This is a genomic window from Streptomyces sp. NPDC036813 (assembly GCF_055609245.1).
On record NZ_JBVJPV010000025.1, the window covers coordinates 57,672 to 99,755 of the forward strand.

Sequence of the window (42,084 nt, forward strand, 5' to 3'; positions counted from 1 at the left end):
GTCCGAGGGTGTCGACCACCATGGTGTCGTAGGTGTCGGCGACCTTCTGCGCGGGCCGGGCGAGGATGTTCAGCAGCGGGAACCGGAAGGCGACCTCGATCGCCCACCCCGCCAGCCCGACCAGGAGCCGGATCAGGGTGAACAGGCCCGACAGGGCGAAGGCCAGGGCCTGCGTCTTGAAGGCGACGATGGATCCACCTGAAGCGTTCAGGTCGTAGCCGTCGATCGGCACCCCCTCGGAGGAGGTGATGTTCAGCGGGGCGAGCAGGTCCCCGGTCTCGCTGTTGCTGCTGGCCGCGTACACGACCTGGGTGTTCACCAGGAGGAACACTCCGGTGAGCAGCACGACGAAGCCGGCGGAACGCAGGGTCGCGCGGTCTGGACGGAACACGTCAGTGCCGCCTTTGTCCAGCGGTCGACCGCTGCCGCCACACCACCAGGGCAGCCACACCCGCGCCGGCCGTCGCCAGCCTCCACACTCCACCGGCCACGTCCCGCTTGGCAGCCGCGGTGGTCGTGGCGCCCCGCTTGCAGTAGGCCTTGGCAGGCCCGATGATCCGGGCGCAGGGGTCCTGTTGCGCGGTGTGGGTGTCGGCGGCGAAGGCCTGTCCGGTGTGCGGCCACCACGTGTCCGGCACCCCTACCCCGAGCGCGAGGATGACCGCACCGGCGACAACGGTGATCACGGTGAGGACGCTCGCGGCTGCGGCGACGCTTCGGGAGCGGTCCCAGGAAGATGTGGTCATCAGGCGTGCTCCTTCGGACGTGCCTTGGCGGCCTCGCCGGCGAGCGGTTCAGGAAAGGGGGGCGAGGTGGTGCCTGGGCGGCGTCCGGGCGTGGTGGTGATGGAGGCGGTGATGCGCGCGATGCGGGGGATGGAGACCTTGATGCGGCCGGTGTTCTGCCGGGGGCAGGTCAGCAGGAACTCGCCCTCCCTGCCCCTGTGGCCGACCGGGGACAGGCCGGTGGTCACCAGCCGCACCAGCTCGCCGTCGTTCGGGTCGAGGCCGATGAACTCAAGGCCGCGGCGGGCGCGTTCGCGGTCGGCGGTGCGGGCCAGTGCCCGGTAGGCCATCAGCCCGCGGTCCGGGCCCAGTTCGTTGGCGTCGTGAGATCCGGCGATGAGCCCGGCGCCGTGCTTGCGGCCGTCGTGGAGGATCTCGTGGACCAGTGCGGTGCCCTCGGCCGAGCTGGTGAGCCAGTACAGCTCGTCCAGCACCACGGCGGTGAACCGCTCGGGGTCCTCGAACGCGGTCTGCCGGGCGATCGCGGCGATCAGGTAGAGCACCGCGCGGCCGATCAACGCCTCCAGCGGCTGCTGATGCAGGATCTCTGGGTTGGCGAACGCGGCCTTCGGGGGCAGCTTCAGACCCGTGGTGGTGATCACGATCATGTCGGAGGCGCTGGACGCGTCCAGCCGCACAGGCGGCAACGTCGGGTCGAAGACCATCCGGGCCAAGGAGTTGGTGGCGACGACCCGGATGAGACCGGCGAGGGTCGCAGCCGCGTCCTGCCGCTTGCCCGCCTCACGCGTGGCCATTTCCTCGAGGACCTCAAGGACGCGGTGCATGGACGGCTGATCGCTGGCGGCGGCCTGCTCGACCGCGTGGTGGAGGACCTCGCCGCTGGTGCTCATCGGGCCGATGCCGAGCTGCAGGGTGAGGTAGGACAAGGCGTAGTGGCGGCCCTCGGGTCCGGCGAACATCCGCAGGGGGTCAATGGACACTTCGGCCTGGGCGGCGTCGATGACCTGGACACGGCCCTTGGCCGCGGTGCGCGCGAAGGTCGCCCACTCGCGGACCGGGGTACGGTCGATGCAGATCGCGCAGCCGCCACGCGCCCACACCGCCTCCGCGATCAGCTTCTGCAGCACGCTCTTGCCCGCGCCGAGATCCCCGACAATGCCCATCGAGGCGGACGCGTCGACCTTGGGCGCATCGGCCACGTTGATCATCACGGGGCGGGTGGTGCCGCAGTCCAGGTCGATACCGAGGAACATCCCGTTCGGGTCGCCGACCTCGGCCGCGGTGAAGGCCCCGGACAGAGCCCAGTCCTCGCTGACCTGGTGCTGGGTGAACTCCCGCACCACACCCGGGCGGACGGTGCCGGGCAGGCCCAGGGTGAACAGGGCTTCTTGCAGGCCGGCCGGGCGCACGGCGCGGTAGTCGGCACCCGCCAGCAGCGCGGCCAGGGCCCGCGCCCGCGCGTCACAGACGGCCGCGGTCGGCCCCCACACCGTCAGCACGGTCACCGACTGCACCTCAACCTCCACCGAGGTGCGGGACAGGCGGGCATCCAGCTCGCCCAGGTCCCGGGCAGCCTCGGTCAGCGAGGCCGGCATACCGGTCGGGCGGGCGTCGTACTGGTCGGCCTGGTCGATCAGCTCGTTCTTCTTGCGGCGCACCTGGTCGCGAGCCTTCTCCGCGCTCACGAGGGTGAGGTCGACGGTGTAGTCGACGGGAAAGTCGAGCATCTCCAGCTGGGCGAACAGATCAGCAGCGTCCTGGCTGACGGCGGGCGGGCACTCCGCCAGCACCAGCTGCGCCTGGTAGCCCACCCCGGCGTCGGACTCGACCTGCAGCCAGCGCCGGCCGAGCGGCGAGGCGGTATTCACTCGCCACCAGGCCTTGCGGCCCGACCGCGTGAGCTGGCCGGCGCTCTTGAGCTCGTCGACGTCGTCGAGGTCGGGATCTATGCCGCCTTCCTGCAGGCGGACCTGGCCGAGGTCGGCGTAGCTGGGGGAGCGCAGCACGCCGTCACGGATCTGCCCGCCGTACAGGCCGCTGGTCTCGGCCTCGGTGAGCAGTGGCTCGGCCAGGCCGCGGTGGAGGGCGTGCTGGATCATCCAGACGATCTCCGCCGGGCGGGCCGGACGGAAGGCGATGCCGCCGGCGAGCGCGGCCTCCACCCGGGAGGCCTGCTCGCGGTACGCGCTCATCTCACGCCGTGCCACGGGCGCCGGGGGCATGCCCAGCATCGGCGCGAGCTCCGCCCATGCCGCACCGAGCGTGGCCGCTACCTGCAGGCCGGCGTTCTCGGTCTGCAGGGGCACGGCCAGCCACAGGGTGCGGCGGTGCATCTCCTGGTCGTCCAGCAGATCCAGGGTGGCCTCGACGTTCTCCACCCACGGGTGCCGGCCCGCACCGGGTGTCTGCTCGGCCGGCTCGATGCCCTCGATCATCTTCAGGGCGATCTCACCCGGGTCGACCTGCGCGCACAGGCCGAACAGCCGGGGCGCCCCGGACAGCGACCGCACCAGATGGGTGATCTTGGCGAGCTGTTCGTCGCGGACCGCCGCCGGCACGTACGTGCCCTGGACGGTCTCCTCACGCCGGCCCTGCGCGTCGGGGCCGGGATGCAGCCGGTAAACGGCCCACACGCTGCCCTGTGTCGACCACACCAGGTGCCCGGCGATGTGACGGATCGGAACCCTCATCGCGCACCCCCCTGCTGGGCGAGCGCGAGCAGCTGCTGCACACCCGACACCGGACCCGCGGCCACCGCAGCAGCAACCGGCTGCGTGCGGCGGGGCGTGGACGAGCGGACTGTGGCCGGGCCCGGGCGCTGCGCCCGCTCAGAAGGCCGCTGACCCGGACGCAACGGCGCGACCGGGCACGCGGGTGCGTCCTCGATGGTGAAGCCACCGAGCAGCGCCTGGGGGGCGCGGTCGCGGGCGGCCCGCCCGCCGATCCGCCCTCCGCGGGGCTGCCAGCCCAGCAGCACCCAGCCCAACGCGGCCTGCATCGGGGCCCGGCCACGGATCTTCGGCCGGCGCACCGCCCAGATGGCCAGCACCCACGCGACGATGGGCAGGGGGAACATCCACGACCACCAGCTGATCGTTTTGATCAGCAGGAAGCCGCCTCCGACGGCGAGAGCGATCTGCGCGGGCGTGAAGGGGCCGAGGGGGATCTTCCAGTCAGCGACCTTGCCCAGCACCCAGGGGTGGCGGCGGGCGGAGGTGTAGAAGCGGCCCATCCGTGCCGCGGCGGCCGCGCTCACAGCTGGCCTCCGGCGCCCGGCGAGTGGTCACGGGATACGGGGAGGTGGGACTGCACGATGCCCGGGACGGCGGGTGCGCCCTTGGCCGGGTTCTTCACCTCGTCGGTGAACATGTTCGCGAGATCGTCGCGGGAGTTGTAGAGCCCGAGCGCAGCGATCATCAGCAGCAAGGCGCCGATCCCGGCCTTGATGCTGAACTTCTGAATCATGATCACGACGACGAGGCAGATCAGACCCGCCTGCAGGCCCTTGGTCGCCCAGTCCTTGAACATGTTGATCCACGACGTGCCGAGGTCGTTCAACTGCCCGGCGAGCATGAAGCTGTGCACGGCGTTCATCGGGCACCCCCGTCCTGAGCCGTGCCGGACTGCAGCGCCGCGACTTCCCACCGGCCAGAGCGGGCCTTGAGCGTGAGCTCATACGCCAGCGGCCACCGGCCGGTCGCGTCCCGCGCTTCCACCGAGGCGAGCACCCGCACCTCCGTGCCGTCCGCCGGCACATGCTGGGCGGCCGCGTCCTCCTCGACAGCGGACACCTCCTGGACGGCCACCGCCGAGTACGGGGCAGGGGAGACGGCGGTGAGCCTCACGCCAGGCGCGAGGTAGCGGTCGACCTCCCCGGCACCCGTCAGGTACGCGGCGAGGAACTGCCCGACCGCGGACGATAGATCCCCCTCCGGGACGCTCACGCCGAAAGACGACTTCGGCACCTCGGCCCGGGCCGGGCCGGCCACCACGCTGGGCGCACCGGTCACCGTGAACGAGGAGCCCGTGCTGTCGGAGGCCACCGGCACGGCGTAGTACCGCACCGACCCGCCTGCGTACTGCGCAGCCACCGTCACCGACCACGCGCTGGTGCTGCGCTGCGCACTGCGCACCGCCGTCACCGACTGAGGCGCCGACTGCGCATCGGCGGCCAGGTCGGGCAGCTCGACGTCCGGCGCCATCGCGTGCGCAAGCCGCGCCTGCGCAGTCGACTCGTCGTTCGCGCTGCTGCGCAACCACGCGCCCACGAACACCTGCGCATAGCCGCGCGGGTCGGTGGCGGATGTCGCGGTGCGCACGGCGGTGGGCTTGGCCGCGGGGGCTGCCGCGACCGTGGTCGGGGTGGAGGCGACGGCGACGCACAGGGCGATGGGGCCGGCCGCGATGACGGTCCAGACCGCCACGCGTGAGAGGCGTACGCGGCGGCGCATCGCCTCCAGCCGGGCGCCGGCCGCCATCGGTGCAGCGGCCTCGCTCTGTGAGGCCTGCTTGCCAGGGGACATGGTCAAACTCCCAGGTCAGGACGTGTAGTTGCTGACCTTGAGAAAACCCCTCGCCCCCGACCCGACCACCGACCATGAACCCCCGACCATGGTCACGATGGGGACACAAAGTCCGTGGTCGGGGTCATGGTCGGCCCGGCCATGACCCCGACCACGGGTCTGCCCCGATCTGGCGGCAGACCATCGCGTCCCGCCCACGCTGCCCGGACCGGACACCGCCGTGCGATCACATGCCGCCCGCCCACAGGGCCCGGACACCGATGCGCAGACCAAAGCCGGCAGGACCGTGACAGAGGGCCGCCCAGTGCGCGATACAGACCTGCGTCAAGAGAAGATCACGGACTCTCGGGCGGACTGCGCAGCCGTCCCAGCGCAACTCGACTGCGCTGGATCCCCAGGCCGGTTGCGCAGACCTATTGCGCAACGCCCATTCGACGCCGCGCAGTCGGCTGCGCAATCACTGAGCGCCCGGGCTGAAGGCGCGTGGTCGGTCCGACCACGAGCCCCACCATGGCTGCTAAACGGCCCTGTTGCCGGATCGTGACCGATGGTCGGGGCTCGTGGCCGTCAGCCTGGTCGGGGTCGGCCGGTGACCTGACGCCATGGACCACACGCACGCCTGCACATCCAGGACCCCCGGCCGCCCCACCGCGCCGAGCCCGAGGTGCCACTGTGGGCACCGCCCGCGGCATGCGTCGGGGACACGGCGGTGAGCCGCTTCGGGGCGGGGATCCGCCGGGGCGCGATGGCGGCCGATCAGTTCACCCAGATCGCCAACGCGCTGTTTCGTGACTCCCGGCTGTCGTTCAAAGCCAAGGGGCTCTTCGGGTACGTCTCCACGCACAGGAACGGCTGGCAGGTGACGGTCACCGACCTCGTCCGCCTGGGCCCGGACGGACGCGAAGCGGTACGCACCGGCCTGCAGGAGCTCGAGGCGCACGGCTACCTGATCCGTGAACGCTTGCGCCGCCCGGATGGCACCCTCGGCGAGATCGTCTACTGCATCACCGACCGGCCGGCCACCTTGGACACCGCACTGTTCGAAGCCGGCGTGATGGTCACGACCCCCCAGTCCGAGCCTGCCGGCGGTCTCCCGGCGGGGATCCGCCGGGGCGTGATGGCGGCCGATCAATTCACCCAGATCGCCAACGGGCTCTTCCGCGACCCCCAGTTGTCTTTCAAGGCCAAGGGCCTGTTCGGGCTGCTCTCCACGCACCGGGACGGCTGGCGGATGACGGTTGCCGACATCGCACGTCGTGGCCGCGACGGTGACTCAGCCGTCAAGAGCGGGCTGAAGGAGCTGGAGAATCACGGCTTCCTGGTGCGGGAACGCGAGCGCGGCCCAGACGGCACCCTCGGTGCGGCGTCGTATTTCCTCACCGACCTGCCCGCTCTGCAAAGCAGCAGGTCACAACCAGAGTCGGGTTTTCCACCAGTGGATGACCCTACGTTGGCTGATCGGTCCACTAAGAACACCAACAGAAAGAAGACCAACAAGCAGAACACCAGACCCCTCCGTCCGTGCCGCGGCGACGCGTCGCGAACACCGGGACGGACGGAGCGGCCGGACACACCAACGCTCCCGCCGGCCGCGCCCGCGGCGGATGAGATGCACCCGGGGATCCGGCTGCTGCTCGACCTCGGGGCGGCTCGCCCCGAGCTGCTGCTGACCGGGCAGGCGCTGACCGATCAGGGCCGCGTCGTGACCGTGATGCTGGAGGCCGGCTGGAGCCGCGAGCAGCTGCTGCACGTCATCGCCGACCGGCCCCTGCCCCATCCGGTTCGGACCACGGTCGGTGCGATCGTCGCCGCCCGCCTGCGCGCGGCTCAGGCTTACCCGCCGCCCGCCATCGCGGCTGACCACCACGACCAGCCCGCGTGGGACGCCTCGCCGCCGCAGCGGATGACGAGCTCCGCTGCCGCCCGCACAGTGAGCGAGGCCCTGACCTACCGGGCCCTTACCGAATGCGCCGGCTGCGGCGTTCCTGGAACCGTCCCCGGCGCGGACCTCTGCCCGGCCTGCCTCGACTGGCCGCTCTGCCGCACCTGCCCGGGCCCCACACCCCGGCGCGCCCACCCCGATGGCGACGGCCGCTGCACCACATGCGCCTCCGCCCTGACAGACCACCATCTGGAAGGAAGCACCTCATGACGGACATGCTCCACACACCGACGCCACCGACCGCGGCTGCGCACCACGAGGGCCCCTTCACCCGTGATTTGGGGCGGTGGGAGAGGGAACGCTCACGCGCCCTGCGGACCGGGCACATCCGCGACCAATCCTGCTCGACCGCCTGCGAGCCCGTACTCGTCCACGAACGCACCCTGTGGGGGATGGCTCGCCTGGACCGTCCCCGGCGACGGCAGTACGCCCGAAAGCACCTCACCAGATCGGGGTGCTCACCCCGGCCGCGACGCGCACGCAGCGCCTGGCCCTGCGCTGGCTGGCCCGCCGCCCCGCCCAGCGCATCGCCCTGGACAGCGTCCCCGGATCGCTGCGGCTCGCCGCCGCGGCCGTCGCGCTCACCAGTCTGATCGGCGGCCTGTTCGCCATCCGCCGCGGAGTCCCAGTCGATGTCGCCCTGCCGGCGATGCTCCTTGCCCCGCTGATCGCCGAACACCTGCCCGACCGGCTGGACAGCCGGGCCCGCGAACAGGTCCGTGTAGTCGAAGGTGACGTCGCCTGCCGATACCTGAAGCGCCTCGCCGTCCTGCACACCTCCCTCGTCCAAGCCGCCGCCAGCAGCGACCGCTATGAGCTGCGCCGCTCGGCCGAGGTCGGCCAGGACTTGCTGTGGGATGCCGCAGGCCTGCTCCAGACCCGGGACAGCCGCTCGGCCTCAGCCGACCTCATCGCCCGCGAACGACTGATGCTCCAACTCGCCAACCAGGTCGCACAGATCCTCAAGCGCACCCAGAGGACGGCACAGCCGACGTGAACCAGGCCTCCGGCCCCGCCCTGCCCCCGGGCCCGTACCCGCCTGGCCCCCGGGCGACGACTCGTCCAGCAGCTCGTCACGCACCGAGCCCACCGCTGCAGAAGGGAATCCTCCCCATGACTCAGCCCGAACCCGCCCTGGCTGTCCCCACCACGGACGTCTACCTTCTGTTCGCGCACGAGCCCTACTACCCGGCCGCTGCCCGGGAGATCAACACCACAGTCGTGGCCGCGGCCTCCCTGCTGCACCCACGCGTACGGCAGCCTGACGGCGCCCGCATCCACGGCCGCCTCGTCCACGGCCGCCGGCCCGGCGAGATCGTGCCGCTGTCCACGCTCACCCACGAACTCGACGGAGGCGCGCGCTGGCCCGAGGTCGCAGACTGGGAGGCAGTCACCGAAGACCTGCTGCAGCTCATTCACGACCATGGTTGCGACGCCCTCAGCCTGGGCCTGCCGGAAATCGCCCGGGCCCTGGTGTGCGCCGGCCCGCACAGCGAGGTCCGCGCCGTCGACCCCACGTCCGGGGCACATCGGGCGTACGGGCCCGCCGACCGGATCGAGGTTCTCGTCGAGGTTGGCCGGCACCTGGCTTGGGCGGAAGCAGGATCTCCCCTGTGGCCCGGCGACGGCCTGCTTTCCCCGATCACCTCCGGGGATGCCAGCTGATGTTCGGCTACGAAGCGTACGAAGTCTGGGCGGAGCTCCGTCGGCTGCTGGTCGGACTCCGACACCGGTGCCACCGCTGTCACAGCAGGTTCTGCTGCCGATGTCAGAGCGGCCTGACAGATTCCGCTCGCCCCGGCACCCTCTCCGAAAGGACACGCGCACAGTGACGATGGGCGGTGAGAGCGATGCATGCCCCTCGCTCTCACCGCCCATCGGCACCCACAACGAGCGACACCCAGCTCAAGCCCCCGCACGCCTGACTGAGAAACTGAACGGGTTCAGTCTCATGGGTGGGGGTCCATATGAACCGCAGGCTGTTCGGCCTCGCATGCACGCTGGTCCTGGCAGCATCGGTGGGGACGACCGGATGCTCCAGCCGATACTCCTCATGCCCAGGAGCGGACCAGAGGCCCGAGGGACTGAACAGGCAGGACCTGGTCGGCACCTACGAAGACTCTGCCGCACGGCTGACTCTCCGCAGCGACGGTACTTTCACGACGGTCGGGTGGCCCGCAGGTCTTGAAGGAGCCTCAGGCGACCCCCGGGACAGAACCGGGAGTGGAACCTGGAAGCTGACTCCCGACCACGACGCCAACTGGTCCGTCTCCTTCAGCTTCCACAAGATCAGCGGCTACTGGGACAGCGATGTCAACGGTGGTTATTACGGAAGCGGTCTCTACGTCGGCGGCGGTCGAGAGAATCCGCACCTCTACGAATACGTCGGCGATCCCGACAGCTGCGACCTCAACACCCTCACACGGAACAGTTGAGACGTCGACCCCACGGTCTCCTTCACCTGGCCAGCGCGTCGTCTGCACGTGAACTACCGCGTCGGCAGTGTCTCAACGGCGAAACGTCTCCCGATCGAGGGGTGGGGCCACTCCAAACCGTTCCTCTGCAGCACCGTCCCGACTCGTCACTCACACGGCTCAAAAGTGAGGCCAGACGAAACCGTTCCAGTGGCGCCAAAACACACCGTCCAAAACAAGGAGTTCGTAGCGATGGCCGGTTCCGCGAAGCCGCATGGCTTCGCGGGGGAGAGGTGGCTGGCCTCTCCATACCGGCCATCGTGCGGCGTCTGGCCCGCCGGGAGTTCGTCGATCCCTTAAACCAGAGGCCGCGGTCTTACGGTACCCCCGCCTGCGGCGCGCCTCGGCGCGCTGCAGTCAGGACGTCGAGGAGCGGCGCGCGGCCAGCTCCTCGAGGCGGGAACGCTTCCAGCGTTGCTGACGGGGACGGCCGGCGCTGCCGCGTCGGTACTCGTATCCGTCGGGCTGCTCGAGGTCGGGCAGGAGCCCGTGCCCGAGTGCGCTGATGAAGCTGTCGGCGCTGCCGTATCCGAGGATGCGGGCTGCTTCGGCGGCGCCGACCAGGTCCTCGTTCTCGTCCTGGTCGGCCGGCGGCAGCACACCGCGCTGGCGGGCGACAGCGACGACGGTTGCCCGCCGCCACTTCTTGCGCCCGGGGCCGCGGCTGCCTTCTTCCTTCACCTGGGCGTCCGGCTCGGGCAGTTCGGGGATGCGCCCCTGGTAGAGGGCGCTGGAGAAGGAAGCCGGGCTTCCGTAGCCGAGCAGCGCAGCGACCTCGGCCGTGCCGAGCAGCTCGTCGGGGTCGCCATCCGCTGACACCTCAGGCCGAGCTGCCGCCGGAGCAGAGCTGCGCCGGCCCTTGCCGGGGCGGCTGGCGACCCAGGCCACGATCGTGCCGCGGCGCCACATCGGGCCGTCGACGTCCTCGTCGGGCTCCGGGAAGTATCCGGGCCGGTCGCGGAAATAGGCGTCGATGGTCGACGTGCGGGTGTAGCCGAGGAGCTGAGCGACCTCCCGCTTGGTCAGCAGCTCGTCCTGGTCGGCCTCGAGCACCGCGGCCGGCAGCGCGCGCTTCTTCGGGGCACGCTGCGCGAAGAACGCCGCGACCTCGTCGTGGCGCCAGAACCGCTTGCGGCCCTCGGTGTGCGCAACCGCGGGGAACCCACTGTCCGGGTTGTTGCTCCAGTGGCTGATCCGGGGCTTGCTCGTGCCGAACTCGGACACGATCTGCGCGGTGTCCACGAGCCGGTCGGCGGAAGACATCAGGGCCCCTTTGGGAAGGATCAGCACGGCGGTGCCGGCACTCGGACGAGCGCGACATGTTCGATAATGCCAAATGAGGTGGTTTGCTGTCCAGCCTGACGCCAAACCGGTCTACAGCACTTCTTCGTCCACCAGGCACACCCCGAAGCGGGCGGCACGCTCCTCCAGCTCCGCGTAGGCCATCGCGGCCGGCGCGGCATCCCACGTCATGAAAGCGAGAGCGGAGACCGCCTCGCTGCGCGTCATCCCCTTCTCCCACGGCACGCACGCAGCGGTGCACCGCTCGGCGAGGTCGGCGTCGGACAGGCCCGCACTCTCCCGGTCCACGCCGGCCCGGACGTCGGCGACGCCCTCGCACCAGGCGCGGTGGCCCCTGGACAGCAAGTCGTGCAGCGTGGCCGGGTCGCTCGCACGCTGGGCCTGGGCGGCGAGTTCGAGCAGCAGGGCGGTGGCGTTCGTCTCCATGGTCATCTCCTCCATCCACTGTAGGGGGCGCCCGCGGCGCCGAGGAGCGCAGCGGGCGGGGGTCCTCAGCTATGCACGGTGCAGCCCTCGCACAAAGCGCGGCTGGCGCGGCGGGCCAGTTCGGGTTTCTTGCGGGGCTCCTTCTTCAGCGCCGCCCGTACCTGCCTCTTGAGGGCGATGAACTCCGGGCCGTCGTCCAGGCAGACGACGCCCGGATCAGGCGCGCCGCACTGCTCGGCATGCCGGATCAGGTCGGTGATGCGCCGGTCTGCGCGGAAGCTGTCGCCCCGGGCCCGTTCGACCTCGGCGTACAGCTCGGCCAGCCGCGGCCGCCGACCGATGGAGAGCAGCACATCGCGGCGGGAGGCGAAGACGCACAGCGAGCAGGAGCACCGGGAGGTTCCAGCCCAGTCGCCGGCGCCGGGCACCGAGTCGTAGGTCCAGGCGTAGGGCACCGGCGCATCGGTGTGCCACTCCTTGACGGCGGCGGTCGACCAGTCCTTGACGGGCAGCCACTCGTCCACAACCCGCGCCCCATTGACCTGTACCGTTCGGAAGGCGGCGCGCTTCTTGCGGTCGGGACCCTCGTCGCTGCGCAGGCCCATGACCTTCAGGATGCGTACCGGCCGGCCGAGCTCGCGCCCGAGCTGGCGAACGACGGGGGTCCAGGCGCTTGAGACCACGCTCTCCTTGGCGCTCATGCGGCAGTACGGGCTGCCCTTGCGCGGAAAGCGCCCATAGAGCGCGATCTCCGTCAGCAGACTGTGCGGCATCCGGATCCCGTCCGGGCCCGGCATCGTGCGGGTGACTTCCAGATGCCGGTCGGCGGGCACCCCGAACGCGGCGCTCTGAAGGGCCGCGAGCTCGGACACCCCCGGGTAGCGGGTGCCGTCGAACACGACGGACGGCCACTCCAGAACCCCCAGACTGGAGTGGTACGAGACGACCCGGTCGGCCACGCCGGCGGTGCGCGCGGCTTCCATGAACACGTTCCATCATGACCGCGCTGTCCTTCCCGCCAGACAGCTGGGGCGCGAGCAGATCGTACGAGGTCAAATCGGGTGTGATGGGCGGGAGGCTGCTGGGGAGCGAAGACATGTCAACTCCAGTGCGACGAGGGGCAGACGGGGGAACTCAGGGCAGACGGTGCTGCGGGAGCGCAGGCTGGCGATGGTTCGGGGTGAGGCTCGATCGGGAAGGTCACGGCGTCTCACCGCCGGTGGCCTCCTCCGGCAGAACGGCGCCGGCGAAGAGGGACATCTGCCCGTCCGGTGCGGGCGGGGGCACGGACTTGGAGGGGCGCCTCGTCGACCGCCGGGCGGTGAGCGGCACCTCGGGGGCGTCGACGGCGTCGGCTTCCTCGGCTTCGCCGTCGGGGGCGTGCGTGCAAGGGCAGATCCAGCGGCAGGGTCGCTGGCCGAGGCCGTAGCGGATCACCGCGACGACGAAGCCGCGCCGGTCGGTGATGGTGCCGGCGTCGTCGTCGACGCGGGGGCCATTGCGGCTGATGCAGTGGTCGTGGTGGGCGGTGCGGCAGGGGTGGCAGGTGCCGGCCTCGCACGAGCACCACCGGTGGAAGCCGTGGGGGTAGGCGTCATCGATGTCGCGCAGCGCCTTGGTCCAGGCGTTCGCGCGGATCCAGGCACCCTCCTCCACGGCCATGGGGGAGGCCACAGAGGAGGGGACGGGATCGAGAATGCCCATGATCGATGCGCCTATGTAGCGCAGCCGGGTCGTCGTCATGCGTCGTCTCCGAACAGGGTCGGTGTGGTGTGGAGCTCGTTCATCCAGGCGAGGAGGCGGGGCAGGTTGGAGTCAGGGGCCGAAGGCGAGGTATGCGCCGTCGGCACTGGTGCAGCCGAAGGCCTGGGCGATGCGCAGCCGCCGGCGAGAGTTGACGCGGCCCATGTGGACGTCTAGGCCGCGCCCGCGGGCCTCAAGGGCGATCCGATGGGCGGCCGGTGAGGTCTTTCACTCGGTGCGGCCAGCCAGGAACAGCACGTCGATCAAGTCCCAGGGGATGAGGCCGTGCTCGCTGCCGTCCTGGGTCTCAGCGGAGGGGGAGCTGGGCGGTGGAGCCGGAGGTCAGGGCGTCCCATGCAGGCTCGAAGTTCTTGTCCTGCTTGTTGATCACGTGGGCGGGGGCGGTGGTGAAGAGCTCCTCCGCCATTGGCCACGTCTCGCGACGCCGGCGCACCCAGGACCGGGCGCGCCCGTACACCGGGTCGTGCTCGACCGCGACCCCGTGCCGCTCGGACACGGAGATCAGCCGCTGGGCCAGCTGGCGTGCGTGGCCGAGGTCGACGCGCTCGGTGGAGCGCATGACCGGGCGCCGCTCGCCGGAGGCGGACAGCAGGAACAGGCGACGCACGTGGTACAGCGCCCACGGCATGTCGAGCTCGCGCTCGAACGCCTCCAGACACGCTTGGTCCCGCGGGCGGGAGGGGTCGAAGAACTCCAGGAGGGTGCGCTTGCCGTACAGCTTCGCCTTGGGGTTGAGGCTCATCGCCGTGTACTCCAGGCGCAGTACCTCACCGGCGATGTCCGGGTGGGAGCGCATCCGTTCCAGGTGGGCGGGGAGCGCGCCCATGGAGACCGGGAAGCAGCAGAAGACGCAGTAGGACTTGGGCCAGTGCACGCCGAACCGCTTCCAGAGGTAGTCCTCGCACTGCTGCCGGTCCCAGCCCCAGTCGATGAGCGGGTACACCCCCGTCCGTCCGGGGATCTTCGAGGCGATGATGTCGGTGAAGCGGCGGCCTTCCTCGTCGGCGTTGAAGCCCATGATCTGGCGGAACGGGCGGCCGCCCATGGTGGAGGCGATCCACCGGTCGCCGACGTCGCCCTGGGCACGCAGGCTGCACTTGCGAGTGCCGGCCTGTTGCGGGACGGTCCCGACGGACTCCAGCTCGTCCCACAGGGTCCACGGTCCGCGGGCGAAGAGCGTCTCGGGGCGGCGGGAGTCGTCCAGGACGGTGATCCCGTCGGCCTTCAGGTGCCCGGACCTCGACAGCTGCACGAAGCGCACGCCGTGCTCGCGCAACAGCGGCAGCATGAACTCCTCGACCAGGAGCCGGGTCTCGGGCCACTCGCTGCCGGTGGCCATGTACAGGACGGCGGTGCGCTCCAGGTCGATGCCGTGTGCGTCCGGGTCGGTGAGCGTCCGGGCGAGGGCGGTCGAGTCGGCGCCCAGTCCCCGAGTTGATGACGGTGTCCAGGTCGTCGGTGGTGCTCAGGCCGGGCAGCGACGGCGTGTACGCGGCGCGGGGCATAGGCTCCGTCACTCCTTCCGGTGGCCCTGCCCGGCCGGATGGCCGGGCAAGGAGGGGCGGTTGGCTGGTCAGCGCAGTTCGGCGAGCGCGTGCGCGGGGTCGGGGACCAGGACGGCGCGCTGCTCGGCGAGCAGGCGGACGTTGCCGCCGGCGCGCACGTCGTTGGTGGGCGGGGGGACGAGCACGGGCCGGTTCAGGTCGGCGGCGGTCTCGGCGGTATGCATCGCCGCCTCGGCGTGGTCCAGGGCCTCGACGAGCACCACCGCCCGCACGAGCGCCGCGAGCAGCGCGGCGCTGGCCCGCAGGGTTGCTCCGCTGGCTTCGGTGCCAGGCGGGAGCAGGCTGACCACCGCGCCGCCGCTGGCGGGGATGAAGCTCAGCAGCTGGGCGTGGTCGTGCGGATGGGCGCGGTCCAGGCCGCGCGGCAGGACGGCGAGCGTCGCGCGCCCGGTATGGGCGGCGGCCCGGTGGGCGGTGACGTCGACGCCGTACGCGAGCGTGGCGGTGACCGTGTGTCCGGCCTCGGCGACGGCGGTGGCGAAGGCCTTCGTCCGGGTGACGGCCTCGGCGGTCGCGGCCCGGTTGCCGGTCACGGCCACGGCGCGGGCGGTCAGAGCGGGCAGCTGTTCGTGTCCGCGCACCCACAGACCGAGCGGGCAGTCGGGTCCGAGGCCGGCCAGGGCGGCGGGCCACACGTCGTCCGACGGGATGACGAACTGGCACGTCAGCTGGGCGTTGGCGAGTTCCTCGCGCGGTTTGTACTGGGCCAGGCGGCCGCTGGCGTCGTGGTCGACGCCGTACTGCCAGACCTCCTCGGCACTGTGATGGGCGAGATGGCCGGCGACCTGGTGGGGCGGGAAGTGGGCGGCGAGCGCGGCGCGGGCGGCGCGCTCGGACAGGGCGGTGCTGGGCACGGCGTACCTCCGAGAGAAGGCGGCGGTCGGCGGAAATGCCGGTGCCGCGATGGCGGTGCGGGATCGTGTGGCGTGGTCAGCGGCCGGTGGGGCTGGGCGCGGTGACCGCGTCCCAGGAGCTGCGCGGGGACGATTGCCACCAGTCGGCCGGTGCGGCGGCGGGAGCTGCGGCCGGGCGGCGTTCGGCTCGGGGAGCGTCGGGGACAGCGGAAGCACGTAGTGCCGGGGCGGGGGCGCGTCCGGCGAGGACGGCACGCAGGGTGTCGTCGACGTAGGCGACGTGGTGGGCGAGGTCCACGCCGACCTGTGCGTAGTCGAGGTGGAGCAGGCCCGCGCGCAGGGCCAGGTTCCCGGTGGCGATCACGTGGACGGCGTCGGTGAGGCATTCGGCGGCGTGCCGGGCGAGCGGCCCGGTGACGGTGCAGATGACCGGGACCGGCTCGCCGTCGCGCCACTGTCCTCGGGCGCGGTCGTACTCGCGGGGGACCTGCACCACGGTGAAACGGGCGGCAGGTGTGCCGCGTTCGGTGTGGCGCAGCTGCACGGTCCCGTACACGCGGCCGCGGATGACAGCGGTGGTCTCTCCGCTCATGGAGGTACTCCTCGATGCGATAAACCCCCCTATCCTCATGAAAAGGGCAAATCACCATCAGGGGTACCACTATGGGCGATGTAGACGCTGGCCTCAACTCCTGCGGCGAGTCGGGGGGTTCGGCGCCCGGCGGGCCGAGAAACGTCAGCAGCGTGAGGAATGGGCGACCAAACGGAAGGGCAGCGTCAGTGCCGTTCGCCACAGCAACTCGAGATCCGGGACGATGTCATGCCTGCCGGGTTTCCGCGGGCTCCGTGCCACCGTGGCACGGGCATCGCCGACGCCAGTTCGTACAGTCCTCCACCCGTGCCCGGCTCGGCGTCATGCGAAGGCAGGATGGAACGCGGGAGTCATGCAGGTACCTTGGCATTCAATGCGCGCTTGAGGCCTGGGCCGGATGCCTGCGCCGGCGTGAGGCTGATGATGCCTGGGGCGCTGACATGTTGGGCATCGACGACGATCACTCGACTGGTCGTAGTCGTGGAGCCATGGCGTCCCAAGGCCTCTGCCGCCTGGCGGAGTTCGAGACCAACGGTCACTATGGAGTCGCAGCGCATTTGCGTGAGGGTGGACAGATAGGTGGCGGGCGCCACCCCCTTCGGCACGGTGTACCGCTGCCGCAGCAGCGCCGGACCGTCCGACGTTGCCTTGGCTAGTGACGTCCAGACAGACTTGGCGGTTTGGGGGTCCGTGTCGGAGGCGGTCAGCAAGCAGGCCCTCCTCTTGGTGTCCACCATGGACACGGGCCGCGGCGGTGCTGAGCGGTTGCTGTGGTGATCGACTGCCAGGAAAATCCACGTTGCCCCTGCAACCGCGACGGCCGCGGACACGACCAGGACTGCTGCTCTGCGCACATTCCGTAGCCGCATCTGCGTGTCCCTCCCCTTGTTCCTGTATTGGCGCCCGGATCCTAGCTCGCCAGCTGAGCTGTTCAGAGGGAGGGGGACGTGCAGTCCGAGTGCCACCGTCAGAGGTGCACCTGCATCGGCGCGAACGACATGGTTTTGCGCCAAGCTGAGCACCATGTTGGGAACTTAGGCGTATTGCATGGAGATCATCTGGCCTTGGATCAAGGTTTCTCCACATCAGGGTCAAGAACGTGTATGTGATCTTGTTCAACCTCTGGGAGTTCCGCATAACTGTGCTCCGCCTGCGTCGTGATCGTCGGATGAAACGGTGCGCGAGGCGCGTCGGGTTGACGATTCGAAGGTTGGTGTGTAGTGCGCCGGTTTGTACGCTGGCAGTCCTGGATAGTGATCGGTTCCGTGCTGCTTGCGTTCTGGGCGCAGGACGCGGCGGCGTTCGCCGCGACTCGGTCGACGCCGTCCCTCGGTTCAGTGATGGCAGGTCTGACGAGGTGGCTGGCCGCCCGGGACGGAGCGGGGCCCTCCTCGGCGACCGGCACGGCTCGGGACGTGCGCCGCGCACGCACCGGTACCGGCCACCCTTCGGGCTCGAAACCGGGGAAGGGCAAGGGCCAGCTTCCGCCGGCCTCGTCCTACCGTGCGCCGCGGACGGCCGCCGGTCCTTCGGTCAGGCACCACGCAGGCTTCGACGCTACGTCGTCGAAGCGGGTGGCGTCGAAGTCCGGGGCCAAGTTCGACTACTACCAAAACACTGACGGTTCCTTCACCCGCAAGGTCTTCCAACACGACGTCAATTACAAGGACGTCCACGGTGACTGGCGTCCCATCGACCTGCGTCTGGGAAAGTCCGGCGACGGTCGCTGGTACGAGAGGGCAAACTCTCTGGGCGTGTCCTTCGCGCCTGGCTCAGGCGATGCTTCGGACGGGCCTGCTGTTCCCTCCTCCCCTTCCCGGCAGGCTGCGCCGTCATCGGTGACACGGGTTCGGAGCGCCGCATACACGGCGCCGGCAACAAGCCGTGGTCTGCCGTGGCGGTTCACACGGGCGGCGCAGGCTGACTCCACAGTGACCGGTGGTTCGTCCACGGGGCCGCTGGTGACGATGACAGTCTCGCCGTCGGAATCGATCTCATGGTCGCTCCAGGGCGCGAACGACGTAACGGCTGCGGTCTCGGGAGCTTCCGCCGAGTACGACTCCATCCTTCCCGATACCGATCTGGTACTGCAGACGACGCCGGACGGGGTCAAGGAGTCGCTGATACTCAGCTCCGCTTCAGCGGCCACGTCGTGGACGTTCCCGATGCAGTTGTCTGGGTTGTCGCTGTCTGCGGCCAGTGACGGCACGATCGAGTTGGTCGACGGCTCTGGTGCCGTGGTGGCGACGCTGCCGAAGGCATACGCCTTCGACTCCTACGTCGATCCGGTCTCGGGAGAGCACCACGAGAACTGGGCGGTCAGCTACTCGATCACCACGGTGGACGGAACGCCGGCCGTGAAGATGTCACTCGACCCCTCGTGGCTGCAGAACCCGCAGATCAAGTTCCCGGTGACGGTGGACCCGACGGTTGCCCTGTCGACGTCCGGGCAGAACGACACCACCTACGTGGAGTACCCGTACTCAGAGGACTTCTCCTCCACTTCGGTGATGAAGGTCGGGACCTACGACGGTGGCGCCCACATCGGCGAGGCGCTGATCAAGATACCTAGCCTGCCCAACGCCAACGGCTACCACATCACCGGCGCCCAGTTCGTGGTGTTCGACATCTGGGCGGCCACCTGCGGATCGAGTACCTCCTACCACGTGTACCCGATCTCGTCCTCGTGGAGCGTGTCGGGCAGCAAGTCATGGTCGGACCTGCCCTCGACCGCAGCAGCGATCGGCACCTGGTCGGGCACCGTCTCGTCTACCGTGTGCTCCAACAGCTCACTGGACTCCTCGACCGGCCAGTGGCAGTACACGTCGCTGTCGACCAGCTACTTCCAGGACATCGCGCTGGGCAGGACTGCGAACAACGGGCTCGCGTTGTTCTCGTCCGGCACCGACTCCACCAGCTGGAAGCAATTCGACTCCGCACACGTGACAAGCCACGCGCCGTACGTGAACATCACCTACACGCCCAACAGCGTGCCGGACGTCCAGCACACCTACCCTGCCTCCGGCTACGCCTCGCCGACACTCACCCCCGAGCTGCAGGTGCAGGCCACCGACCCTGACCACTGGCCCAACTCGGCGCTCACCTACAACTTCGCCGTGTACAACGCGTCGGGCACCAAGCTCGTCGAGTCCGGTTACCACTCCACGCCGAACTGGCAGGTCCCGTCCGGCAAGCTGGCCTGGAGCAGCAACTACTACTGGACGGTTTCCGCTTACGACGGCTGGTCGACCAAGACCAGCGCCGCACAGACGTTCTCCACCACTGTGTCCCAGCCACTGATCGCCTCCCGGCTCGCCCAGAACTCCGGCCACGGTTACGACGAGGAGGCTGGCAACTTCACCACCAGCACCAAGGACGTCTCGGTGGCCACGGCCGGACCGCCGCTGGACGTGGTGCGTGACTACAACTCCCTGGACGTCCGCACCTCGGGCGCCTTCGGAGCCGGCTGGTCGTCGCTGGCGGACATGCGGGCCGTGATGGACGACGACGGCTCGAAGAACGTCGTCATCACGGACCAAGGCGGCAGACAGCAAAGGTACGGGTACTCCGTCTCCGGCTACACGCCGCCGACAGGCACCTACGCGACGCTGGTCGCCGTATCGGGCGGCGGCTATTCGCTGACGGACACCACCGGCACCACATACACCTTCGGTGCCTCGGGCGGCACGAACACCTGGCTGCTGTCTAAGATCACCACGCACGCCGGGTTGTCGGAGAGCCTCACGTACAACACCTCGCATCAGCTCACTCAGGTCCAGAACAACGTCTCCCAACGCTCCTTGCACGTCGCATGGACAACGCCTGCGGGTGCGGCACACGCACACGTGTCCACGGTGACCACGGACGACGCCACTGCTGGCGATGCGAGCACCGCGGTAGTGTGGACCTACGGCTACACCGGTGACCAATTGACCTCAGTGTGCCCTCCGTCGGCGGCCGCCTCGATCACCGCGTCCTCGTCCTGCTACGGCTACGCCTATGAGGCGGGATCGAACTATCCCCAGGCAGCGCTGGACGCCGCCCCCCACTCCTACTGGCGCCTTGATGAGTCGGCCGGTAGCAGCACCGCAGCGTCCGCAGTGCTCGCCAACGAGCAGACCGACGCCGCCACCTACGTGAACGCCACGGCGGGCGCCTCGGGCAACCCACTGCGCGGCTCCACAGCCACGTCCACGAGCTTCAACGGAACCTCGGCCTACGTACGCCTGCCCAAGTCACTGGTCACCAACCAGACCTACCTCGCGGTCTCCATGTGGTTCAAAACCGGCACGGATGGCGGCCTGCTGTTCACCGAGCAGAACGCAGACATGGGCGCCTCGACCGCGCCCAGCAACGCGACCGCTTCGCTCTATGTGGGCACGGATGGCAAGCTGCACGGAGGCTTCTACACCGGCTCCATCCAGGGCCTCGCGTCCAGTACCAAGGTCGACGACAACGCCTGGCACCACGCCGTGATGTCGGCCGCCGGTAACACCCAGACGCTCTACCTGGACGGCGCGGCCCAGGGTTCGGTCAGCGGCACGATCCAGAACCTCTCCCAGACGTACGACTTCGTCGGTGCCGGCTATTCCTCCGGCGCATGGCCCGGTGAGCCCGCGCGTGGCTACAACCACTTCACCGGTTCGATCACTGATGCTGCCGTGTACGACCACCAGCTGACGGCCACCCAGGTCAGCGCCCTGTACACGACCGGCACCAACCCGGCGGCCCTGCTGACGAAGGCCACGCTCCCCTCCGGCGCCGTACAGAACCAGGTCTCCTACGACACCGCCGCCGAGCGGCTCACGTCAGTCACCGACCTGAACGGCGGCACTTACGCGTTGGCCGACCCCACTGTCGCCGGTTCGAACCAGGTCTACCGCGCGGCCGTGCTCGGCGCGGACCCGATCGGATACTGGCGCCTGGGCGACGAAAGCGATTCCGCGTACGCCGACGACGAGGTCAATGGCGACGACGGCGACTACAACAACGTCACACTCGGCGTCGACGGCCCCTTCACCGCCTCCGACACATCCGCGCCCACCGCCGGGACCTTCAATGGCACCGACTCCTACGTCAGCCTGCCGCAAGACCTCAGCACCGCTTCGTCCGGCGCCTCCGCGCAGATCTGGTTCAAGACCACGACCGGTGGCAGCGTCCTGCTCGGCATGATGTCAGACACCATCTCCGCCGGCGTCTCCGCCACCTCCCGGGCCCCCGTGCTGTGGGTGGGCACCGACGGCAAACTCCGCGGCAAGTTCTGGGGCAGCGGCGCCACCCAGATGGCGTCCTCCGGCACGGTCACCGACGGCAAATGGCACCACGCGGCGCTCACCGCTACCGCCACCAAGCAGGTGCTCTATCTGGACGGCAAACAGGCCGCGACCACCACACCGACCAGCCTCGCGATCACCGGCATGCCGTACCTGTACCTGGGGGCGATCACCACCGGATCCGGCTGGGACGGCCTGCCGGCGAACGTCACCGTCTACTACGCCGGAGCCCTGGCCGAAGCGGCCGTCTACACCCACGCGCTGAGCGCTGCGCAGGTCTCCGCGCTTTGGTCGGCCTACAAGTCCGCGTCCGGATCGATCGCCACCGAGACAGTCCAGGTCACGGACCCAGGGCACCACACCATCTCGAGCACTTTCGACCTCTCCAGCGGTGGCCGCATCCTTTCGCACACCGACGGCACCGGCGCGACCACCTCATACGGCTACGACACCAACGGCTTCCTCTACACGGTCACCGACCCCAACGGGAACGTGACCACGACGGGTCACGATGCTCGCGGCAACGTCGTTTCCCGTACCACGTGTCAGGACCGCTCCGCGTCCAAGTGTTCCACCTCCTACTACACCTACTACCTGAACACTTCGTCAGTGACCGACCCGCGCAATGACGAGATGCTCACCTCGTCCGACGGTCGCTCGTCCAGCGCAACCGACACTACTTACCGCACGAGCTACACCTACGACGGCAACGGCAACAAGCTCACCAGTACCACGCCGGCAGTCACCGGGCACGCCAGCGGCTTGACCACGACCAACGTCTACACCACGGCCACGACATCAGCCTGGATCCCGGGCACCTACACCCCAGCCGGTCTGCTGGGCTCCACCACATCCCCGAGCGGCGCCGAGACCAACTACGGATACTTCGACAACGGCGACGCGGCCGAGGTGATCGACGCCCGCGGTATGCCCACCTTCTACACCTACGACAACCTTGGGCGTGTCCTCACCAAGCAGGTCAACTACCGGACCACCAGCTATACCTACGACTCGCTCGGCCGAGTGCTCACCGAAACCGACCCAGGAACCACCGACGCGATCGACAACTCGGTCGTGCACACCAAGCAGACCAGCTACGTCTACGACGCCGACGGCAACACACTGCAGACCACCGTCACCGACACCACCGGTGGTGACGCACCGCGGACCACCACGTATACCTACGACACCCACGGCAAGGTGCAGACCAGCACCGACCCCATGAACTACCAGACCCACCACACCTACGATTCCTACGGCAACCTCGCCACCAAGACGCTGCCGCTTGGCCAGGAATACAGCTACACCTACGATGCCGACGGCCACCTGCTGACCACCACTCTCGACAACTACACCGGTTCCGGCGCCACGCCGCAGACCGCCGCATCTCAACTGCTGGAGAAGCGCGTCTACGACACCGGCGGCCGTCTGCAGACGGTCACCAACGCCATCGGCGCCACCCGCACGTACGCCTACTACGACAACGACTTGACCCAGCAGGTCACCGACACCGGCTCTGCAGGCACCACCTACGTCGACGAACAGGACAGCTACGATCCGGCCGGCAACCTGACAGGCCAGGTCACCAAGAACGGCACACTGACCACCCAGCACAGCTACGACGCCGACGACAGGCTACTGACCAGCGCTCTCGACCCCTCAGGCGCGAATCGCGTCACCGCCTACTCCTACGACACAGACGGTCATGTCCTGTCGTCCACTGAGACGGACGCCGCTGGCGATCCCGAGCAGCTGTTGACGTACACGTACTACCCGGCCGGCGACCCCAAGACCGTCGTCCAGCACGTCGGCTCCCAGACACTGCTGACCACCAGCTACACCTACGACATACTCGGCCGCGTCGAGACCATGACCGACCCCGGCGGCGGGGTGTACAGCTACGGCTACGACGAGGCGGGGAACCGGGTCAGCACCGTCTCGCCCACCGTCACCACCACCAACCCCGCCGACGGCACCACCAGCCAGACCGCACCCACCACACTGACCGGCTACGACACCTTCGGCGAGCAGACCGAGACGGAAGATCCGAACGGCAACATCACCGCCACCGCCTACGACCGCGACGGCCGCAGGACAGGCAGCACTCTGCCTTCGTACAACGGCACGTCCGCCACAACTGCGTGGACTTATGACGCCGACGGTGATGTCCTCAGCCAGGCCGACGCCAAGGGCCAGACCGACTACAGCTACGACCAGTTCGGCAACTTGGTCCAGCAGACCAATCCCGCCATCGATATCAACGGCACCGCCACCCGCGGCACCTACGCCTACGCCTACGACCTTGGTAGCCACCGGCTGACCGAGACATCGCCCTACGGCTCCGTCACTCACCACACCTACGACGACCTGGGCCGCGACACCAGCACCTGGGCCTACGTCTACACCTCCACCAGCGCCCAGACCAAGCAGGAAACCGACACCGCGTACGACACAGCCGGCAACGTCGCGAGCACAGCCTCCATCAGCGGCGTCACCGCCACGTACACCTACGACGCACTCGGCCGCACCCACGCCGTCACCGACACCACCGGCGACACCACGACCTACACGTACGACCTACGAGACGACGTCACCAAGACCGTCCTGCCGGACCAGACCGCCCAGACCGCCACTTACGACGCAGCAGGCCGCAAGACTGCAACAGCGAACCTGGACGCCAGGGGAACCGCCCTGTCCTCGACGTCAGCGACCTACACCGACAACGGTGACCTGAAGACCGTCACCGACGCCCGCCAGCACACCGTGACCTACGAGTACGACGCACTCGGCGATCTGACCAAGCAGACAGAACCGGTCAGCGACACCGTCTCCATCACCACACGGTTCGGCTACGACGCAGCCGGGCACCAGACCGCGTACACAGACGGCAACGGGGACACCACCTACTACACCTACAATTCCCACGGTTTGCGGGCGAGCAAGGTCCTTCCGGCTGTCGCCGGCTACACCAGCTCTGCCGACAGGACCAGCACCTACAGCTACGACGAGCGCGGCCGGCTCGTCACCCAGGCTGACCCGGGTGGCGTCACCCTCACCAACACCTATGACGCCCTGGACGACCTGACTGGTCAGAGCGGCACCGGCGCCGAAGCGGCCACCGCCCCCCGCAGCTTCCGGTACTCCCTCAACAAGGACCTGGTGGCCACCGCGGTCGGCGACACCTGGGAGTACTACAACACCAACGCCCTCGGCGACATCCTCACCGCGTCCGGCCAGGCAGGCAGCTCGTCTTTCACCTACAACTCCGACGAGGCCCCGCTCACCCGCACCGACGCCTCGGGCACCAGCACCTACACCTACGACACCGACGGCCGGCTGAGCACCGACACCGACGCGGTGACCGGCGCGACGCTGACGTACCTCTACAACTCCCTGTCCCAGCCCAAGTCCATCACCTACGGGACCTCTGGAGACATACGCGGCTTCGGCTACGACTCCCTGCACCGGCTGGCCTCCGACACCCTGAGCACCGCCTCCGGCAGCACCATCGCCAAGGTCGCCTACAGCTGGGACGGCAACGACAACCTCACCGGCAAGACCACGACCGGCGTACAGGGCGGCTCGACGAACACCTACGCCTACGACTACGCAAACCGCCTCACCTCCTGGACCTCCGGCTCCTCCACCACTGGCTACACGTACGATGCTGACGGAAACCGCATGACCGCCGGCTCCACGAACTACACCTACAACGCACGCGACCAGCTCATCTCGGACGGCACACACAGCTACAGCTACACGGCCCGCGGAACCCTGGCGGCCAAGGACCTCACGACGTACACCTTCGACGCCTACGGCCAGCAGATCACCGCAGGCTCCACCTCGTACTCGTACGACGCCCTGGGCCGGGCAATCACAGCGGGCTCCAAGACCCTCAGCTACTCCGGTGCCGACAACACCATCGCCTCCGACGGCACCGCCACCTACAGCCGCGACGCCTCAGGCAACCTCATCGCAGAGTCCTCGGCGACCGGCGCCACGCTGGCCTGGACCGACCTGCACAACGACGTCATCGGTCAGTTCGCCGCCACCGGCACGTCCCTGACCGGCTCCGCGAGCTACGACCCGTGGGGCACCACGATCGCTTCTACGCTCACCGGGACCGTCGGCTATCAGAGCGAGTTCACCGACCAGGCCACCGGTAACGTCAACATGCACGCTCGCTGGTACACGCCGGGCGCCGGCAGCTTCAACTCCGCCGACACCGTCGACAACCCGGCCGTGGGTGAAAGCGCCAACGCCAATCCGTACGCCTATGCCACCGACGCTCCGCTGACCGAGACCGACCCCAGCGGGCACAATCCGCTCGTTCTCGCGGGCGCGATCTTGTGCTGGGAGTGCGCGGCGGTGGTGGCCGCGGGCATGCTCATCGCCGCCGGCGGCTACTACGCGTACCAGCAGTACCAGGACAACTACGGCCCACTGACCCACGAAAGCAGCTCGTCGTACGCCGCCTCGCAGGCGGGCACAGCTACCAGCACCAACGTGTGCGCCATGGTTTGGTCGAGCTACTGCCAGCACCGATACGGTGGCCACCACGCCGACAGTGGCGGCTCCTCGGGAGGCGGCGGTGGCCGCGGTGGTGGTGGCTCCTGCGGCTACTGCGGCGGGGGTGGCGGTGTCAGCGCGGCCCAAGCCGCCCGAGCGGCGGCTGCCGCGGCAGCCGCCCGGGCCGCCGCCGAGGCCGCTCGCCGTGCCGCCATCCGGGCCAACGCCATCAAGATCACCGCGCCCATCGGCAAGTCCAAGCTCATCATCAACTCGATCTCGGCAGCCGCGCAGCCCCCAACTACCCAGATCAACATCGGCAACTCGGTCCGTAACGCAGCTTCGGCCATCACAGCCGGGCTCAGCACGGCAGCTGTCTGTGTGGCCACAGGTGACTGCACGGGAGACGACGATGACAGCAAGAAGAAGGACCCCTGCAACACTGGAGCCGGTTTCACAAACCCGGGCATCGTCTACCTGCCGCGTCACAAGCAGGCCGGCGAGTGCGTGGCCACCGGTGCGTTCGCTCAGCTCACTCAGGCCAACTACACCCCGCCCCCCCGACCGAAGCTCGGCTTCGCCTTGCCCGGGCTGAATTCGCTCCCCGCGAGCAACCGGGCCCGAGCACATCTCATCGGCTACGCGATGGGCGGTTCCAACCGTGACACGCGCAACTTCGTGCCGATGTACCAAGAGGCAAATCAGTGGATGTACGACCATGCGGAGGATCCGGTGGTCAACGCCGTCAAGAGCGGCGGTAGCGTCTACGTGGAGGCCTACCCGATCTACGGCAACAAGAATTCGACCGTGCCCACCGCACTCGAATACTTCACCTCCGGGGACGTCCAGATGGAATGCGTGATCAAGAACAACCCGACGGCCGCAGGCAGTCACTGTCAGCATGGAGTGTGGTAATGACCCAGTGCACTGAGCCCCCCGCCCTCTCGTCGCTACTTGGGCCGCCCATCCGCTCCGACGAGGAGTCGCTGATCGAAGCAGTGGCGCAGGAGTGGGGCGTCGACTTCCCGCCCGACTTCGTCTCCGTCGCGGGAACCTACGGCGATGTCCTCATCTGCGAGTACCTCTTCTTCTGCGGCGCCCGCAACCTGCGCTCCTATGCAGCGGGAATGGGCCGGAAGCTGGAGGACTCGCGGACCGTTCCGCACCGGGTCCTGCCCTCGCCCGGAGGGGCACTGGTATGGGGAAACACCATCGAGGGCGACCAGCTCTTCCTGATCGACCGCGGCGGCGGTCGCTGGACGGTGTCGGCGTTCCGGCGCGGCTGGGCGGACTGGTACGACACGGACATGGAGTTCGGCGAATGGTTCCCCCGAATGCTCGCAGGGGAGATCGAGACAGACTGGATGCCGGAGTGGCCGGCGATGCCATACGCACTGGAACTCGTGGACTAGTACTCCAGTGAGAGTTCTCCATTTGCCCTGGTCAACGGCTTGGGAGTGGGGAGTGTGGCGGGGCTGGGGTGTGGGTGGCGCGGTGTTCGCCGTGCTGTCCCACCAACGGGTGGCCGCGCCGCATGTAGTGATACTGGCGGGCATGTGCCTGATGGCGGCGCCGCCACCGCGACCACCTTATGGCGTGGCTGCGGTCCGCAGGACGGTGGCGGGGTCCAACTGCCAGCAGACGACGGATCTCGGCCGGTGTGAGGTCCACGAGGTCGGGCGTGTCGGGATCGGCTCCTCCTTTTCGCGTTCCTGGCCGGCCATCACCGCCAGGAACGCGTGGGCGAGCATGGCGAGTGTGATGTGCCGCTACCAGCCGACATAGCGGCGGACCTCGTACTGGTCCAGGCCGCACTCGTTCTTCGCGCTCTGGAAGCACTCCTCGATCTTCCAGCGGCAGCCGGCAACCCTGATCAAGTCCGTGATGGTGGCGTCCAAGGGCGCGCAGGCGAGGTAGTAGGCGATCTCGTCGGGTCTCGCGGTGCTGCGGCGGGCCAGCGTCCAGCGCTGCCGGGTGGGTTCGTCGCCGTCGAACTCCCAGACGGCGGGCAGGCGTGCGGCGGCCCAGTCGTAGAAGCGCTCGCCCTTCGCGCCGCTGCCGGCGGACAGCCTCCGCCAGGCCTCCGCCGGTGCCTGGCCGAAGCGGTGGTCGATGCGCGGGCCGTGGACCTGCTGGGACTTCGGCACGGCCACGACATAGGACAGGCCAGCGTCTTCGAGGAACCGGCGGAAGTGGGAGTCCTGTCCGTACGCGGCGTCGGCCGTAACCCAGGCGACGGGCAGGGGTGACGCCAAGGCGCGCGTGATCACTGCCCGTGCCAACTCACTCTTGGTCGCGAAGGTGCGGTCGTCGGGAATCCGGGCGGATCGGCAGCGGTCCCGGTCATCGGTCCAGGACTTGGGCAGGTAGAGCTCCCGGTCGACCAGGGTGTGGCCGCGGCTGGTCGCGTAGGCGGCGAAGACACCGATCTGGCAGTTCTCCGTCCGCCCGGCGGTGCCGGAGTACTGGCGCTGGACGCCAGCGGAGACGGTGCCCTTCTTCACGAAGCCGGTGTCGTCGATGATCAAAACGCCATCGGTTTCCCCGAGTTGCTCGGCGACGTAGTCCTGGAGGTCGTCGCGAACCCCGTCGGCATCCCACCGGCTCCATGACAGCAGGTGCTGCAGGCCGTGGGGCGCTCGGTGCCCGGCGTACTCGGCCAGCTGCCAGCTGTTCTTGCGGCCGACCGGGCCGAGCAGCCCGCACACGTAGTCTCGCATCCGGCGCCGGGGTTCCACCCGGGTGAAGCGGCCCCCGATCCGCAGGAACAGTTCGTTGAGTTCCCGGTCCCACACATCCGTCGGCAGATCATCGATCACGGGGGTGGACTGTCCGCGTCGGTGTCACTACATGCGGCGCGGCCACCCGTTGGTGGGACGGCACGGCGAACACCGCGCCACCCACACCCCAGCCCCGCTACACTCCCCACTCCCAAGCCGTTGACCAGGGTAAATGGAGAACTCTTACTGGAGTACTAGGGCTGCTCCAGTCCCAGGGCGGCGCGCAGAAGGTCGAGCAGGGCGGCGTGGTCGGAGGGCAGAGCGGCCTCACGCAGGACGCGCTTGCGCAGGATGGGCACGTCCAGGCTGATCCCGACGGGGACGTCGGGCGCGTCCTGGCGGAACACCAGCTTGTAGTGCCGGGCAGCGATCATCCATGCCTCGTACCGGTCAGCGGGCCGTCCGCTGCGGGCGGAGTGGCCCTCGTCCAAAGTCAGCTCAGGGCACGGGCACGACGGGTCCGAGCAGGGGCGGGCCGCAGGATGGGAGGCGAGTACCGGGCGGGAGCGGTAGTGGCTGGCGGTGCCGTTGAGCATCGGGCAGTTCGCCGCGGTGTAGGGCTGGCACTCCGGGTGGAGCGCGGGTTCGGGGGAGTAGGACTGCTGCTGGTCGGCAGGGCGGACGATGACGAAGAACCGCTCTTCAAGGGGTTGGGAGCAGATCTGGCACAGGCGCTGAAGGAAGGCATGCCGGGCCCGGTCGGCGGCGAGGCTGCCGAGTACGGCGTGCCCGTTGTGGATCAGCGATACGTACGGCACGACCAGTCCGCCGGCCAGCGGCCGGGCAAGGCAGCGCACGGGGATCGCGCGGTTCATCGAATGGGGCTCCCTTCCCGGGAGTTGCGGGTGAGGACGGGATGGAGGGGCCGGGGCCGGGGGCAGCGAAAGAGCGCTGCCCCCGGATCTCCGGGGCGGTCTAGGAGTCGGCCGGGGTGTCGGTGAGCTCGATGCAGGAGGCCGGGACCTTCGCGAGCCGGTAGCGCTTCTCGTCCTTGGCGATGCGGAACCGGGTGCCGTTGTTCGGGTCCAGGCGCAGCCGCTCGGTGGAGGCCTCGTCCAGCAGGAAATCGAAGCGGGTGCCCGTGCGGTTGGGCTGCTGGACGGTGCCGGTCAGCAGGCGCAGGCAGGCCGGACGGATCGTGGCGGTGATGCGCCCGGTGCGGCCGGGCGTGATGACGGGGCGCTGGTCGGCGTCCAGCTGGAGCAGCCGGTTCGTGGCTGCCTCCTGGACGACAGCCACGGACGCGACGTCGGGCAGTTCGCGGATGAAGGCGCGGACCTCGGCAGGGGTGGGCATGGGAGTGTCCCCTCTCCTGTGGTGTGGGATGGGCCGGGCGTCTGTCACGCCCGGCGGGAACCGATGCCTTAAGGCGGGCCGGGGGCGGGCACCGGCTGATGCGGTGCCCGCCGGGTGCACGGTGGTCAGCCGAGCGGGTAGAGCACCAGGGCGGCGCGGGCGTTGGCCGGGATCTTCGGGAACAGCTCGCGTTGCTCGGTGTCTGCCGCGAGCTCGCTTTCCAGCGGGTAGACCTCGCCGGTCAGGTCGTAGACGGGGCAGTAGCGGCCGTGCGCGTACGTGCTGAACGGCGAGTAGAGGTTGCCCTCGGTGTCACGGGAGAGCACGACCAGGGTTTCGCCCGGTAGGCCGGCCCATTCGTTGCCGACGAGTTGGCGCAGCACGTCGAGGGTGAGCGGCTGGTCTCCCTGGTCTTCTCAGCCTTCCGGCGGCGTGGGCTCGCCAGGGACGGAGTTGTGCATGGCGGACTCCATGGGGATTGAGGGAGTGTGATCCGGGGGCCGGGCACCGTCGGTGCCCGGCCGCGGCGTGCGTGTGAAGCCTGGCGGGAAGGTCAGGCGGCGGGTTCGCCGTCGGCGTCGTCGCCCCGGTGCGCGGCGACGGCCTGCTCCTCGACCTCGGACAGCCGGTAGCTGCCCTTGTCGTCCTGGCCGAGCTTCTCCAGGAGCAGCAGGTAGGCGGCCTGCTGGGGGGTGGGGTCCTCCCACAGGAAGCGGACCTGCATGCGGGCGTCGTTCCAGCCCTTCGGCTCGCGCATGTCGCGCTCGAAAGCGGCGGCGACGTGCGCGAACAGCACATGCGCCGTACGGGCCTTGGACAGGGTGACCAGATCCGACAGCCGCACCCGCTCGAAGGGGCTCTCGGGCAGTTTCACGCCAAGGAAGCTGGCCACGTCCTCGGCTTCCTGCCGCTGCGCCCACTTGCCGTAGAAGGGGGGCAGGTCCAGCAGCACCCCGAGGGCGAACCGCCAGGCATCCTCCGGCAGGGCCTTGCTACTGCGCACCAGCCGGGTGACGAACTCCTTGCGGGGCCCGGCGGCGGCCTTCCAGGCCCGGTTGCACGCGGTGGTGCGGGCCCGCTCGGCGGCCTTCTCCTCGTCCTCGGCCGTCTTCGTCGGCTTCGGCTTCGGGCGCACCTTGTGGCCGTACTCGGCCGGGTCGGCGCAGTACCAGACCGGCCGGTTCTCGTCGTCGAGCCGGGCGCTGTGGCCCGGGCATCCCTTGTGGCTGTCTTCCTCCAACGGCCTGCCCAGCGGCGTGGTCAGCTCCGACAGCGGCTGAGCGGCGTCCTTCTCCCCGTACGCCAGCCGTGTGGGCAGCAGGGGAATGCCCGCCTTCTCCAGAGCCGCGACGGCCTCCTTGCGGGCGGTGCGGTCCTCCTGTTCGGCCTTGAGCAGTGCGAGTTCCTGGTCCCAGTGGCCGCGCCCGCCGCCCTCCTCCGCCGCATCGCGGGCCAGCGCCCTGAGGAGGCGGTCCTGGGCTTGAGGCACATCCTCGACCTCGGCGAGCTGGGCGATCTGTTCGAGGTCCATCCCCCCGGCAGAGGCCCGGCGCAGGGTGGCGTCGTCGAGCTGCTGGGCCCGGCCGAGCCGCTTGCCGGTGCCGCGCTTGAGGCCCAGGGCGCGCGCGGCCTTCTTCTGCTCGACCTCGTCCATCCCGATCAGCGACAGTTCGGCGGCCTTCAAGGTGTCCTTGGGGGACATGCCCTGGCGCTGGTGGTTCTCGATCAGGGACAGGAACTGCGTCCAGGCGTCCCGGCCGACCAGGTCGGCGCGGACGTACGCCTTGATCGGCCGCTTGGCGTGGCCTTCCGCCTCGGCGGTGGCGTTGGCGATCTGCGCAGCCTGCGTGCGCCGCCAGCCCTTGAACGCGCCGTACGTGCCGTCCGGGCGGGGGCGGACGCTGACCGGGTCCTGGACACCGACGGCCTTGACGGAGTTGATCAGGTCGGCGTCGGGCTCGGTGTCGTGCTCGCGGGCGTTGAACTCGTCGCGCACGATCGCGTCCGGGTCGAGCAGGACGACGGTCAGGTTCTCCTCGTCGGTGTCGACCGAGACGGATTCGGCTGTCTGGTCGGCGGTGGTGGCTGTGGCCATGTCTGGCCTCCTTGTGCTGCGTTGACGGACGTTCAGCGGTGCCGGGAGGGAGCCACCCTCTCAACGTGTTCCATAATACTGCATTCGCGGACTGGGGCAACCGAATTTCTCGGCGCTGCCTTGCCTACAAATAGGCAGGTCAGGGCCTCCGGCGGCGACGAGCCGCGTGCACGGAGCAGGCGTACACGGCACGCGTTCCACCCCCGATGCGGGGGAAGGATGTCACCTGCTCGGTGCAGGGCACGCCGCAGTCGACACACCGGCGGTCATTGTCAGCCGCGGGGGCCGGCGCGGGCGGTGGGGGCGGTGCAGATCGGGGCATGGCGGAGCCTCTCCTCGGGGGTGGGCGGTGTGATGTTGCGCAGGTCCATGGGCGTCTCCTCGCCCGCTTCGATCTATTATGTTCCATAATACCTAATAACAAGGGCGGGGCAACCGAATTCCTCAGCGCTGCCCCACCGTCAACGGCGCAGCCTCGACCGGCAGATAGCGGGCCGGACGCGCGGAGGCCGGCGCGGCACGCACTCAGGCGTTGCGCTGGTCCTGCGCGCGCGCGGGATCGGCTCCGCCCGGCTGCGTCTCCTCCTCCGTCTGGGCCAGCAGCGCCCGCATCTCCTCGGCGCTCACCCGGCCGGTGACCTTGTCGTACGGGAGCTTTCCGTTCCAGGAGTACAGGCGGTTGGCCTTCGACACGACCGGCCCGGCCTCGGGCCCGCCCGGCACGGTGACCGTCTTCTTGTTGACCCGCAGAACCTCCAGCAGGCGGCTGCCGGAGCGCACGAAGTCACCCGGCTGGAAGTCGTCCGGCCCCCACAGCTTCACGCCCTCGGCCTCGGCCTGCTCGATGACCCGCTCCCATGCGCCGATCTCGTCGCACAGGTCGGCGTGGTCGGCGTCGAGCCGGACAAGGGCCGCGACCAAGGCCTCAACGGTGAGCTTGCCCGCCTCCGCGTCCTCGACCGTCCGCGCCTGCTGGCGCTCGACTCGGCGCCGGTCGGCCTGCAGGCGCTCCAGGCGGCGGAGCGTCACCCCCGGGTCCTTTCGGTGCTGTTCGTAGTGCTCGGCCGTGGCCGCGCGGCCCGCGCAGCGGTCGGCCTCCGCCTGCTCCTGGACGGACTGGCCGAACAGGCGGTGCGCGCGCTCCAGGTCGCGCATGTGGCGGTTGGTCGAGTAGTGGTCGACCTTCACCGGCTCGCCCGCGTACCCGCGCGTGATCTCGCGCCCGCGTTCCCACTTCGCGTCCGACGAGGTCTGGTAGCGCTCGGCCCGCGCCGTGAAGTACTCGGCTCGTCCGGCTGCACGGTTGGCGCGGTCCTCCTCGGCCTTGGCGAAGGCCCGGCGCTGGGTCTCGTCGATCTCGACCGTCACCTGGTGGCCGGCCTCCCGCAGGGCGTCGGCTGCCCGGGTGATCAGGTATAGGTCGGCGCGGCGGTCGCGGGAGCCGCGCAGGTAGATCCCAATCGAGGGAGAGCCCCGGAAGCGGAACGGCTGGAGCAGTTCCAGCACTCCGTCACCCACCACGGAGCCGGACAGCAAGGTCCCCTCAGCGCGGGTGTGGGTGATGGTCAGGGGGGCCTTCGCCGGACGCCCCTGCGATTCGAGGTCGGCGACCAGTTCGGCCGACGGATACAGGACAGCGCTCCGACAGGTCGCGTCGGTGCAGGGGTACCAGGTGCCGGTGAAGCGCTGTGCGGGGGACTGGGCGCCGTTATGCAGCGTCATGGGGCCGTGCTGGCGGCACTCGGGGGTGTTGGTCGCGTCGGTCACGTAAGTGCCCTCTCTTGGTGCGGATGCGGATGCGGATGCGGATGCGGGTGCGGATGCGGTGGTTGGGGGGAGGGGCGCAGCCCTGCCGCAGCGCGTTCGGTCCGTGGGCGGGGCCGCCGCGGTGCAGCCCGCTAGGCGTCTTCCCCTCCCGTCGCCTTCGTGTTCCATAATACCTTTTACAATGGGTGGTGCAACCGATTTTCACGGGGCTGCCCCACCCCGGAACGCGCAGATCAGGGCCTGGTCGGCGGGTCGTTGTACGAAACCTGGATGCCGTCCAGCATGACGACCACCGTGCGGCCGGCCCCGGCAAGGAGTTCCGCGTAGGCCTCCAGGTCGTTGTCGTAGCGCTCGACTTCCCGTTCGGGGGCCTCGAAGCGGGCTCCGGGCCGGATCGCTCCCCAGGGCTCCAGCAGCCGCGCCACCTTGACCCTGCCCGGCTCCGCGCTGGGGTAGATGTGGAATCCCGGTGTCTGCGTGTAGTCGATGTCGGTCAGGCCGTAGGGCATGTGCCCGGCGGTTGCCAACTCCACTGCCAAGGTCCGGAATCGCTTTTCCTCGATCAGGTCTGCAGACAGTCCCGGCAGGTCCATGGACGCGACTTGGGCGCGCCGGACGGCGTCCTCTTCACCGTTCGCGCTCTCGGCAATCCCCTGGGCCCACTCCCGGTCGTCGTACGTGCGCACGCAGGCGCCGGTGAACTCGTCGACCAGGTCCCACCCTGCGCCCCCGGCGGCAGGGGTGATCCGGAACCGGGTGCCGGAGGGTGCGGCTAGGGGCTCGGCGAAGAACACGTGGCCGCTGCCGTGCGGCTCCGTCGTCGCCAGGCCGGCCCGGCGCAGGGCGTCGGCCATGAACGGTGCCACGGCGCGGGAGGGGCCGTCGAGCGTGTGCCACCAGGCGACGGCGCACCGGGTGGTCAGCCCCAGTGGGCGGCGTACCGGCTGCTCGGAGATCGCCACCCCGCCCCCGGGGCGGTCGAGGAATCCGGCGAGGGCGGATTCGGCACGCTGGAACGTGGCCACCTGGGGGGCGGTGCGCTCGCGCAGCTCGGCCAGGGCGGCGGTGTGCGCGGGCAGCAGCCGACGCCGGATGTGGTCGGCCGTGTGTCGCGCGGTGGCCTTGGCCTGGCACTCGCTGGGGCGCGGGCGGGGCAGGGCGGTAACCGTGATCGGCTTGACCTCGATGCCGTGCGCGATGGCCTGCTCGGGCAGAACCGCGGTGACGGTGATCCGGGTCCCAGGGCGGTCGGGGCTGAGTTCCAGGGCGCGGCCGTCGGCGTAGACGACACGCACCCGGCCGGTGTCACCGTCCTTCTCGGTGCGGTCGGCGCCGAGCTGCTCGGCAACCGGGCGTGCGAGGGACTCAAGGCCGGCGGGGGTGGACAGTTCCATGAGGGGTCTCCTTCGAGGAAGGTGAGAGGGCGGGGGAGTCGGGCGGTGCGCCTACGGCGCAGGGGGCTTGGCATCGCGCTGGGCGGCGTGGCGCTCGGCGTCGGCGCGGGCGTCCTCGGCGGTGTAGCCGGTGTCGCACCAGGGGTGGCAGAGCTGTCCGGGCGGGGCGTTGCAGGTCTCGCACCGGTCTTCGAAGTCATCGGGCCTAAACGGCGGTGGTGGGCTGCTCATGCCGGGACGTCCTTGATGTGCTCCGCCACCAGGCGGGCAGACAGCACCGGGGACCTCGTCATCAGGGCCGCGCAGCTGCCCTGCCAGATCTGCCCCGGGCTGGACGGGGAGATCTGAAAGTTGGTGGCCGGGCTGACCTGCCACGTGCGGCCGTGCGCGTCGGTCACGGTGTAGGTGAGGAACTGCGGGTCGTCCTGGCGGCCGTTGTCGCTCCAGCCAAGGCCGGCGGCGGTGAGGGCGCGGCCGAGCTGGGCGCAGCGTTCCGGAGTGGCGTGCGCGAACGTTGCCACGGGTCGTCTCTCCTCGTGTGGTCAGGAGCGGGGGGCGGGGCGGCCTGGCGGTAGGCCACCCCGGGGAGCGACGGCCGTATTGGCCTAGGGGTGGGTGAGCTCGCGGTGGATGCGCTCGCTGGTCTCGCTCGCCTCACGGCGGGCCTGCTCGGCTGCGGCTTCCGGGCTGGCGGCGTAGACGATCTCGACGCTGCCGAACGCGTCGTCGGCGTCCGCGGTGTGCTGCTCGCACAGGTCGGACAGTTCGCCCGGATCAGTGGGGGCCTCCTCGACGTGCCAGATGTCGACGTCGCCGCCGCCCTTCCACTGACCGATCACGAAGTACGGCCGGTCCTGGCTCTCCGGCGGCGCGAGGGGCCGGGCCAACCCCTCGCGCTCCGACCGGAAGAGCGCCAGGCGGCGGCCCTCGTCCTCGGCTGCGCCCGTGCTGATCGCGGCCCACTTCGGGAGGTACTCGGCGCGGTGGGCCAGGCTCTCGGGGCCCTGTGCCAGTAGGAGTGCGAGCGCCGGGTGCGGACGGGCGGTGAACCAGCGGGCCAGCGTCCACCAGGCGGCCAGACTGCGGGCGGCCTGGACCCGGTGCGCCTCGGCCTCCTCCAGCCAGCGGGCCCGCGCCCGTTCGGCGTGCGAGATCATCGCGTCCAGCCACCTCCGCAGCTGCGGGGTGTCGTGGAGGCGGGCCGCGTGCTGGAGGCTGGGGAAGTCGTTGCGCGCGGCGTAGTGGCCGGCGCACGCGCGCAGGATGGCGGTCAGCGTCTGGCTGGCCTGCGGGGGAGCGGGCCGTTCGTCGGTGTCGGTCAGGTCGCGTTCGAGCCATCCCCAGGGCACGTCGGCGGAGTGGGCGAGCACCCGGACCGTGTTGCCCTGGTAGGCGCGGCCGCGGATACGTACCAGCGGCTCGGCGGGGAGCTCGCGCGCGCTGGCGGATCCGAGGCTGGCGCGGACGGCGTCGAAGCGGTCCCATCGGTCGGGGCGGCTGGTCGCGGTCACGTGGACGGTTCCCGTGGCTGCGCCGGTGAGAGTGTAGAGCACGGCTCCGGTGGCCTTTGCCTCGGAGGGAACTGCGCGGACGGTGCCGGACGGGGTTGCAATGGTGATCACAGGGTGTCTCCTCACAGGGCGCACGGGAATGGCGAGGTGCTGGGAGGCCCAGCCCTCGCCGGGCCGGGCGGGGCCCTCAGCCGGTGACGGACGGGTCCGGCAGGAGAGGGGCGGGGTATGCGCGGGCAAGGGGTGCTGAGCCGTCCCCGCAAGGCCGCACGGCGGCCTGCACGGCGGCGGGCTTCATGCCGTGCAGCCATCCGCGCTCGATCCGCCACCCGCAGACAGCCGGGTTCGGTGCCTGGTCGGTCTGCACCACCAGGGTGGCCAGGACCGTGCAGCTGCCCTCCAGGGCGGCCGTCACGGCGGCCTCGATGGTGGCGAACTCGTCCGGGTCGGCATCCAGGTGCCATGCGGGGGCGGTCGTGACCGTGACGGTGGAGCTGGCCAGGCGGTACCGGCCGTCAACGTCCAGCGCCGCGTAGTGCAGACGGTGCCGTCCAGCCCCCAGGGCGCTGAAGAGCTGGGCGAATGCGAGGTGCGCGCGGCGGCGGGCTGCCGTGATCGCTTCGTATCCGGGGTAGGGCAGGCTGCGGCGGTCGGCGCGGGCGGACTGGTCGGGCTGCGGGTTCGGCACAGTGACTCCAGTGGGGCGACGGGTAGGGGCCGGCTGCGCGCGGCGGGCGGGGGTGCCCGCACGCCGTGGCGCGCGGGCACTGGTCAGATGACGGGGCGGCGGCGGCCCAACTCGTCCAGGCGGCGGATGTCGGGCGCGGGCTCCCGGTAGTGGCACCAGGTGCGCCCCATGAAGTCCTCTGCGGTGTAGAAGTGCACCGTCCGGGCCCGGCCGAGTCCGCCTGCCGTGGTGTACGCGGCGGCGTACCAGTAGCCGTTGATGTTGAACGGAACGGCGTCTGCGGGCCACTCGTGCGGGACCGGGGTCAGGTGCGCTCGGCGTGCGTGGTGCAAACGGCGGTCGGTGGTGAGGTCGACCGCCATGAAGTGGTCCCGCTCTTACGGGTGCTGCTCGCCGAACTCGTCGTCCTGCTCCCAGCAGGCGTCGCAGTGTCCGAACCACGTGCACGGCAGCAGGTACAGGGGGCGGTCGTGCATCTCGGTGATGCTGCCGTGGTAGGTGACGCGGCTCCCGATGAACAACCTGGGTGCGGGGGCGGTCTCAGGCATGGGCGGCCTGCCAGGCCTTCGTGTTCCACTCGCGGGTCAGTTCGTCGGCGTACGCGACGTCGCGCGCGGCCTCGGCGTCCAGCGCGGCCACGACCCGGACGCTGCCCCGGATCTGGTCCGCGCGGCGTTGGGCGGCGGCGGCCTGCTCCTGGCGCTCGGCCTCCTCCTTCGGCACGCGCTGAACGAGGAAGATCCGGTCGTCGCTGGTGAAGAGAACGAGGTAGCGGCGGAAGTCCTCGATACGCGAGGGGCGGGCCGGGCCGGTGGTGGTGTCGGCCAGCGTGGCGCGGGCCTTGTCCAGCAGCTTCGCCACTTCCTCGGTCGCCTTCACGCCCGTGTCCCGCTGGTGCGGGTTGCGGCCGTAGTAGACGCGGGCCTTGTCGCGGACGGGGGCGAACTCGACCGGGGCGTAGATGCTGATCATCCGGCGGGCGTAGGCGTCGCGCTGGTCTCGCTCGGCCTGGGCGGCGCGCGCAGTGTCGGTCACCTTGCCCTGCGTCCAGCTCAGCGCGGCAGCGGCGCACGACGTGCCGTAGTACACGACGTCTTCGGCGGTACCGTCCTCGTTCTCGTCGGCGTCCAGCGGCATGAGCGCGACGGTGCGCTTGAGTCCGCGGCGGCCGCAGCAACCGCACGTGTCGTAGTCGTCGACGATGCCTTTGATCGTCCACTTCGGGATGGGCATGGATGGCCTTCCGTGGGGCGGTGGGTGGGCGGTGGGTGTCGCGCTGCTGGGCGTCCGCCGGCGCGGCCTGGGCGCAGGGGGGCGGACGTGTTTCTTGGCGCGCGGTCTGCTCCGCAGACGCGACGCGCTGCCGCTACGCGGCAGGGGCCGGCGGGCAGCGCTCCGCGCTGCCGGTGCGGGGTTGAGCGCTCCGCGCTCGGGCGGGTGCGGCCACTGCTGGCCGGTGGGGCCGGGTGGGCACCCGTGGGGGAGTTGGGGTGCCCACCCGGTGTTCAGGGGGTCAGACCGTGGTGAGGGCGAATGCCTTCTCCATCAGGTCGTTCGCCGCTCCGCTGATGACCCGCTCGGCGCGGGCGTTCGCCTTCTCGGCGTCGGTCTTGCCCCGGGTCGGGGCGACGTGGTTGGCGTACTCGGTGAGCGCGTTGTATCCGGCCCACCGCGTGCCCCGGATACCGGCCTGGGTGTCGGCGTGCTCGAACAGGTTCGCAATGGCTCCCCACCGCTGGCGCTGGTTGGTCTTGGCGCGGGGGTGGTCGCTGTCCTTGACCGGCCACAGCTCGTCCACCACCGACTTCAGCTCGCTGAGCGTCATCTCGGCTTCGATCATGCGCTGTGCGGCCTGCTCGAACTCCTCGGCGTACCGGAACGTCAGACCGAGGGCGGAACGAGCCTGCGCGATGCGGGCCTTGGCCCCGGCGGTGTGCCGCACCACGAACGAGGAGCGGGCCCCGTGGATGGCCGCACGCATGGTGTTCGCGCACACCACCCGGACCGGCGTCACCACGATGCGGAACGCTGAGCTTCCGTCGTGGCTGTTGAACGCTGCGATGTACAGATCAACGTCGTCGTGCCCGCCGATCGTGAGACCCTGCGGCATCTTCATCGTCAGGAACACCTGACGGCCGTCCTTGAGCGATCCGGCGGTCTCGAAGTGCGCGCCGGACTCATCGGCCAGCAGGTTGAGGAACTCGGCGTGTTCCTCGTTCTGAACGGGGTGGTAGTCGCTGCCGACCACTCCGAGCGTCTGCGTGCGGCCGGTCTTGGGGTGCGTGCGCGCGGTCGCGAAGTGCTGCGGAACCTCCAGCGGCGTGGTTCCGTCGGCCGTGATCTCGGTCGCGGTGAGGGGGAGGAGTCGCACGTTCCAGCCGGACAGAGACGCGATGCGCATGGCGTCTTCGGCGGTCATCGCGCCGTTGGTGACGGTGCCGAGCGTGTGCCAGGCGCTCGTGTTGGCGGAGGCGAAAGCGGCGGTGCCGTCGGTGAACTGCTCGATCTCGTGAGCCACTTGGGGCTTCCCTTCTGGTGACGAACTTTCGGCGTGTCCGGTAGGGGGCCACCCTGCCGAACTAGTTCCATAATACCTACTTCTAGGGGCGGGACAACCGATTAAATCCCCGGTGCGCCCCCCCTGGGGCGGCCTGCTGACCTGCGGCTACGACTGCGCCGGCTTGTGGCCGGTCAGGCTTCCCTTCCGTGTGGCCTTACTGCTGCCAGTGCTGCGGCAATGCCGTAACGCTCCACGCGTGGACTCCGGTCAGTGCAGTGACGAACGCACCGTTCCTGGACTCGCTGAGGCGGTAGAGCACGGACTCCCGTCCTCGGCGATCCAGCTCGCGCTCAATGCGCGTCACCCAGTAGCGGCCGTGGCAGCACTCCTGCGACCCGTGGTAACTGACCAACTGCCCGACGCTGGGGCCGTTGTCCGCGTGAAGGGCAGCAGACACGTTGGACAGGGCCGCACCGAACGTGTGGGGCGGCAAGGGCACGTCGGCCAGCGCAGGCCCGGTGTGCCCTGCCCGTACGCCAGAGATCCATCCCACCTCGAACAGGGGCCGGGCCAACTCGCACACGTCGTGCGGGAAACCGGTGTTCTCGGGGAGCTGTTCCAGCGCCGCCCGGAAAGCGGCCTCCATCTGCTCTCGCTCACCCTCGGTCGCCGGAACGGCGCGGTGGGCGGGCTCAATGCTCGTCATGCTCACAGTAACTTTCCCTCCGGTTGGTGTAGGCGCGGGGGCTGTCCCGGGGGCCCGGTCTACCGGGCCCCCGGGATTGCGTCCTACTTCAGTCCGCGCGTCCGCAGAAATTCACTGATGCGGAATGCAATGGCGCGCACCGAAAGGGATGCTCCTCGGAACGTTCCGAGAATTCGGGGTCCGGTTTCGCTGTCGTGGATGATGTGGAACTCAAATCCCTCGGCGACCGGCAGAAGGATGCGGATGGGACCGGCCGTGGTCTCGAACCGAATTGACGTGGTGTTGTCGTCCTGGTTGTGTTCGATGACGGCGTCCCGGAGGAGTTCCGGGCGCGGGAGGAAATTGGCGATCCGGCGGGCCTCTACGGCCTGAGGGGTCGTGATCTCGTCCGTGCTGGGAGCCACCTTGCCTCCGCTGATGACGATTTCCACGCTCACGCCTTTCTGTTGACGAACGTTCGGCGGTGCCGGTTAGGGGGCCAGCCCTTCCGACATGTTCCATAATACAGCATCATTGATCTGTTGCACCACCCCACGCGCAGACTCCTGCACTATCTCCTGCGTCATCCCCTACCCTCGACCAGCGGCCGGCCTTCCCAATCCCCCAGGTCAGAAGGACTCTTATGCGTGGTCAGGGGAGCTGACATCCCCTCTGCTGCCGCTCTCCCTGCCCGAATGAGAGAAAGGTGGGGGCGGGCTAGGGCGGCGCGGCGGCCTCGGGGATCGGGGGCCGGGGGTGTCAGGTTGCGCGTCGGCGGGGGCCTCCGCGCTCGGGCGCTGGCACGCCCGGACCGCACAGCGGTCTGCCGGAGGCAGCCCAACCCTCCATGCCGGAACGGGCGATCGGGCCCCCTGGTAGGCGTCGTGGGTTTTACAGCGGTATGGCGCCGTTTGGCTTTGCGCTGGGGTTATCCGTGGGATGGTGAAGGGACGGTGTCGTTTGTTTGGTGAAGGCTTATGTCGTTTTTCGATGTCATCTGGGTGTCGCCTTGGTCCGGTTGTTCATGGCGCAGCGGAGCGGGAGGTGTGGTGTGAGCCCAGAACTGAGCTGGCAAGGGAATTGACGCAGGCTCAGGAGTGAGGGAGGGAGTGTGTTGTCATCCCAGAATCTAGCCGGGTGTCAGTTTGACGCACACATCGGGGAAGGGTGGCGGATCGTCAGGTTCGTGGGGACCGGAAGCACCGTCCCCACCCCCTCGCTGCCGTTTTTGGGTCTGGGCGCGGAGCGGCCAGACCTCTGACCGGCGCGGAGCGCTGGTCAGTTGGGGCGGCACGGAGTGGCGCCCCAACCTCGGGCGGAGCCCGAGGGCTCTCCGGCGCTCCGCGCCGGAACCGCCGCGTAGCGGCGGCGCGTCGTGTCTGCGGAGCAGACCGCGCG

At 69.6% G+C, this 42,084-nt stretch carries 36 protein-coding genes and 1 pseudogene (1 of these 37 cut by a window edge); 6 read left to right on the forward strand and 31 right to left on the reverse strand.

Annotation, left to right across the window (positions count from 1 at the left end; genetic code table 11):
- The 6 genes in view from ACZ67Q_RS36330 to ACZ67Q_RS36355 are tightly spaced (at most 1 nt apart) and all read right to left on the reverse strand, a layout consistent with a single transcriptional unit that may run on beyond the window.
- Positions 1-391, reverse strand: the 5' end (the start) of a protein-coding gene (locus ACZ67Q_RS36330) for a hypothetical protein (protein WP_471190909.1). Its footprint begins 2,360 nt before the window's first position; 391 of the gene's 2,751 nt are visible here — the first part of the coding sequence; its start codon is at positions 389-391; the stop codon falls past the left edge of the window.
- 1 nt (position 392) lies between these two features.
- Positions 393-746, reverse strand: a complete 354-nt coding sequence (locus ACZ67Q_RS36335; protein WP_471190911.1) for a hypothetical protein — start codon at positions 744-746, stop codon at positions 393-395.
- Positions 746-3,436 (reverse strand): ATP-binding protein, encoded by a 2,691-nt coding sequence (locus ACZ67Q_RS36340; RefSeq protein ID WP_471190913.1) that lies wholly within the window; start codon positions 3,434-3,436, stop codon positions 746-748. Before ACZ67Q_RS36340 ends, ACZ67Q_RS36335 begins: the two co-directional genes overlap by 1 nt.
- Positions 3,433-4,002 (reverse strand): hypothetical protein, encoded by a 570-nt coding sequence (locus ACZ67Q_RS36345; protein ID WP_471190915.1) that lies wholly within the window; start codon positions 4,000-4,002, stop codon positions 3,433-3,435. The genes ACZ67Q_RS36340 and ACZ67Q_RS36345 overlap by 4 nt, the downstream gene beginning before the upstream one ends.
- Entirely contained in the window at positions 3,999-4,340 is a 342-nt protein-coding gene (locus ACZ67Q_RS36350) for a hypothetical protein (RefSeq protein WP_471190917.1), read from the reverse strand. The genes ACZ67Q_RS36345 and ACZ67Q_RS36350 overlap by 4 nt, the downstream gene beginning before the upstream one ends.
- Positions 4,337-5,269, reverse strand: a complete 933-nt coding sequence (locus ACZ67Q_RS36355) for a conjugal transfer protein (protein ID WP_471190919.1) — start codon at positions 5,267-5,269, stop codon at positions 4,337-4,339. The genes ACZ67Q_RS36350 and ACZ67Q_RS36355 overlap by 4 nt, the downstream gene beginning before the upstream one ends.
- 709 nt (positions 5,270-5,978) lie before the next feature.
- Between ACZ67Q_RS36355 and ACZ67Q_RS36360 the strand changes: the two genes are divergently transcribed.
- The 4 genes from ACZ67Q_RS36360 to ACZ67Q_RS36375 all read left to right on the forward strand — a co-directional run bounded on the left by ACZ67Q_RS36360 (position 5,979) and on the right by ACZ67Q_RS36375 (position 9,646).
- Complete coding sequence (locus tag ACZ67Q_RS36360) at positions 5,979-7,421, forward strand: hypothetical protein (RefSeq protein ID WP_471190921.1); 1,443 nt, start codon at positions 5,979-5,981, stop codon at positions 7,419-7,421.
- Between the two features lie 244 nt (positions 7,422-7,665).
- A complete protein-coding gene (locus ACZ67Q_RS36365) occupies positions 7,666-8,208 on the forward strand; it encodes a hypothetical protein (RefSeq protein ID WP_471190923.1) in 543 nt (180 codons plus the stop codon).
- 116 nt (positions 8,209-8,324) lie between these two features.
- Entirely contained in the window at positions 8,325-8,876 is a 552-nt protein-coding gene (locus tag ACZ67Q_RS36370; protein WP_471190925.1) for a hypothetical protein, read from the forward strand.
- Positions 8,877-9,178: 302 nt separating this feature from the next.
- On the forward strand, positions 9,179-9,646 hold the full coding sequence (locus tag ACZ67Q_RS36375) for a hypothetical protein (protein WP_471190927.1): 468 nt from the start codon (positions 9,179-9,181) through the stop codon (positions 9,644-9,646).
- A 396-nt stretch (positions 9,647-10,042) separates the two neighbouring features.
- Here the strand turns inward: ACZ67Q_RS36375 and ACZ67Q_RS36380 are convergent, their stop codons facing one another.
- From ACZ67Q_RS36380 to ACZ67Q_RS36415, 8 genes are all read right to left on the reverse strand, one after another.
- A complete protein-coding gene (locus tag ACZ67Q_RS36380) occupies positions 10,043-10,948 on the reverse strand; it encodes a helix-turn-helix transcriptional regulator (protein ID WP_471190929.1) in 906 nt (301 codons plus the stop codon).
- A gap of 111 nt (positions 10,949-11,059) precedes the next feature.
- The gene (locus ACZ67Q_RS36385; RefSeq protein WP_471190931.1) at positions 11,060-11,413 is read right to left on the reverse strand and encodes a hypothetical protein; all 354 of its coding nucleotides are present in this window, start codon (positions 11,411-11,413) and stop codon (positions 11,060-11,062) included.
- 65 nt (positions 11,414-11,478) lie between these two features.
- Positions 11,479-12,396 carry a phosphoadenosine phosphosulfate reductase gene (locus ACZ67Q_RS36390; RefSeq protein WP_471190933.1) on the reverse strand — a complete coding sequence of 306 codons (918 nt, stop codon included), beginning with the start codon at positions 12,394-12,396 and terminating at the stop codon, positions 11,479-11,481.
- A gap of 217 nt (positions 12,397-12,613) precedes the next feature.
- Complete coding sequence (locus ACZ67Q_RS36395; protein ID WP_471190935.1) at positions 12,614-13,156, reverse strand: DUF6248 family natural product biosynthesis protein; 543 nt, start codon at positions 13,154-13,156, stop codon at positions 12,614-12,616.
- Positions 13,157-13,463: 307 nt separating this feature from the next.
- Positions 13,464-14,516: a hypothetical protein gene (locus ACZ67Q_RS36400; RefSeq protein WP_471190937.1), complete on the reverse strand. Its 1,053-nt coding sequence runs from the start codon at positions 14,514-14,516 to the stop codon at positions 13,464-13,466.
- Positions 14,517-14,750: 234 nt separating this feature from the next.
- Positions 14,751-15,596, reverse strand: coding sequence for a DNA-processing protein DprA (locus ACZ67Q_RS36405; RefSeq protein WP_471190939.1), 846 nt, complete (start codon positions 15,594-15,596; stop codon positions 14,751-14,753).
- Between the two features lie 76 nt (positions 15,597-15,672).
- The gene (locus ACZ67Q_RS36410) at positions 15,673-16,188 is read right to left on the reverse strand and encodes a single stranded DNA-binding domain-containing protein (RefSeq protein ID WP_471190941.1); all 516 of its coding nucleotides are present in this window, start codon (positions 16,186-16,188) and stop codon (positions 15,673-15,675) included.
- A 350-nt stretch (positions 16,189-16,538) separates the two neighbouring features.
- Positions 16,539-16,898, reverse strand: a complete 360-nt coding sequence (locus ACZ67Q_RS36415) for a hypothetical protein (protein ID WP_471190943.1) — start codon at positions 16,896-16,898, stop codon at positions 16,539-16,541.
- Positions 16,899-18,155: 1,257 nt separating this feature from the next.
- On the opposite strand from ACZ67Q_RS36415, the gene ACZ67Q_RS36420 reads away from it, so the two are divergent.
- Both ACZ67Q_RS36420 and ACZ67Q_RS36425 read left to right on the forward strand, forming a co-directional pair.
- Positions 18,156-26,885 (forward strand): LamG-like jellyroll fold domain-containing protein, encoded by an 8,730-nt coding sequence (locus tag ACZ67Q_RS36420; RefSeq protein WP_471190985.1) that lies wholly within the window; start codon positions 18,156-18,158, stop codon positions 26,883-26,885.
- Positions 26,885-27,382, forward strand: coding sequence for a hypothetical protein (locus ACZ67Q_RS36425; protein ID WP_471190945.1), 498 nt, complete (start codon positions 26,885-26,887; stop codon positions 27,380-27,382). The genes ACZ67Q_RS36420 and ACZ67Q_RS36425 overlap by 1 nt, the downstream gene beginning before the upstream one ends.
- A gap of 360 nt (positions 27,383-27,742) precedes the next feature.
- Here the strand turns inward: ACZ67Q_RS36425 and ACZ67Q_RS36430 are convergent.
- The 17 genes and pseudogenes from ACZ67Q_RS36430 to ACZ67Q_RS36510 form a co-directional block, all read right to left on the reverse strand.
- Positions 27,743-28,777 (reverse strand): annotated as a pseudogene (locus ACZ67Q_RS36430) (IS701 family transposase); the annotation flags it as partial.
- A gap of 167 nt (positions 28,778-28,944) precedes the next feature.
- Positions 28,945-29,565: a cell envelope biogenesis protein OmpA gene (locus tag ACZ67Q_RS36435; protein ID WP_471190947.1), complete on the reverse strand. Its 621-nt coding sequence runs from the start codon at positions 29,563-29,565 to the stop codon at positions 28,945-28,947.
- A 100-nt stretch (positions 29,566-29,665) separates the two neighbouring features.
- Entirely contained in the window at positions 29,666-30,046 is a 381-nt protein-coding gene (locus ACZ67Q_RS36440) for a hypothetical protein (RefSeq protein ID WP_471190949.1), read from the reverse strand.
- Positions 30,047-30,171: 125 nt separating this feature from the next.
- Positions 30,172-30,429, reverse strand: coding sequence for a hypothetical protein (locus ACZ67Q_RS36445; protein ID WP_471190951.1), 258 nt, complete (start codon positions 30,427-30,429; stop codon positions 30,172-30,174).
- 170 nt (positions 30,430-30,599) lie between these two features.
- A complete protein-coding gene (locus ACZ67Q_RS36450; protein WP_471190953.1) occupies positions 30,600-32,141 on the reverse strand; it encodes a ParB/RepB/Spo0J family partition protein in 1,542 nt (513 codons plus the stop codon).
- A gap of 525 nt (positions 32,142-32,666) precedes the next feature.
- Positions 32,667-33,863, reverse strand: coding sequence for a DUF3560 domain-containing protein (locus ACZ67Q_RS36455; protein WP_471190955.1), 1,197 nt, complete (start codon positions 33,861-33,863; stop codon positions 32,667-32,669).
- Positions 33,864-34,141: 278 nt separating this feature from the next.
- The gene (locus ACZ67Q_RS36460) at positions 34,142-35,302 is read right to left on the reverse strand and encodes a hypothetical protein (protein WP_471190957.1); all 1,161 of its coding nucleotides are present in this window, start codon (positions 35,300-35,302) and stop codon (positions 34,142-34,144) included.
- A gap of 51 nt (positions 35,303-35,353) precedes the next feature.
- Entirely contained in the window at positions 35,354-35,533 is a 180-nt protein-coding gene (locus ACZ67Q_RS36465; protein WP_471190959.1) for a hypothetical protein, read from the reverse strand.
- Positions 35,530-35,823 (reverse strand): hypothetical protein, encoded by a 294-nt coding sequence (locus ACZ67Q_RS36470; protein ID WP_471190961.1) that lies wholly within the window; start codon positions 35,821-35,823, stop codon positions 35,530-35,532. Before ACZ67Q_RS36470 ends, ACZ67Q_RS36465 begins: the two co-directional genes overlap by 4 nt.
- A gap of 84 nt (positions 35,824-35,907) precedes the next feature.
- Positions 35,908-36,924, reverse strand: coding sequence for a hypothetical protein (locus ACZ67Q_RS36475; RefSeq protein ID WP_471190963.1), 1,017 nt, complete (start codon positions 36,922-36,924; stop codon positions 35,908-35,910).
- Positions 36,925-37,000: 76 nt separating this feature from the next.
- Complete coding sequence (locus ACZ67Q_RS36480; RefSeq protein ID WP_471190965.1) at positions 37,001-37,501, reverse strand: hypothetical protein; 501 nt, start codon at positions 37,499-37,501, stop codon at positions 37,001-37,003.
- 83 nt (positions 37,502-37,584) lie between these two features.
- The gene (locus tag ACZ67Q_RS36485) at positions 37,585-37,863 is read right to left on the reverse strand and encodes a hypothetical protein (RefSeq protein WP_471190967.1); all 279 of its coding nucleotides are present in this window, start codon (positions 37,861-37,863) and stop codon (positions 37,585-37,587) included.
- Positions 37,864-37,878: 15 nt separating this feature from the next.
- Positions 37,879-38,049 carry a hypothetical protein gene (locus ACZ67Q_RS36490; RefSeq protein WP_471190969.1) on the reverse strand — a complete coding sequence of 57 codons (171 nt, stop codon included), beginning with the start codon at positions 38,047-38,049 and terminating at the stop codon, positions 37,879-37,881.
- Entirely contained in the window at positions 38,042-38,734 is a 693-nt protein-coding gene (locus tag ACZ67Q_RS36495) for a hypothetical protein (protein WP_471190971.1), read from the reverse strand. Before ACZ67Q_RS36495 ends, ACZ67Q_RS36490 begins: the two co-directional genes overlap by 8 nt.
- A gap of 280 nt (positions 38,735-39,014) precedes the next feature.
- The gene (locus ACZ67Q_RS36500; protein ID WP_471190973.1) at positions 39,015-40,019 is read right to left on the reverse strand and encodes a DUF932 domain-containing protein; all 1,005 of its coding nucleotides are present in this window, start codon (positions 40,017-40,019) and stop codon (positions 39,015-39,017) included.
- 196 nt (positions 40,020-40,215) lie between these two features.
- Positions 40,216-40,707, reverse strand: coding sequence for a hypothetical protein (locus ACZ67Q_RS36505; protein ID WP_471190975.1), 492 nt, complete (start codon positions 40,705-40,707; stop codon positions 40,216-40,218).
- An 83-nt stretch (positions 40,708-40,790) separates the two neighbouring features.
- The gene (locus ACZ67Q_RS36510) at positions 40,791-41,138 is read right to left on the reverse strand and encodes a hypothetical protein (RefSeq protein WP_471190977.1); all 348 of its coding nucleotides are present in this window, start codon (positions 41,136-41,138) and stop codon (positions 40,791-40,793) included.
- Between the last annotated feature and the right edge of the window lie 946 nt (positions 41,139-42,084).

Bases quoted from the DNA above. Each gene is read 5' to 3' on its own strand.
- ACZ67Q_RS36335 (WP_471190911.1), bottom strand. From the start codon at position 746: ATGACCACATCTTCCTGGGACCGCTCCCGAAGCGTCGCCGCAGCCGCG.
- ACZ67Q_RS36340 (WP_471190913.1), bottom strand. From the start codon at position 3,436: ATGAGGGTTCCGATCCGTCACATCGCCGGGCACCTGGTGTGGTCGACA.
- ACZ67Q_RS36350 (WP_471190917.1), bottom strand. From the start codon at position 4,340: ATGAACGCCGTGCACAGCTTCATGCTCGCCGGGCAGTTGAACGACCTC.
- ACZ67Q_RS36355 (WP_471190919.1), bottom strand. From the start codon at position 5,269: ATGTCCCCTGGCAAGCAGGCCTCACAGAGCGAGGCCGCTGCACCGATG.
- ACZ67Q_RS36370 (WP_471190925.1), top strand. From the start codon at position 8,325: ATGACTCAGCCCGAACCCGCCCTGGCTGTCCCCACCACGGACGTCTAC.
- ACZ67Q_RS36375 (WP_471190927.1), top strand. From the start codon at position 9,179: ATGAACCGCAGGCTGTTCGGCCTCGCATGCACGCTGGTCCTGGCAGCA.
- ACZ67Q_RS36380 (WP_471190929.1), bottom strand. From the start codon at position 10,948: ATGTCTTCCGCCGACCGGCTCGTGGACACCGCGCAGATCGTGTCCGAG.
- ACZ67Q_RS36385 (WP_471190931.1), bottom strand. From the start codon at position 11,413: ATGGAGACGAACGCCACCGCCCTGCTGCTCGAACTCGCCGCCCAGGCC.
- ACZ67Q_RS36390 (WP_471190933.1), bottom strand. From the start codon at position 12,396: ATGGAAGCCGCGCGCACCGCCGGCGTGGCCGACCGGGTCGTCTCGTAC.
- ACZ67Q_RS36395 (WP_471190935.1), bottom strand. From the start codon at position 13,156: ATGACGACGACCCGGCTGCGCTACATAGGCGCATCGATCATGGGCATT.
- ACZ67Q_RS36400 (WP_471190937.1), bottom strand. From the start codon at position 14,516: ATGGCCACCGGCAGCGAGTGGCCCGAGACCCGGCTCCTGGTCGAGGAG.
- ACZ67Q_RS36410 (WP_471190941.1), bottom strand. From the start codon at position 16,188: ATGAGCGGAGAGACCACCGCTGTCATCCGCGGCCGCGTGTACGGGACC.
- ACZ67Q_RS36420 (WP_471190985.1), top strand. From the start codon at position 18,156: ATGACAGTCTCGCCGTCGGAATCGATCTCATGGTCGCTCCAGGGCGCG.
- ACZ67Q_RS36425 (WP_471190945.1), top strand. From the start codon at position 26,885: ATGACCCAGTGCACTGAGCCCCCCGCCCTCTCGTCGCTACTTGGGCCG.
- ACZ67Q_RS36435 (WP_471190947.1), bottom strand. From the start codon at position 29,565: ATGAACCGCGCGATCCCCGTGCGCTGCCTTGCCCGGCCGCTGGCCGGC.
- ACZ67Q_RS36440 (WP_471190949.1), bottom strand. From the start codon at position 30,046: ATGCCCACCCCTGCCGAGGTCCGCGCCTTCATCCGCGAACTGCCCGAC.
- ACZ67Q_RS36450 (WP_471190953.1), bottom strand. From the start codon at position 32,141: ATGGCCACAGCCACCACCGCCGACCAGACAGCCGAATCCGTCTCGGTC.
- ACZ67Q_RS36455 (WP_471190955.1), bottom strand. From the start codon at position 33,863: ATGACGCTGCATAACGGCGCCCAGTCCCCCGCACAGCGCTTCACCGGC.
- ACZ67Q_RS36460 (WP_471190957.1), bottom strand. From the start codon at position 35,302: ATGGAACTGTCCACCCCCGCCGGCCTTGAGTCCCTCGCACGCCCGGTT.
- ACZ67Q_RS36465 (WP_471190959.1), bottom strand. From the start codon at position 35,533: ATGAGCAGCCCACCACCGCCGTTTAGGCCCGATGACTTCGAAGACCGG.
- ACZ67Q_RS36485 (WP_471190967.1), bottom strand. From the start codon at position 37,863: ATGGCGGTCGACCTCACCACCGACCGCCGTTTGCACCACGCACGCCGA.
- ACZ67Q_RS36490 (WP_471190969.1), bottom strand. From the start codon at position 38,049: ATGCCTGAGACCGCCCCCGCACCCAGGTTGTTCATCGGGAGCCGCGTC.
- ACZ67Q_RS36495 (WP_471190971.1), bottom strand. From the start codon at position 38,734: ATGCCCATCCCGAAGTGGACGATCAAAGGCATCGTCGACGACTACGAC.
- ACZ67Q_RS36505 (WP_471190975.1), bottom strand. From the start codon at position 40,707: ATGACGAGCATTGAGCCCGCCCACCGCGCCGTTCCGGCGACCGAGGGT.